We start from the raw sequence: 57,671 nt of genomic DNA, 5'->3' as shown, positions 1-57,671 counted from the left end.
CCTGGCACTCGCCGTTCGCCGCCGAGGCGACCTCACCCAGGGACTCGGCTTCCGGGGCGATGGGGAGCGCGGTCTCTCCGCAGGCTGACAGCGCCAGCAGTCCCGCGACAGACAGCCGCGCGCTCCAAGTCCTCTTCCCGTGGGGTGTTCTTGTCAAATGCATATTCCGTGTCCTGGGTTTGGGTTTTTCTGCGATTTCCGTCTATAGGAGACTGTCGGAAAATGCTGCAAGTGAGTCGGAATTGAACTCGGAGGAGGGACTCCGACGAATGCCTGCCATTGGCCCAGGTTGATGAATGTCACGATGACGCGTCGGAAAGCGTGGCTGGCTGGAATGTGAGCCCTGCTGGTGGCGAGTGGTGTGGACGCTGAGTTCGGTGGCACCTTCGTTGGCAATCTGCCAATAATGCATCCCCATGGGTCTTCCGGTGCGTGCGGCGCTGGTACAAGCGGTGGGCGGTCCCTTCGTGCTCGACGAGGTCGAACTGGACGGCCCTGGAGCGGGTGAGCTGCGGGTTCGCGTGACAGCCAGTGGCATCTGTCACACGGACCTCACCTACCGGGCGGGTGCGGGGCGGTTCCCCTTCCCCGCGGTGCTCGGCCACGAGGGCGCGGGGGTGGTGGAGGCGGTGGGGAGGGCGTGACGGGCTTCGAGCCCGGGGACGCGGTGGTGCTCAGCTATTACTCCTGCCGAGCCTGTGGCACGTGTGAGCGGGGGCATCCCGCCTACTGTGAGCGCGGGTACGCGGGGAACTTCTCCGGTGCGCGACCGGATGGCTCCTTCCCCATGCGGTGGCGTGGGGCTCCCATCCGCTCGGGCTTCTTCCACCAGTCCTCGTTCGCCACCCACGTGCTGGCGCACCAGCACAACGCGGTGAAGGTGGACCGGAAGGCGCCGCTCGAACTGCTCGCTCCGCTGGGCTGTGGGTTCCAGACAGGCGCCGGGGCGGTGCTGGAAGCGTTCAAGCTCCAATCGGGGCAGCAGCTCGCCGTCTTCGGTGTGGGTGCGGTGGGGCTCGCGGCGGTCATGGCGGCGCGTGTCGCTGGCGCGGCGAGCATCCTCGCGGTGGATCTGGACGCCGGCCGGCTGGAGCTGGCGCGCGAGCTGGGCGCCACCGACACGTACCTGGCGACGGAGCCCGAGCTGACGAAGACGATGCTCAAGCGCACCCGGGGCGGGGTGGACTTCGCGTTGGAGTGTGTCGGCATCCCGCAGGTGCTGCGTCAGGCGTTCGAGGTGACGCGCCCCTTGGGCACGTGTGGCCTCCTGGGCCTTCCCAGCCCCGAGGCGTCGGAAGTGACGCTCTCGATGACGCGGCTGCTCTTCGGCAAGCGGCTGGTGGGCATCATCGAGGGGGATGCGGACCCGAAGAACTTCATCCCCAGGATGGTGGCGTTGCACGCGGAGGGGCGGTTCCCGCTGGAGAAGCTGAGCCGCTCCTACGACTTCGAGGCCATCAACGACGCGGTTCACGACATGGAAGCGCGCACGGTCATCAAGCCCGTGCTGCGCATGCACGGAGGAAGCACGCGATGACCTTCGACGAAGCGGTGAGCGCGGGGCGGCTGGAACCTCAGGCGGCGCTCGAGTTGTTCGACAGCCTGCCCGCGGTGGAGCTGGAGTTCATGCGCGGCACCTGGAAGGGCAGTGAGCTCCTGACGGGGCACCCGATGGATGGAATGCTCGGCGCGACGGGGTGGTACGGCAAGCGGTTCATCGACGACGAGAGCGTGCACCCGCTGCTGTTCTACACGGAGGACCGCGCGTCGGTGTTCCCGGTCGACCCGAGGAAGTGGCCGTCGCCGACGATTCGCGGACTCGTGGGACCGCACCGGGCGGATGTGGAGACCGGGAAGTTCAAGGCGCGCCTGCGCCTGACGGTGTACCGGGACAAGGTCAGCGCGACGATGATCTACGACGACTGGCCCACGAATGACGTGTTCAGGAAGGTGGACGCGAACACGCTGCTGGGATTGATGGACGCCCGGGGGATGGCCGCGCCGTACTTCTTCGTGCTGCGGCGGGACGACACGTAGGGCGCCCCGGCCCCCATCGGGAAGAGGGCCGGGACGCGGGAGTGCCTGTCACCAGGCTCGCTGGCTCAATTGCAGACAGTGGCCTGGAAGTTGTGGTCGTAGAAGTACGCCCAGGACCGGCGCGCGTAGCCCGCCGGGTCGGCGTCGTTCACGCCCGGCGTGAAGGTCTGCCACGAGCCGTTGAACCACTGGATGGAATACTGGACCACGTCGCAGCCGTACGCGCCCGAGCACTGCGCTGGGAAGTAGGCGCGCAAGAGCCCGTTGTCGGTCAGCACCGACGTGTCATCCCCACTCCCGGTGACGTTGTCCAGCCCGGCCACCCACCGGTTCTCGTACGTGGGTCCGGACGCCCACGACCAGCACGCGGCGGAGGCCGTGCCGCTGACCAGAAGTCCCATCGCGACGCCCAGCCTCACAACGCTCGTCTTGATGCTCATGGACCTGCTCCTTGGGTTCCATCGGGTTTGTCAGCCGCGCGGAAACACCAAGGCCGAGGAGAGGGACTCGGGCACGGATTTGGTGTTTTCTGTGCTAATCTCGATTTACTATTTAAGTCCGTAGACGCAAGCGATTGCGGATTTGGGATTGGTGGGTGGTTGACTTTGTCGTGGGCTGCGAGGAATTGCGTAAGGGTTAACCCGGGGGCCGACTAGGGCACCTTTGCGGCCGCGAGGACGAAGCGCGCGTAGCCCAGCTCCGCCGCGTTCTTCATCAATTCGAGCGAGGCCCAGCCGACGATGTCGCCGAAGGGCTTGCCCTGAAGGGGCCAGCGCGTTCGCTCCGTGGAGCGCAGGTCCTCGTCGCCGAGCCGCTCGATGTGTCCCCGCCATTCGCCGTGCAGCCGCGAAATCCAGGCGCGGACTTCGTCGGCGGTGCCGGGCCAGGACACGGCCTCTCGCGTCAGCGTCGCATCGCCGAACGAGTGGTTGAGCACCATGGACCACCAGAAGCCCAGGTGCCACGTCAGCCAGGCCACGCTCGCGGGCCCCAGGTCATAGCCCTCGTGCTCGGGCCACTCCGCGCGCCACAGTCCGTCCTCGCCCTGCTGGACGTGGAGGCCCACGCGGCCCGGGCGGCGCAGGCACTCCTCCGTGGTCAATCCCTCGAGATGGTAACAGGTGAGCGCCCACGCGATGTCGAGCTGCCCGAGGAGTGTGTCTCTGACGGGATGGGTCATGGGCCGCAAGCTAGGAGGCTTCCTCGGGTGACGTCCATGGCGCAGGCGCGGCCTGCGGCGCAGGGCTCCTCCTGAGGTTAGACTGCCCCCAATGAACGCCAGTCCGCCCAGCCGCTCGGCCGCCATCGTCGTGGCGGAGCTGGGGCCCACGAACACGGGGAAGACGCACCGGGCCATCGAGCGCATGCTCGAACACGACTCGGGGATGATGGGGCTGCCCCTGCGCCTGCTCGCCCGTGAGGTCTACGACCGGGTGACCGCCCGTGTGGGCGAGGGGCGGGTGGCCTTGATGACAGGCGAGGAGAAGCGGCTCCCCCCGCGCCCCGACTATTGGATCTGCACCGTCGAGGCGATGCCGCTGGACCGCAAGGTCGACTTCCTCGCCGTGGATGAAATCCAGCTCGCCGCCCACCGCGAGCGCGGCCATGTCTTCACCGACCGCCTGCTGCACGCGCGGGGACGCAAGGAGACCTGGTTCCTCGGCGCGGACACGATGCGGCCGATGCTCCAGTCGCTCATCCCCCACGCCTCGGTGAAGCGCGCCACCCGCCTGTCGCAGCTCCGGTATGCCGGGCGGCGCTCCCTGAAGAGCCTGCCGCCACGCTCGGCCGTCGTCGCCTTCTCCGCGGACCGCGTGTACGAACTGGCCGAGTCGCTCCGCAGGCTGCGTGGCGGCGTGGCCGTGGTGCTGGGCGCGCTCTCGCCCCGGACCCGCAATGCCCAGGTGGCGATGTATCAATCCGGAGAGGTGCAGTACCTGGTGGCCACGGATGCCATTGGCATGGGGTTGAACCTGGACCTCAACCACGTGGCCTTCGCCGCGCTGTCCAAATACGACGGCGCCGAGCAGCGAGACCTCTTCGCGGATGAGCTGGCTCAAATCGCCGGCCGCGCGGGTCGTCACCTGAATGACGGCAGCTTCGGCATGCTGAACACGCTGGCGGAACTGTCCCCCCGGGTGGTCACCGCCATCGAGTCCCACCAGTTCCCCGCCGTGCGCAGCCTCATCTGGCGCAACGCCGAGCTGGATTTCGAAAGCCCCGAGGCCCTGCTCGACTCGCTGTGCCGGGCGCCCCGCCACAATGCCTTCGTCCGGGTGGAACGCGCGGATGACTTCGATGCGCTCAAGGACCTCTCCCAGATTCCCGCCGTCCGAGACCTGGTGACGGACCGCGCGACAGTCGAGCTGCTGTGGCAGGTCTGCCAGATTCCCGACTTCCGCAAGGGTTTGTTCGGCCAGCACGTCGGGCTGCTGCGGGAGACCTTCCTCCAGCTCTCCGCGGGGGATGGGACGTTGGACTCGACGTGGCTCGGCAAGCAGGTGTCGCCGCTCGACGACGTGTCGGGAGACCTCCACACGCTGATGGACCGGCTGGCCGCCATCCGCATCTGGACGTACATCAGTCAGCGCTCGTCCTGGCTGCATGACGCCGAGCAGTGGCAGGAGCGCACGCGCCACATCGAGGATGCGCTGGGGGACGCGCTGCATGAGCGCCTCGTCGAGCGCTTCGTGCAGCGAGCCGCGCGCAGGAGCGCCCGTCGCTTCGTGCGGGCCACGACGACGCCCGCCGCGAGCGGCTCCGACAGCCCCTTCGCCAAGCTGGGGCTGCTGCTGGGCGAGGTGTCGGGCGCGGACTGTGGGGCGATGACGGAGGAGCAGTTCGTCCAGCGCGTCGTCGACGCCACGCACGAGACGTTCGAGGTGGATGCGCTGGGCAGCATCTCCTTCGAGGGGCAGCCCCTGGCGCGGCTGGTGCGTGGCACGGACCGTCGCTCGCCGCAGCTCGCGCTCGCGGAGCCGGAGGTCTGGACGGGCGGCGCGCGACGGCGGCTCGAGCGACGGCTGCAAGCGCTGGCGAGAGATCTGGTCACCGAGGCGATGGGCGGCTTTCCCGCCGAGTCCCTCACCGGCGCGGGGCGCTCTCCCGTGACGCGGGGCCTCTCCTACCGCCTGGCGGAGGGGGTGGGGGTGATTACCCTGGCCGAGGCCTGGGAGCAGTGGGGCCTGATGGATGAGGAGTCGAAGGAGCGCCTGAGGTCGCTGGGGGTCCGCGAGGGCCGCCGCTACTTCTACGTGGTCGACGCACTCGCCCCACCGGCGATGGAGCGCCGCAGCATGCTGACGGCGCTGTTCCTCCAGAAGCCCGTGCCCAAGGGCGTGCCGCGAGACGTCACGCTGGAGTCCTCCGCGTTCGGCCCTCGGGAGGCGCGAGCCTTCGGGTACGAGGTGCTGGGCTCCGTGGCGTTGCGAATCGATGTCGTCGAGCGGCTCTCCGAAGCGCTGCGTCATCCTCATGGCGCGCAGCAGGCGCAGGCGCTCTTCCAGGAGCTGCGACTGGACGCGGGCGCGCGTGCCGCGGTCCTCCGGGAATTGGGGGGCGCAGCGGGCCCAGGCGCCGCGCAGAAGCGACGTCGTCGGCGACGGCGAGGCAACAAGCCCTCCGCCCACGGACAGCCCGCCCATGCGGGTTCGCATCCCGCGCCCCGAGGCAGTGGCGCCGGGGCGCGAGGAGCCCAGGGCGGACCCAAGCCGGAGTGAGGGTGGCCTGGAACTTGTACAGGGCCTTCCACGGTCTGGGCCGGGTCTCGTGGAAGGATTTGAAATGAAGGCGTTATTCGCAGGGGGGCTGCTGGTGGCCGGAAGTGCATGGGCGCAGGAGGCACCGCGTCCCCCGGACCTGGAGCTGGGCGTGAGCGTGGGCGCGGCGTTCAGCGGCGAGGACCTCGAGGGGGAGACTCATGGCGGCGTGGGCGTTCGGCTGCACCTGCTCAAGCACCTGGGTCGCTACCTCTCCGTGGGGCCGGAGGCCGCCATCTACGCGAAAGCGGGCTCCCGGATGGTGGTCACGCTCGATGGCGGGCAGCACTTGTACAACCTGATGAACAAGCCCCTGGTCCAGGTCGGTGGGCTGGCGCGCTGGGGCGTCGACCTTGGCGGCGTCCAGCCCGCGGCCCTCTTCGGCGTGAGCTACAACCACGGCTCCGTCGTCAACCTGGGCTACTCCCTGGGCGCGGAGCTGGAGGTGCGCCCCGCGGACTGGCTGCGCCTGTCCCTCGACGCGCGGCTCCACCGGAACCTCTACAACTACACCTACGAAACGGACGAACAGCAGCAGTACTTCACGCTGGGCGTCGGCTGGCGCATGGTCTGGTAGTGCCTCGCGCAGGCCCATCGCTCCCGAGGGCCTCGGGGGCGATGAAAATCGTGGGACTCCTGACACTCCTGTCGTGAATCCCTCACAGGGGTGTCAGTGCGAGTGAGGCCCGGTTCCGTCGGTGGCGGAGGTTCAGCGAAGCGCCGGGAGGACCTTCGCGGCGAAGGCGTCGATGAATGGCTCCTGCCAGCGATTGACGTTGTGCAGGTAGAGGTGGCTGAACCCCAGCTCCACGTCCTGGGCCAGCCAGTCCACGTGCCGCTGGAGGCTCGCGGACACGCGCACGTGGCCCTCCAAATCCTTGGGCTGCACCGTGCGCGCAAGCTCCTCGAACTGGGAGGGGCGGCGCAGGTCCGTGAGCACGGAGCTGGCGAAGATGTTCGGCGCCCACTGCTCCATCGCGCCCTGGAGCGCGGCCTGCTCGTCCTGGGCCCAGGAGAGCTGCACCTTGAGGAACATCGGCTTGCCTTCACCACCGCCGCGACGGAAGGCCTCCACCGTCTTCCGCAGCTCGTCGGGAGGCTTGCTCACGGTGATGAGGCCATCCGCCCAGCTGCCCACCCACTCCGCCGTGTGGGGAGTGATGGCCGCGCCCACCAGCAGGGGAGGCCGGGCCGGCCGTGAGTAGAGCTTCGCCTCCTCCACCCGGACGAGCCCCCGGTGCGTCACCGTCTCCCCCCGGAAGAGGGCCCGCATCACGTCCACGCACTCCCGCAGCCGCGCGTTGCGCAGGTCCTTGGGCGGCCAGGGCTCTCCTGTCACGCCTTCGTTGACCAGCTGCCCGCTGCCCAGCGCCGCCCAGGCACGTCCTGGAAACATCTCCGCGAGCGTCCCCAGCGCCTGCGCGATGATGGCGGGGTGGTAGCGCTGCCCCGGTGCGTTCACCACGCCCAGGCTGGTCAGCTTCGTGGTGGCCAGGGCCGCGCCCATCCAGCTCCAGGCGAAGCCGCTGTGTCCCTGGGCCTCGCTCCAGGGGTGGAAGTGGTCGGAGTTGAGCGCCGCCGTGAAGCCCGCGGCGTTCGCGCGCTGTACCAGTCGGAGCAGCTCGCTGGGAGGAAACTGCTCGTGGGAGGCGTGGTAGCCGAGCGTGAGCATGCGCGCGCACGTTGGTGTCGCCTTCTCACCCGCGCGAGTCTGGCTGATGGCCGAGTGTGAGGTGTCGCACGCATGAGGGCCGTCGCGGTGTCGCCTTTCGCGCGTCGTCACCACCCTGCATCCAGGGAGACGGATGATTCAGGACCTCTGGTACAAGAACGCGGTCATCTACTGCCTGGACGTCGAGACGTTCATGGACGGCAACGGCGATGGCGTGGGCGACTTCGTCGGCCTCCAGCGTCGGCTGGACTATCTGGCGGGCCTGGGCGTCACCTGCCTGTGGTTGACGCCCTTCCATCCTTCGCCCAACCGCGACAACGGCTACGACATCACCGACCACTATGGCGTGGACCCCCGGCTGGGGACTCCGGGTGACTTCGTGGAGTTCACCCACCAGGCGAAGCAGCGCGGCATGCGCGTCATCATCGACCTGGTCGTCAACCACACGAGCGACAGGCATCCGTGGTTCCTGGACGCGTGCAAGGGCCGCGACAGCCGCTTCCATGACTTCTACGTCTGGTCCGACAAGAAGCCGCGCGACGCGCACGAGGGCATGGTCTTCCCGGGCTCGCAGCACACCACGTGGACGCACGTCCCCTCGGTGAAGCGCTGGTACTTCCACCGCTTCTTCCCCTTCCAGCCCGAGCTGAACATCGCCAATCCCGCCGTGCGCGAGGAGCTGCTCAAGGTGATGGGCTACTGGCTGGAGCTGGGCGTGTCCGGCTTCCGGGTGGACGCGGTGCCCTTCCTCGTGGAGCTGAAGGGGATGAAGAACCACGGCATCAAGGACCCCTACGCGCTGCTCAGCCGGATGCGGGAGTTCCTCTCGTGGCGCAGCGGGGATGCCATCCTGCTGGCGGAAGCCAACGTCACCATGGACGAGGTGATGAACTTCTACGGCAAGGAGGGAGACCGGATGCAGATGGTCTTCAACTTCGCCGCCAACCAGAACTTCTTCCTCTCGCTGGTGACGGAGGACGCGACGCCGCTGACGGAGGCGCTGCGCTCCGCGCCCCGGCTGCCCCACCTGGCGCAGTGGGCGAACTTCCTGCGCAACCACGACGAGCTGGACTTGGGACGGCTGCCCGCGGCGGCGCGAAAGCGCGTGTTCGCGGAGCTGGGCCCGGAGCCGAGGATGCAGCTCTATGGCCGGGGGCTGCGCAGGCGGCTGGCGCCCATGCTCGCGGGGGACCGACGCCGGCTGGAGCTGTCCTTCAGCCTGATGCTCTCGCTGCCCGGCACGCCGGTGCTCTGGTACGGGGACGAGCTGGGAATGGGGGAGGACCTGTCCCTGCATGAGCGGCAGAGCGTGCGCACGCCCATGCAGTGGTCCGACGAGCCTCACGGAGGTTTCACCCGGGCGCCCGAGCCCTTCCGGCCCGTGGTGTCCAAGGCGCCCTTCGGCTTTCCCCAGGTCAATGTCGAGCACCAGCGCAGGGACCCCGCTTCACTGCTCAACTGGATGGAGCGCATGGTGCGCATGCGCAAGGAGTGCCCGGAGCTGGGCTGGGGCGAGTGGAAGCTCCTGCGCGTGAAGCAACAGAACGTCCTCGCGCTGCGCTACGACTGGAAGGACGAGACGCTGGTGGTGCTGCACAACCTGTCCGGCAAGGCTTGTGAGGTGGGTTTCTCTCCCGGCGGACCTCCGGCCAGGCTGGTGCATCTGTTGTCGGAGGCGCACTCCATGCCGGGCAAGGCGGGACGGCACCGGGTGACGCTGGAGGGGTACGGCTACCGGTGGTTCCGCATGGAGCCGCTCGCCACGGGGTGAGCACGCATACCGGCCTGGGGCCTCCAACAAATGTCAGGGGAGGGGCGACGCAGGAGGATGATGCGGCGGCGCTGGGCGTAGGATGTGAGGCATGCACCCTCCACGATGGCTCCTCCTGGCCGCCCTGGTATTCGCTTGCGTCGCCTCCGCGGCCAGCCCCGCTCCCACCTACCAGACCCAGACCCTGGAGGGCTGGACGGTTCGCATCGATGACCGCCTGCTGGCAGCGGCGAACAAGCCCCTGACGGACAAGGCCCTGGTGCTCCTGGCGGCGCAGCTCAAGGAGGTCGTCCGGATTGTCCCCGCGGGCCCCGTGGCCCAGCTCCGCAAGGTGACGCTGTGGCTGTCGCCGCCCTATCCCGGCGAGCCGCCGGTGGCTCGGTACCATGCTGGCGATGTCTTGCTGCGCCAGAGTGGTCGCAACCTGGCGATGCTGAAGAGCATCGAGTTCTCGAACGTCCTCATCTTCGAGAAGGAAACCAGGCGGATGCCCATCTTCGTGCTCCACGAGCTCAGCCATGCCTATTACGACCATGTGCTCGGCGAGCACGCCGGCATCATGGCAGCCTATGCGCGCGCGATTGAAAACAAGAGCTACGACTGCGTGGAGCGCTGGCGTGGGCCCGAAGTGCCCGCCACGTTCGAGCGTGCCTATGCGATGAATGACGATTGGGAGTTCTTCGCGGAGACCTCGGAGGCGCTCTTCGGCCGCAACGACTTCTATCCCTTCACACGTGAAGACCTGGCCAGGCATGACCCGGGCATGCTCGCGCTGCTCCAGCAGGTGTGGCAGCTGCCCACGACCACGACACCCACCCCGCCCACGACATCCACTCCGTCGCCGGTGTCCGCCCCCTTCGATGCCCGCTGCTACTACCGGTTGACGACCCTGTGGCAGGGCGATGGGATGTCGCTGGACATTCTCGGGGACGACAAGGCCAACAACATCCCCATCCTCGCCAGGACGGGCCGGTACACGGGGCAACTGTGGAAGCTGACGCCGGAGGCCAACGGCTTCTACCGACTGACGACCCAGTGGCGAGGGACCAGCCTGTCCCTGGCCAACACCGCCGGCAATCGCCCCCTCCTCGTCAAGTCGGCGGCTGTTCCGGAGCAGCGATGGAAGCTGATTCCGGAGCCCAATGGCATCTACCGGCTGACGACCCAGGCGCAGGGCGATGCGCTGTCGCTGGACATCGTCAATGACAGCAGGGCCAACAACATCCCCATCCTCGCCAAGACAGGCTGCAACGACTCGGGGCAACTGTGGAAGGTGACCTCCGAGCGCCCTGTCGAGGATTCGCTGTGAACGAGGTGCGGCAGGAGGTTCTCGTCGGCGCCATCGAGGCGGGTGGCACCCAGGTCGTCTGTGCGGTCGGACGTGGCCCCGAGGACGTCCGGTGGGCAAGGTGCGGCGCATGCTGACAGCGGGTGGGACGAGGATTCTCGGGGGAGTCGGAGTCGCGGGCGCGGTGGGTTTCCTCCTCGTGCTGGACACGGGACGCCCCGAGCTGCGGCTCGTCACCAAGGCCTTGCCCATGCTCTGCCTGCTGTTGTGGCAGTGGCCGCCTCGGGAGCGGTATGCCCGGTGGGTGTTTGCCGGGCTGGGGTTGTCGCTCTTGGGTGACGTGCTGCTGGAGGGAGGGCCGGGGATGTTCCTTCCCGGCCTGGGCGCCTTCCTGCTGGCCCATGTGAGCTACACCGCCGCGTACCTCACCGTGACGCGCGGGCTCCAGTGGGGGAGGGCGCTGCCCTTCCTGTTGCTGGCCGTGAGCGCCAGCGTGCTGCTGTGGCCGAGCCTGGGTGCGATGGCGCTTCCAGTGACGGCCTACGTCGTCGTCATCTGCACGATGTCCTGGCGTGCGACGGCGCTCTTGGGGGCGTCTGGCCTGTCCCCCTTCGAGCAGCGGGCCGCGGTCGCTGGCGCGCTGTTGTTCGCCGCGAGTGACGGACTGCTCGCCATCAAACTCTTCGTGCGCCCCCTGCCGGGCGCCAGCTACGCCATCATGCTGTTGTACTGGGCCGCGCAGCTCAGCATCGCCCTCTCCGCGCGTGGACCGCGCACCGAAGCCGTGAGCACGGCGCACCCGCTGGTGTCGTGAAAGCGTATCGTTGGCGGGTCCCCGAAGGAGGCTCTCATGTGGCGATGGCTGTCTGTCATGGCGCTGTGTGCAGCAGGGCTGATGGCGTGCGGTACCGAAGTCGCGGGCGCGGAGGATGCGCTCGGAAGCCAGGAGCAGGGGCTCGCGTGCGAGAGCGGCACGGGCGAGTGCCCTGGGGGCACGACGTGTGCCTATTTGCCGGGCTCGACGGAAGAGGGGCTGTGCCGGCTGTCTTGCGTCAACAACACGTGTCCGTACGCCCACGATGTCTGTTGTACGCAGCCCTATGGCGCGCCGTACTGCGACAGCTCCTGCTCCTGACCGGGCCGTGATTGACGTGAGAAGGTGACGGCACCACGAAGGACTGGCATGGGGCGCGGCAGGATGCCGGCGCGGGCAACGACGTCAAGGCACTCGTGGGGCCGCTCGGGGCGAAAACCAGCCGAACCTGCATCCTAGAATTTTCTGGAAAGCCCCGCGTCACTGGGCCGTCACCGACTTCGGAAGGTGACGCTCCCAACGCGTGCGCCGCCGTGCGCGGACACGCCGCTCCCAGGACCCCATGCGCATGCAATCCCGCCCCGCCCCAAGGTGGTTGACCTTGGGCTGTCTGCTGTTCTTCGCGACGAGCGCCCAGGCCGAGCCCGCGGCGCTCGCGCTGCTGCCACCCCGAATCGAGAGCACCACGCAGTCCGCCGAGCAGGTGCCGTCACGAGGCACGTCGGTGCTCGGCGTGGCGGCGAGCGACCCCCAGGGTTCGCCGCTCACCTTCACGTGGACCACCACGGAGGGGACCCTGGCGCCACCCGTCCACGGTGCCACCGCGAGCGAGGTCACCTGGACCGCGCCCGACTGCCTTCCCCCCGACAGCGCGCCGGTGAAGGTGGCCGTCACCAACGCGCACGGCCTCACGTCCGAGGTGGCCTTCACCTTCAACGTCGGCGGTGATTTGTCCGTCGACTACCAGCCGCCGTTCGCGGGCAGCCAGTTCAGCCACATGAACGGCGTCACCGTCTCACAGAACGGAACCCTGCGGCTGGCGCTGCCGCCGAGGCCCTTGAACGCGGAGCGGATCGCCTTCGAGGACAACGTGTCGCTGTCGGTCCAGTTGGTGCGCAAGAGCGCCGACGCCAGCCACACGCTGGGGTGGATGTACCACGACGACCTCGTGGCGCGCGGCTACGTCGGCGCCAACGACGAGCTGCTCGACACGAACGGCAATGGCATCGCCGACCTCCACGAAGACCTCTACAACCTCGCGCCGCCCAGCGGCCCCCAGGCGCGGCCCTACATCGGCGTGACGCCGCGGTGCCCGCGGACGTTCGTCTCCGGGGGCTTCACGTACAGCAGCCCGGCGCTCGCGACGAACGCTGGCTGTCAGGCGACCTTTCGTCGCCAGCCGCTGACGGACCCCCGGCCGGGACAGGGCCAGAGCGTCTACGCCGTGGACGTCGTGGGGCAATGGGAGCCCGACACCAACATGAATGGCTACTCGGATTGGGGACGCTACCCGCGCATCCCCAACCTGCTCGAGCCAGCCCTGCCGGACAACGACTTCAAGGGGTTGGGCAACCTCGTCGTCCTCCTCACGGACGATGACGAGAACTCGACCACCTACAACCAGATGGGCGCCGTCCCGGACGCGCGCCTCACCCCGCCGGATGGCATCCCCGATTACGACGTCTCCGCGTACACGCAGCAGGGCGTGCGCAGACCCACCAACCCGGACCCCGGCTTCTCGCCGAGTGACCGGCGAATCCGGCTGGGGGACATCCCGCGTCACCGCGAAATCGTCTTCTTCCTCGTCGCCTACTACGAAAGCAAGCACACGCCCGCGGACGCTGGCATCACCTTCCCCTGCTTGAAGAAGGCGCCGGACGGCAGGTGCTCCCTGTTCCTCCAGACGCCCGTCTCCGTGTTCTTCTCCAAGTCCTCCTGGAACCTGGACCTGGACACCCGGGGCACCAGTCCCGCGGCCGAGTTCCACCAGGGCTGCGTCTACCGCACGACCTGCGACCGCCAGAACCCCTACGGGGGCGGCGCGTGCGTCCTGCCGGGCACCACCCGACGGCTCTGTGGCTGGCTGGAAGAGCCCGCGCACGCCATGCTGTACCGGCCCGAGTACGGCGCCATCACGCTGCCGGGGGTGCACTTCGTCGTCCCCGCCTCGTCGAACGGCGCCATGCCGCACTTGGCCCTGGCCTCGCCGGCCTCCTATCCCAACCGTTGGCTGATGGGCTGGGAGGACCTCAACGGCGGCGGCGACCGGGACTTCGCCAACGCCGTGTTCGAGCTGCGGGCCGAGCCCTCGGGAGTCGTGTTCAGTGCCTCACTCGACGCCCTGCCCCGGGACCTGGACCCGCGCTGCTTCGTCTCGCGCGTGAGGGTGGCGAAGTCGGATGCGTTCGGTCCCAGGTGCTCGGACATGAGCCATCCCTACACGAGCTACTCCATCTCCCCCGACTGCCAGCGCTGCACGGACGGGGTCTGTCTTCCCAACGCTTCGCCCACCTTCATCCCCGCGCCCCTGGGGGCGGGCACTTCGGAGAGCGTCCTGGATGTTTCGGCTGTCCGCGGGCAGAGCCTGTGCTGGCAGGCGTGGCTCGGCACGGCCGACTACCTGTGTCAGCCAGAGATCTCCAATGTCGACATCGGCTACGAGCTGACGCGCCTGCCTTGAGCGCGCCCTGAGACACGGTCCGGGAGTCGTGATGGAGCACTCATGCGACTCCCGGGCCCGCGCGAAGGCGCACTTCCAGCGATGAAGGCCGGGCGGGCGCCCCTCCTGGGTGAGGCGCCCGCTGGCGACGTCAGTGGCGGGTTTCCTTCGGCGCGCTGAACGCGAGCAGGAAGTCGATGAGCAGCCGCGTGCCGTAGCCCGTGGCGCCCTTGGAGCGCCAGCCCTTGTCGCTTTCGACTCGCGACGTCCCCGCCATGTCGATGTGTGCCCAGGGGATGCCGTTGACGAACTCCTCCAGGAAAAGGCCCGCTGTTATCTGCCCCGCGTTCACGCCTCCGATGTTCTTCAGGTCGGCGACCTCCGAATCGAGCTCCGAGCGCAGGCGCTTGTCGAGCGGGAACTGCCACACCGTCTCGTCGGACTTCTCGGCCGCCGCGCGCACCTGGTCGACGATGCCCTGGTGGTTGCCCATGACTCCGGCGTTGTCGTTGCCCAGCGCGCGCTCGCAAGCCCCGGTGAGCGTGGCGATGTCGAGGATGGCGTCGGGGGGCGGCTGCTCCTCCGTCGCCAGGACCAGGCCATCCATCATCACCAGCCGGCCCTCGGCGTCGGTGTTGAGGACCTCAATCGTCTTCCCGCCCCGGGCCGTCAGCACGTCGCCCAGCCGCATCGCCTTGCCGCCCGGCATGTTGTCCGTGCACATGAGGTACCCGGTGACGGCGGACCTGGCACCGAGCGAGGACAGGGTCGACATGGCGGCCAGGATGGCTCCCGCGCCGGACATGTCTGTCTTCATCGCGGCGTGGACCAGGTCATTCGGCTTCAGCCCGAGGCCCCCTGAGTCATACATGATGCCCTTGCCAATCAACGAGACGCGGCCGACGGGCTCCAGCGCCTTCCCGCGCGCGTCCTTCGGCCGGTACGACAGCTTGATGAGGCGGGGAGGCTCGGCGCTCCCGGCGTTCACGCCGAGCATGCCGCCGCAGCCCATCTTGGCGAGGGCCTTCTCGTCGTAGACCTCGATGTCCAGCCCCGACGCCGCCGCCACCACGCGCGCAATCTCCTCGACGCGGCGGGCGGTGAGGAGCGTGGCGGGCGCGTTGGCCAGGTCCCGAGCCAGCTCGGCGGCCCGGGCCGTGATTCGGCCGCGCTCCACGCCGCGCTTCACCTCTTCGATGGGCAGCGACGGCGACAGGAGCGTGAGGCCCTCGAGCGCCGGCTCCTGCTGGGACGTGCGCTTGAGCGGGCGATAGCGGTAGCGCGCCAGGAGGATGCCCTCGACGACCGCCTGCGCCGCGACGTCCGGCGCGATATCGCCGAGCTCCGGCAGGGTGAAGCCGAGTTGGACGTAGTGGCCCGCCGCCCGTGCGAAGGCAGCCGCGGCATTCCGGAGGGACGCCAGGTCGCTGTCTGCCTTTTCCCCGATGCCGACGACGATGAACGCGGGACCCTCCGAGCGCGGAATGACGAGGGATTGGCCGACCTTGCCCTCGAAGCCAGCGGCCTTGAGCTGGGCCCGGCTGAGCCCCAGCTCACGAGGGACCTCACCCTCGACTCCCAGCGGGATGCCCAGGACTCCCGCCTCCTTGGGCGGAGTGCGTGAGACCTGCAGCTTCGTCGCCTCGAGCTCTTCCACGGAGGGGGCGGGATGGAAGTCAGACACGGCTTCCGCATGGAACGTGGGAAACGTCATCGTCATGGCTGTGTCCTCGGGCGCTGTGCCAGCGGGGCGCCGACTGTCGAACTCGCGAAAAATGTAGTCACGGGAGTTCGGACGCCAACACAGCGGCCCCAGGACGAGCCCTGCGTCGACCGGCCGCCAGGGAGCGTCCTGGCTCAGGTGTCGGGGCTGGAGCTGAACAGGCTCAAGCCGAGCCGCCGCGAGAGGAACCGCGCGGCGAGCTGGCCCTTGATGCTGTTCCCCGCGCCGTCGAGCCGTGGCGCGAACGTGCCCAGCCCGCCCTTGCCCGGCGCGACGGCCACGATGCCGCCAGCGATGCCACTCTTGCCGGGCATGCCCACGTCGTAGAGCCAGTCTCCCGACGTCTCATACATCCCCGCCGTGGCCATCACCGCGAGCGCGTGGTGGCAGACCTCCTCGTCCACCACCCGAAGCCGCGTCACGGGATTGACGCCGCCGTCCGCCAGGGTGGCTCCCATCACCGCGAGGTCCCTGGCCGTCACCGCCAGCGCGCACTGACGGGTGTACAGCTCTGTCGTCAGGGGCGGCGGTGTCTCCAGGCGGCCAAGGCCATGCAGCAGCCAGGCGAGCCCCTGGTTGCGGTGGTGCGTCTTTGTCGCGGAGTCATACACCTCCTCGTCAAGCACCAGCCGCCTGCCAGCGAAGCTCGACAGCCCCTCCTGGATGAAGCGCCACCGGGCTTCGGGACTGGTGCCCGGAACCAGGCTCGTCGTCGCGAGTGCTCCCGAGTTCACCATGGGGTTGGTGCGCCCATCCGGGCTCTGGTCAACGGCCATGGCCGAGTTGAACGGCAATCCGGTGGCGTTGACGCCCAGCTTGCGCCGCGCCGTCTCCGGGCCCAGCGCCTGACAGACGAGCGCGAAGACGAAGGGCTTGGAGACGCTCATGAGCGTGAAGGGGTGGTCCACGTCTCCGGCGCCGTGGCTGCTTCCGTTGATGCCCGCCACGCAGGCTCCGAAGAGCTGGGGCTCGACCCTCGCCAGCGCGGGATAGACGTCCGAGCACTGGCCTTCGGTGTCGTCCCGGTAGCGTCGGTGCGCCTCGGCGACGAGTTCCCGGACCTGCTCGGGTGAGGGAAGGTGCCCGGTGGAGATATAGGCCGCCTCGTCTGCCGTGCCCATGCGTGGCGACCCTCCAGTCCGGAGTGGGGAGGCGAGGCGCTGCTCGCCTCGTCGCTCGGGCGGTCCGCATCGCGGCCTGGGCCCTTGATGAGAGGGTTCGGTCGCGATGCGGTGGTGTCAATGCCTTGAGCCCTTCCTACTGCGCCTCCATCATCAGGAAGCTGAAGTCCGCTGTCCCACTGCCGCTCGCCTTGGGAGCCTTGAAGTGGCAGCCGAAGCAGGACGCGGTCGACTGGATGTAGGTCTCCATCGTCGTGTTGGCGAGCACCGGCGGCGTTCCCTTGGGCGCTCCACCCGTGGTCCATTGGGTGCTGATGAGCTGGTAGTTCGCCCACACGGAGTCCTTGAGCAGTCCCTGGTAGTACGCATTCAGGCTCGGGTCGGCCTTGATGGGCGTCGTGCGAGTGACCTGCACCGGCGCGTTGAGCGGCCCGCCGTCCGGGGCCACCTCCGTGTAGGGCTGTTGCGCCGTCTGCTGGTTGGGCTGGCAGTTGGGGCAGTGCGGGTTGAAGAAGGAGGACGTCGTGTTGTCTACCTGCTCGAAGGTGGACCAGAACCACGTCGACTGGCTTTTTGTCTTGTGGATGATGTGCATGCCCACCAACCCCACGGTGACGGGGTTGGCTCCGGGGCTCGGGGCGCCGGAGTCGTTGTTGAAGACCCACGCCTCGCGCGTGTAGAAGCGCTTGCTGGAGATCTCCTGCGCGGACAACACCTTCCACGCCGCCTTGACCTCCATGGCGCCCACCGGACCGCACGTCTGGCCATTGCAGGGCCCCGGGCGCTGGGTGGGGCCGGTGGGGAAGGAGATGGTGGCGTTCTTCTGCCCCGCGGCGTTCCAGAGGTTGTTGGTGATGAGGTAGTTGTACTCGTCCTGGTTGAGGCGCTTCTCGTAGCGCACGAACCGGCCGTTCTGGTCCGTCAGCGGCCCGCCGATGGCCTGTTCGATGTCAGGGAATCGCTCGGCGATGGCAGCCGAGGCCTTGGAGTCGCTCACCAGAACCTTGTCCACATTCGCATCAAGGGCCGCGAGACGGTTGGGCTCGGTCAGCTGCGTCAGCCGTCGCAGCTTCGCCTCCACGGCCGCGGGCGTGCCGAACGTGCACCAGGCGCCGGGCCTGGTGCCTGGCTTCACGAAGATGTCGGAGTCCTCCGGGTAGGTCTCCCAGACGGTGGGCCCCTGGCCACTGAGGATGCTGACCTGCGTATCCGGCGTGCACGAGGACGTCGTCGCCGGCCAGTTGAGCGCGATGAACGTGTTCCAGGAGTAGACGTCCACGTCGGATTGGAACTCGCCTTCACGGGGGCAGGCGTCCGCCGGCACCACGGACAGCGCGGGGGTGATGGAGGTGGCACACGTCGAACCGGCGCAGGGGGATTTCGGGTTGCATCCAAGCGGAAGCTCCTGGGCCTCCGTCGAGCCCACGGGAGTGGGGGCGGGCGAAGCGGCGGCACAGGCGACGATGACGGCTCCGGCGAGGACACCGCCCACCGTCAAGCGACGCAGGAGAGTGTGAGAGACGCTCATGGACGACCCAGGGGTTGGAGGAGGGGACGACGGTGCTGCCGCCCGTGCAAGGTCAGGGCCCCTGGCCGTGAGCGGTGGCAACCTCCTGAAAAGAGAATGACATATCGACGCGCCCGCCATCCCTTGCGTCGGGCGTGGACGCGGTTGCGTCTGTTCATCACGCAGCGGGGCTTTCGCGCGGCCGGCCAGGCGCTTGATGATGCCGCCATGTCCCGCCGCCATGTGCTTCCCACCGTGCTGTTGCTCTCGCTATCCACGCTCCTGCTGGGCGCCGCGCCTCCTCCGGTGACGCTCCGGTGGAAGGTGCCTCCCGAGTCGCTGGGCTACGAGTACACGATGGCGAACGCGGACCCGAAGGGAAGCTCGCTGCGCGTGGACCTCTCCAGCCTCAAGCTGAAGGGAGTCCCCTCGAGCAAGCGCCGCCAGATTTTCGAGATTCGCGAGCCGACGCAGTCCGCCATGGTGCTGGTGCTCACGCCGAAGCCCTCGGGCGACGTGGCCGCCAAGCTGGTGGTGACGCAGATGGACATGCCCAAGGTGAAGGGCGCGTCGAAGCAGGAGCAGGCGATGGCGAAGGCGATGAAGTCCATGGAGGGCACGGTGCAGATTCGCGCCAGCCTGACGCCCTCCGGCCTGGTGACCAGCGACATCAAGCGCGAGCAGCGCAACCTGGTGGCCTTCATGGTGGAGCTGCCGTCGAAGCCCGTCACGGTGGGCGACGTGTGGACCCACAGCGCGGACCTGCTGAAGATGGGCGGCAGCTGGCAGGGCGAGCAGGAGGTGCTCAACCGCGTGGAGCTGGTGGCGCTGGAGCATGAGGCCGAGGGCCGCACGGTGGCCGTCATCGACTTCACGCTCGCGGAGCGGCACGACGGAAAGATTGCCCACCGCGAGGTGGAGAAGTCGGTCCCCGGGATGATGGAGATGTCCTACGTGGCGCGCGGCGAGTTCCTCGTGGAGGAGGGACGCTGGCGGCGCATCGCCGGCCAGCTCTCCACGGTCTCCAAGGGCATGATGACGGCGAACTCCGTGCAGCACTTCGTCCTGGCTCCCCTGGCGCCCATCCCTCCCGAAGTCCTTGCCGCCGAGTGACGCGTACCGCGTGCCGGGATTCTTGCCGTGCAGCTTGTCCACATGCGTGTGCAGCGCCGGGGCCAGGGGCGGGGCTCTCACCACCCAGGGGCGGCGCGAGGGTCATTACCCACTCCGTGGGCAGGTGAGAGGCGTTGCCCTAGAATCCGGGGCTCTCCTCGCTGAAGGTAGGCCCTCTCCTGGATCTGGCAACACTCAACAAGCTGCTCACGGTCGGCGTGCAGAATGGCGCATCGGACATCCACTTCCGCCCGGGTGACCCGCCCATCTACCGGGTGAATGGTGCGTTGCGGCCCCTGAAGATGGAGAAGCTGCTCGCGGACCACACCAAGCAGGTGGCGTTCCACGTCATCTCGGACCCCTCCATCAAGAAGCAGCTGGACACGATTCAGGAGTGCGATGCGTCCTACAGCCTGCCGGGCGTCGCGCGCTTCCGCGTCAACATCTACCGTCAGCGGGGCTCGCTGGCGTGCATCCTGCGCATCATCCCGGATGAAATCCCTACCATCGACGGGCTGGGCCTGCCGCAGGTGCTCAAGACGATTGCGAGCAACGAGCGAGGGCTGGTGCTGGTGACGGGAGCCACGGGCTCCGGGAAGAGCTCCACGCTGGCGTCGATGATCGACCACATCAACCGCTCGGAGAACCTGCACGTCCTCACCATCGAGGACCCCATCGAGTTCATCTACAAGAACATCAAGTCGTCCATCTCCCAGCGGGAGATTGGCTCGGACACGAACAACTTCGCGGTGGCGCTCAGAGGGGCGCTGCGCCAGGACCCGGACGTCATCCTGGTGGGAGAGATGCGCGACACGGAGACCATCGACATCGCGCTCAAGGCGGCGGAGACGGGCCACCTGGTGCTCTCCACGGTGCACACGACGGATGCCTCGCGCACCATCAACCGCCTGGTGTCGGTGTTCCCCGCGGAGGAGCAGATGATGGTGCGCATGCGCCTGGCGGACTGTCTGAAGGCCACGGTGTCCCAGCGGCTGCTCCCCCGGGCCAGCGGCAAGGGCCGCACGGTGGCGCTGGAAATCATGGTGCAGACGAAGACGGTGGAGCAGTACATCCGGGATGACCGCGCCAGCGAGCTGAAGGACGTCATCGAGAAGGGCCGCGACATGTTCGGCATGCAGTCCTTCGACCAGCACCTGACGCAGCTCTACCGCGAGGGGCTCATCACCCTGGAGACCGCCCAGAGCGCCGCCTCCAATCCCGCCGACTTCCAGCGGGCGCTCGAGTTCGACTGAGCGTGTCCCCGGCGCATGCGGGGGGGCCGCACGCGCCGGGGGCCTCATCGAGGCGCGTCCCGCCCGAGTCGTCAGAAGAGGAAGTCCGTGGTCAGGAAGTCCGACTCGCGCCGGGTCAGGATGGATTGGACGAGCGTGGTGTTGGCGGGCGTCGTCTTCGTGGCGACGAGCGTGCGGATGGAGAACACGCGCAGCGCATCCGCGACGGACAGGGTGCCCTCGGCGGAGTCCTTCCGCCCGTTGAAGGGGAAGGTGTCCGGGCCGCGCTGGCACTGGCAGTTGAGGTTGATGCGGCCGACCTGGTTGGAGAACGCGTCGATGAAGCGGCCGATGCGCGCCGAGTCCTGGCCGAAGAGGCTGAGCTGCTGGCCGAACTGGGAGTTCACCACCAGCCGCACCACCTCCTCATCCTCGTCGAACACCATCACCGGGACGACGGGGCCGAACTGCTCCTCGCTCGCCAGCCGCATGTCCTGCGTCACCGGGTACACCACCGTGGGCGCGTAGAACGAGTGCGCCGACTGGCCGCCCGTCGCGTTCACCACGCGCGCGCCCTTGGACACCGCGTCATCCACCAGACCCTGAAGGTAGTCCGTCTTGCCCGGCTCCGGCAGGGGCGTGACGGAGACGCCCGGCTCCCACGGCATGCCGGGCTTGAGCTGGTCCACCGCGGCGGTGAACTTCTTCAGGAAGGCGTCGACGATGCTCCGGTGCACCACCAGCAGCTTGAGCGCCGTGCACCGCTGGCCGTTGAAGGACAGCGTGCCGGTGATGCACTCCTTCACCGCTTCATCCAGGTTCGCGTCCGGCAGGATGATGGCCGGGTTCTTCGCGTCCAGGCCCAGCACGGATTTCAGGCGGTGGGGCCGGGGGTGCATCTTCTTCAGCTCGCTCGCTCCCTTGTTGGTGCCGATGAAGGCGAAGAGGTCCACCTGGCCGCTCTCCATCAGCGCGCCCACCGTCTCGCGGCCCTTGCCGTAGATGATGTTGATGACGCCGGGCGGGAAGCAGTCGCGGAAGGACTCCAGGAGGGGCCGGATGAGCAGCACGCCGAACTTCGCCGGCTTGAAGACGACCGTGTTGCCCATCAGCAGGGCGGGGAAGAGCGTGCTGAACGTCTCGTTGAGCGGGTAGTTGTAGGGCCCCATGCACAGCGCCACGCCCATGGGCGCGCGGCGAATCTGCGCCATGATGCCCTGCTCCTGCACGAAGCGGGACGAGGTCCGGTCCAGCTCCTTCAGCGAGCGGATGGTCTCCACGATGAGGTCGATGGTGCGGTCGAACTCCTTCTCGGAGTCCAGCTGCGTCTTGCCAATCTCCCACATCAGGAGGTTCACCACCTCTGTGCGCCGCGCGCGCATCGCCACCACGAAGCGCTCCACGGCCTCGATTCGCTCGGCGACCTTCATGGTGGGCCAGACGCCCCGGCCCAAATCGTACGCCTTCACCGCCGCCGCGAGCGCCTCCAGCGACTCGCGGGACGTCAGGAGTGGCGTGGCGCCCATCACCTTCTGCTTCAGGCCCTCGGCCGTCTTCACGAAGACGGGGCTGCGCACGGGGCTGAGGTCTCCCGCCCAGGTCCTCAGCTCGCCTCCCACCAGGTACTCGCGCTGCTCCAGATAGGCGGGGAGACGCACGCCGGAGGGAATCTGTTCGTCGGTCGGGAAGAGGTCAGCGAGTGCCGTCATGGGGGCCCTTTTTAACGGACCCCTCGCGGGCTGGCACGCCTTCCGGTGTCCCTAGAAGTAGGACTTGAGGCCACCCCGGCGCCGGACGTCCAGCGTGGCGCAGTGGAACGAGCCACCGAAGGAGTTGAAGTTCCGGAAGTCGCAGAGCAGCGGTTTGAAGCCCCACTTCTTGAAGGCGGCAATCATCGGCTCGTCCTGGCGCTCCACCACGACGCGCTCCTCGTCGAGCATGAGGATGTTCATGTTGAGCCACTTGCTCGTCATGTAGAGCGTGTGCTCGGCGGGGATGCTGGGCGTGGGCGCGCGAAAGACGTCCCAGCCCTTGAACAGCTCCGGCACCTTCGTCACGCGCTCCGGGTTGATGAGCAGCTTGCCCGGGGCCAGCGGCACCAGCGTGGCGTCGATGTGCATGGGATGCGGGTCATCGAACTCGAAGACGTGGATGCGGTACTCCGGGCCCAGGTGGCGGCGCAGCCACTCGATGCCGAAGTCGTTGGTGACGTTGCTGCGCTGGGCGAAGATGTCGCGGCCACACCGCATGAAGTCCGCGGCGTCGAAGGTGGGCTCGAACTCGGTGATGACCGAGCGGAACGGGCCGCCGTCGTGGGCCTCCGTCCAGTCATAGTCATACAGCTCGTCGCGCAGCTCCGGCTTGGGCCCCGCGCTCCAGCGGGCGCCGCCCCGGAAGTACTCCTTGAGCAGCGGCCGGTACGAGGTCGTCTCGTGGTAGCGCGAGCGCCACGCCATGGGGCACTCGATGAGGTCATCGCCCACCACCAGCAACACGTCCCGGGGCATGGCCGCGTACAGGCCGGTGCTCGTCCAGCCCGGCGCGCCGAAGGGCTTGAGCTGGTCCACGGGCACCGGCCGGCGCACCTTCACGCCCTCGGCCTCCAGGAGGTGCACCAGCCCGTCCAGCTCCCGCTTCGCGGCGGCGATGCGCTCGGCGGGGAAGGGCTGGCCGGCGTGCTTGCGGAAGAAGTCGTGCTGGTCCTCGGGCAGCGTCGCCTTCAGGGCGATGTGCGAGGGCGGCACGGTGGCGCCGTCCACGATGCCGACAATCACTTCTTCCAGAGGGTCCCACTCGTTGAACGAGCTGACAGGGCAGACAGGGGTGTCGGGAGTGTTCATGGCGCGGGGGCTCGAGGAGAATCAGGCGGGGGCGGTGAAGCGCAGTGTTTCACGGCAGTGTATCAAGGCCTGGAGGAGCCGCTCCATGTCCTCCTCGTCCAGGTCCGCGCGCATGGCCAGCCGCAGCACCTCGCGTCCCACGGGCATCAGCGGGGCCTGGAAGACGGAGATGATGAAGCCCTCGCGCCGCATGAACTCCAGCACCTGGGTGCCCACCCGCGCGTTGCGCAGGGGAATGGCGAGGATGGGCGTGTCGGTGTGGCTCACCAGCTCGAAGTCCCCCTGCTCCAGCCGCTCGCGCACCTGTCTTGACACGCGGCGCACCTGCTCGCGGCGGCGCTCGCCGTGCTCTCCGGCCACCAGCTCCAGCACCTTCACCGTCGCGGACGCCACCCACGGGGCGATGGGCGCGGAGAAGACGTGCTGCGGACTGCAGAACTTCAGCAGGCGGGCCAGCCCCGCGTCGCGCATCACCACGTAGCCGCCCGGCTGGCAGAACACCTTGGTGAGCGTGCCCATCAGCATCAGCCGCTCCCGGTAGCGCTCGAAGTCCTTCACCTTGGCGGTGATGCCGCGCCCCTGGGGACCCAGCGCGCCCACCGCGTGCGCCTCATCCGCGTAGAGCATGCAGTCGTAGGACTCCGCCAGCCGGCACAGCGTGGCCATGTCGAACTCGCGGCCCGTGGCGGACTCCACCGTGTCCGTGAGGATGATGCGCACCGCCCTGTCCCCGTGCGACTCCAGGGACTGGCGCAGCAGCAGCTCCAGGTGCTCCGCGTCGCCGGTGCGGTACGTGTACGCCGCGCAGGCCTCCGGCTGGAGCTTGCGCGCGAAGCGGATGCCGTGCCGCGCGGAGAAGTGCAGGTCTCCGTCCATGAAGAAGAGCGTGGGCACGTCCGTGGTGGCGCGCATGGGCGCGACGTCCTGGTGCAGCCGGATGAAGTGGCTGCGCGTCCTCAGTCCCAGCGCCTCCATGACGGAGAAGTTGGTGCCATAGCCCGCGCTGAACGTCAGCGCCGCGCCCCCACCCAGGTGGTAGCGCGACAGCGCCTCCTCCAGCGCGTGGGTCTGCTCCATCTGGATGATGGCCTCGCTGCCAGGGATGCCGCAGTCGTGCTGCGTCAGGCTTTCCACCATCAACTGCTTCACCCGGGGGGCCGAGCCCAATGCCAGGTAATCCAGACCCGACAGGTCCACCGCGCGCCCATCTCCCAGGCCCAGGTGCTTGCCTTCGAAGGGGCCTCGCGTCCGATGACGCGGCTCGAACATGGCGACGTCCTCCGCCCCCTTCCGAAAGGCCGCGCCTTCGCTCTGGAGTATCTGGATGGTGCCCATGTGTATATTTCCGCCGGATGTGTTTGGCCTGCGAGAATTGACAAAACTGTAATTCATGGAGAGGCTTTGCGCCACAGGCTCATCGCGGGGGTGCATGTGACTGAATCGGCTGACAACGGCTTGCAGCCGCTGCTGGACGCGTTGCGGCGCAAAGGCAGCTACAACGTGCTGGCGGAAGAGGTGGATGCGCTGGTTCCCGAGGCGATGCTGCGGGAAGACCAGGCACGACACGCCGCGTATCTGGATGCACGGGGCATCCGTCAGGAACAGAAGCCCATTCCCTTCCTGGGGCTGCCGTATGTGCTGACGCAGGCGGCCTTCGAACGCATGACGCAGCGGTTCCAGCAGCTCTTTGGCGTGCTGGAGCGCGTCATCGATATGTATCTGGAGGACGCGGCGGTGCGGGAGTTCTTCCGGTTCGAGCCCCGGCACGAGCGGCTCATCCGGATGGGAGCGGCCTGGCGGCCTCGCATCCAGTACTGCCGCTATGACTTCACGCTGGCGTCGGACGGCACGCCGCGCATCTACGAGCTGAACACCCATGCGCCCGCGGCGGCGACATATGCCTACCACTTCGGACAATTGCTGGCGCGAAGCCAGACGCTGGCGCGGCTGCGGGAGTTGGGGCTTCGGCCGCTCCAGGCGCCCTTGGAGAAGCCAGGGGCGTTCGCCCGGGCCATGCTGGCCTCGGCGGAGCAGTCCGGTTACCTGCGGAGCCACCGCAACGTGGCGGTGCTCAACAGCCGCTACCTGACGATGACCACGGAGCTGGACTCCATCGCGGAGCAGTTCCGCATGGAGGGCTGCACCGCGGTGCGCGGCCACGTGGAGGACCTGCGCTTCGAGGACGGCCGGCTGACGCTGGAGGGCGTGCCCGTGTCGCTGGTGTACAACAAGTACGACGACTCCCGGGGGCCGGAGGCCTACGAGTGTGCCTTCAGTCGCACCACCGCGGAGGTCCAGGCGTACCTGGACGCCTACCAGGCGGGGGCGATGCTCGCGGTCAACTCCTTTCCGAGCATGTACCTGACGGAGCAGAAGAGCACGCTGGCCTTCCTGTGGAGTCCGCTCCTGCGCAAGCACCTGGGGAAGGAGGAGCTGGCGCTGCTGGAGGAAATCGTCCCGCGCACGCGGCTGGTGCGGCACCTGAGCGCGGCGGAGCTGGCGGAGGTCGTCGTGAACCGCGAGCGGTACGTGCTCAAGCGCTCGCTGGATACGCGGGGCCGCAGCGTCGTCATCGGTCAGTGCGCTGAGGCGGACGCCTGGGCGCGGCTGGTGGCCGACGCGCGCCTGGAGCCCGCGGGGGATGACTATGTCGTCCAGGAGCTGGCACTGGCCGAGCCGAGCGTCACGCGGCGCCTGGAGGGGGCTGCGCCCACGCGCGTCTTCACGTCGCTGGCGTGCTTCCTCTTCCGGGGCGAGCCCTCCGGACTCATCGTCCGCACCTCGGTGGAGGAGACGACGAACGTGGGCCGGCGCGGCTTCATGCAGCCCCCCTTGCTCATCGAGGATGTCCCATGGACCCCGTCCTCCAGCCGTTGACGGTGGCGCCGGGCGTCGACGCGCGCGCGTTGCTGGACGCGTACCGGGCCCGGCTGGGGAGGACGACCTGGGCGCACGAGACGCCGGACACGCTGATGGCGCCGGTGTGGTCGGCGGCCTCGTCGGTGGCGCGCTTCGAGGCGCGGCTGGTGGCGCTCTTCCGCGCGCACTGCAAGGTGCTCCATGCGCTGCTGGTGGGGGCCTCCCAGGGCGGGCCGTGGGAGGAGTACGCGCGCCTGCAGCGCGGAGGGGGCGCGAAGTCCCTGGACTGGCCGGTGCTGGGCGAGGATGTGGCGCTGGAGCCGTCGCTGCTGCTGTCGGACGACGTCACGCGGCTGCTCTTCGGTCGTCCGGACATCGTGCTGGGGGCGGACGGTCCGAAGGTGGTGGAGACGAACTTCGACACCGCGGTGGGCGGGCAGGAGCGGCCCGACGATATCTGGAGGATGGCGGCCGAGCTCTTCACTCCGTCCCCGGACTTCCTGGCGACGGGGCGCCCCCTGGCGGGGATGCGGGACTACTTCGCGGAGCTGGCGGAGGGCTCGCCGTGTCAGGTCCATTGGCCCATGAAGAACGACGACACGGTGCGCAGGGAGCTGGCGCCGCTCATCGCCACGCTCAATGACAACCCCCACGGCGTCGAGCACCTCGTCCACTACGCGGGGGACCCGCTGACGCCGCTGCGCACGGATGTCCCGTCCTGGCTGCACCGGGCCTGCTCCATCTATTCGGTGAACCGGGACCGGGAGCGGTTCGCCGCGCTGCTGGCGCACCTGGTGCCGGTGGTGCGTGGCTGCACCGTGCCGGTGCTGCTGTCGCTCCTGGAGTCCAAGCTGTTCCTGGCGTGGCTGAGTGACTCCGCCGCCCGGCCCGTGACGCTGACGGCGGAGGAGCATGCCGCGGTGGACGCCCTGGTGCCGTGGACGCGGGTGCTGACGCTGCTGGACGGCGCCGCGCGGGAGCGGGTGCTGCGCAACCGGGGCGACTTCATCCTGAAGAAGACGGACTCGCACCAGGCGAAGGATGTCTTCTTCGGCTGCAACCTCTCCCAGGACGAGTGGTCGTCGTTGCTGGCGTCCCGGGGGCGCGGGGCGGGGGAGGGTGACGCGGCTGCCGGGCTGTGGATCCTCCAGGAGCGCGTCCGGCCGCGAGAGTTCCACCTGCTGGAGTACACCGACGCGGGGGCCGTGGAGCGGCGCACGGGCCTGTCGTGCTGCCCCTACCTCATGGGCGGCAGGCTGCGCGGGCTGGAGACCTGGGTGACGCCCTTCACGCCTAGCCTGGAGATGATTCGCCGCATGCACTTCGTGGCGCACTTCATCCGGCGCGAGGGCTGACGTCAGGGCCCGACGATTCCCAGACGCGGCTCCCCTCGCGAGCGTCCAGGTTGGTTGCTCGCATGAGCCCCGGCGGAGGCGATGCGCAGTGTTGTCCTGTGCTCGCGTCGGAAGGTCCAGGACGGCGACGGGGTTCGTGTGGGGAAGGCGGGAGGGTGTCCTGATGGGGCGCCCGTCGAGGCGCAAGGCGGCTCGCCCGCTCCAGTCGTGCAGTCAGTCGTTCAGGAAGGAGCCGCGCGTTGGTGCAGGAGGGGGAAGCTTTCGCGGGTCGGATGGATGAGCTGCTCCTGGGGCTGGAGCGCGAGCTGAGGGCCCGCTATGCGCTCCGGCTGGAGCGGGAGCGCGGACCGCAGGGCCTCGCCGAGAGCAGGCTGGTGGACCTGGTCCCCGTGCTCCTGGACGCCTTGAGCCGAGCGCTCCGGGAGGCGCAGGTTCCTCCCGCTCCCCGCGTGCTCCAGGACCTGCGTGTCAGGCAGGCGGAGCGCTGGCGCGCCCGTCAGGACTCGGACACGGGCCTGCTCACGCGGGAGTACGCCCTGTTTCACGACTGCCTGCTGGAGCTGCTCGACGAGGCCGGAGTGGAGGTGTCCGTCCGCGAGCTGCGAATCCTGGGCACGGTGCTGGCGGAGGCGGCCGTGGACGCGGTGAGCCAGCCGTCGTGGCTCCAGTCCATCATCGACCATGCGCCGCCCGTCATCTTCGCGAAGGACGCGCAGGGGCGCTTCGTCCTCGTCAACCGGAGCTTCGAGGAGGCGATGGGGATTCCGCGCTCGGCCATCCTCGGGAGGACGGACTGCGAACTGCTTCCCGCCTCGGTGGCGGAGCGCAACCGGGAGAACGACGCGCGGGTGCGTGAGACTCACGCGCCCTTGATGGCGGACGAGCAGGTCCCGGGGGTGAAGGGCCTGCGCACGTGGTTCGCCATGAAGTTCCCCCTGCCCGGTGCGCGCGGGGAGGGGCCCATCGTCTGCGGCATCTCCACCGATATCACCGACATCCGTCGCACCAACGCGGCCCGGGACTTCCTGCTGGAAGCGGGGCGGGTGCTGTCGGGCTCGCTGGACCTGGAGGCCACCCTCCGGAGCCTCGTGGGCCTGGTGGTGACGCACCTGTCCGACTACTGCACCGTGGACCTGCTGGACGGGGACGGGCAGCTCGTCCGGCTGGAGGCGGCCGCGAAGGAGCCGTCGCGCCGGGAGCTGATTCGACGCCTCCTGCCCTTCGCCCCGCGCGTGGAGGGCGACACGCCCATGGCCCGGGCGCTGGCGAGGGCCGAGTCCATCGCCGAGCCCCAGGTGACGCCGGCCTGGTTGGATGCGGTGTCGAGCAACGCGGCACACCGCGCGCTGCTGGAGGAGCTGCAGCCCCGGTCGTCCGCGGTGGTCCCGCTGGTGTCACGCGGGCGCGCGCTGGGGCTCATCCACCTGGTGTGGACCCAGCCTCACGAGCCCTCGGAGATGGAGGCGCTGGTGGAGCTGGCGCGCGGCGCGGCGGACCGCGCGGCGGTGGCCATCGAGAATGCGCGGCTGTACCGGGAGGCGCGCGAGGCGGTGCGGGTGCGCGAGGACGTCGTGGCCATCGTGAGCCATGACCTGCGCAATCCCCTCAATGCCATCCTCCTGACGGCCGCCGCGCTGCTCCGGCGCTCCGGGTTGTCCGAGGACGGTGTGAAGGGAATCGACCGCATCCGCGATGCGACCCAGCGGGCCACGCGAATGATTCGCGACCTGCTGGACTTCACCCAGGCGCGTGTCAGCGAGAGCATCCCCATCCGCCCCCGTCCCATGGACCTGCATGCGCTGATACGGCAGGTCGTCGACGAGGTGCTGCTCATGCATCCCCACCGGCACGTCCACCTGGACCTGCGAGGAGACGGCCACCTGGACGCGGACGAGGACCGGCTGGCGCAGGTGGTGACCAACCTGGTGGGCAACGCGTTTCAGCACAGCGAGCCGGGCTCGCGCGTGCGGGTGGTGCTCCGGGAGGACGAGGGGGGCATGTGCCTGGAGGTCCACAACCAGGGCGCTCCCATTCCCGCGTCACTGCTCTCCACCCTCTTCGAGCCCTACCGCCGCGGTCCCGAGGCTCGCAGGGGCAGGGGCAGCATCGGCCTGGGGCTCTACATCTCCCGGCTGATTGTCCTGGGCCATGGCGGCAGCATCGACGTGTCCTCCGCCGAGGACGGCACCCGCTTCACCGTGTGGCTGCCCCGTCAGCCAGCGCATTGAATGCGCGAGGCCGCGCGGACCTTCGCGTGGCCTCGCGTGACGCGCGGGGAAGACGGCTCCTCGCGCGCCAGGGGGTTCCGCGACTCAGGCCATCAAGGGTAGGAGATGGACTCGATGAAGGACGGGTGGCCCGGATGGCACGTGGCCTCCGCGTCGGCGCCGACGATGGTGCCGCGCAGGAGGCGGCTCGGCTGGCCCGGACGCTTCACCGTGAGGGTGTAGGGCACCGGGCTGTCGTCGCCGTGCTTCGTCTCGAAGCTCGTGGTCCTCCGGCAGACGTCATAGGTGCCACGCTGGGGCGCCGCGTCCTCTCCGCCCGCCACCCGCGCGCCGGTGATGCCGGCCTCGTAGCTGACGAGCTCGCCGGAGGGCGTCCGGATGAGGAGCTGGGCGTCCTGCGCCTGCTCCCAGGTCGCGGTGAGCTGGAACGGAGCGATGCTGCCTCCGCAGACGCCGGACGTGCAGGTCTTCCCGCTGGCGCAGGTGTTGCCGCAGCAGCCGCAGTTGGATTCGTCCGTGTTCGCATCCACGCACGAGCCTGCGCATTTGACCTGCGGCGGCGGGCAGCTCCCGGGCACGCAGTCGAAGCCGCCGGGCTGATTCACGCACCGCTGGCCCGGGGTGCAGGTGTTCGTCCCGTTGGTACACTCGTTGATGTCATTGCACGTCCTGCCATTGCCCGAGTAGCCCACCTTGCACGTGCAGGTGAAGCTGCCCGCCGTGTTGGTGCAGGTGGCGTTGACGGAGCACTGCGCGGTGCCGTTGGTGCACTCGTTGACGTCGTTGCATGTCCTGCCATTGCCCGTGTACCCGCCCTTGCAGGCACAGGTGTAGCTGCCCGCCGTGTTGGTGCAGGTGGCATTCACGGAGCACTGGGAGGTGCCGTTGGTGCATTCATTGACGTCCGTACACGTCCTGCCATCGCCCGAGTAGCCCACCTTGCACGCACAGGTGTAGCTGCCCGCCGTGTTGGAGCAGGTGGCATTGGTGGAGCATTGCGAGGTGCCGTTGGTGCACTCATTGACGTCCGTGCACGTCCTGCCGTTGCCCGTGTAGCCCGCCTTGCAGGCGCAGGTGTAGCCGCCGGGGATGTTGGTGCAGGTGGCGTTGGTGGAGCACTGCGAGGTGCCGTTGGTGCACTCATTGACGTCGGTGCAGACGCTGGGCTGGCCCTGACAGGAATAGCCCGGCTCCACCTGACAGGTGGCGCTACAGCCGTCGCCTCCCGTGCGGTCGCCGTCGTCACAGCCCTCGCCCGTCACCACCTTGCCGTCGCCGCAGAAGGGCCCCGTCGCCTCCACCGCGTCCACCTGGTAGACGGCGGCCAACCCGCCCTTGAGCTTCACGAAGCGATACGGCGTGGCATTCGTATAGGGGACGAGCGCCGTATAGGTGCCGAGCCCCAGCTCCACCAGCCGCACCTGCCCCGTGGTGATGACCGTCATGTCGGCGCGCAGGAACTCCACCTGCGCCACCACCGCCACCGTCAGGCCCCGATAGTGGATGCGCAGCGGGCCGCTGCCTTCCTCGCCTTCGCCCATGTCCAGGTTCAGCGAGCCGCCCAACGCCGCGATGAAGCTGGCGACCTGCCCATCCGGCGCGCCCACGGCATTGTTCGGGTTGAGGACGGCGATGACACCCCCCTGGACCACCGCGTCCGCATAGGGGTCCACCGCGAACTCGGAGACCTCGCCCTCCGCTTCCAGCTTCGTCGCGGGCTCGACGTCAGCAGAAGAAGGTGACTCGGGATTGATTCCACAGGCACCCAGGACGGTGGCCAACCAGACCGCGCTCAGGACGCGCCACGGCGCGGCCCTTCGATTGAACTCCATGTCTCGCTCCATTCCATGCAACAGGCCGACAGCTCACGAGGTCGGGTCGACCTTTCAGGGAAATGCAGGAATCCATGGAATGCATGGAGTGCTGATTCTGCTCCCGCGCAGTGCATTCGCGCGGGAGGGCACGTGTCCCAATCGACAGGTACGGCGTTGGGTATCGCGGGAGCGCGTCACACGCGACATCTGGGCGTCCCTGAGGGGCATGCCCAGGTGTCGGGGCTGCGGGCGACGTCGCGCTACTGCTTCTTGCGCCAGGCCCGGAGTTCCGCCTTCTTCTTCGCGCCCACCTCATCCAGCTGTTGCTGCCAGCGCTTGCGATAGGGCCGCAGGGCGGCGGCGACGGTGCGCGCGACGACGAGGTTGCGGTACCACTTGGCATCCGCGGGGACGATGGTCCACGGCGCGTTCTTCGTCGACGTGCGCGCGAAGACGTCATGGTAGGCGCGGGTGTAGTCCCCCCAGTGCCGTCGGTCCTCCCAGTCGCCGGCGCTGATCTTCCAGGCCTTGCGCGGCTCCTCCTCCCGGGCCAGCAGGCGTTGCTCCTGTTCCTCCTGGCTGATGTGGAGAAAGAACTTCAGGACGATGGTGCCGTGCTCGGAGAGCATCTCCTCGAAGTCGCGGATGTGTCCGTAGCGCTCCTTCCAGAGCGAGCGGGGCGCCAGGTCATGGACGCGCACGGCGAGCACGTCCTCGTAGTGGGAGCGGTTGAAGATGGAGAACTCGCCCTGGCGGGGCGTGTGGCGGTGGATGCGCCAGAGGAAGTCGTGCTCGCGCTCCTCCGTGCTGGGCGCGGCGAAGGAGGCGACGCTGACGCCGCGGGGGTTGAGGCTGCCCACCACGTGCTTGATGGTGCCGTCCTTGCCCGCCGTGTCGCGGCCTTGCAGGACGATGAGCACGGAGTTCATGCGCGCGCCCCAGAGCAGGTCCTGGAGGTCGAACAGCTCTTCGCCGAGCGCGTCGAACTCCGTCTTCGCGTCGGCCTTGAGGGCCTTCTTCGGCGGGGCCGTGGGGATGTTCTCCAAGCGCACCCGGGCTCCCTGACTCGCGCTGGTGATGTGTAGCATGGCTTCCTTTCCGTCAGTCCCGGAGGGGACCTGGGTGATGAGGACTGGGGGCATCGCTCCAACCGCTCCCCGGTATCCCCTGGAACGGGCCAGGGCTGAACCATTCATGCCCGTGCCGTGATGACTCCGTGAAGATGTGAGCACAGTGGGCCGGGTAGCTTGGCTCCCATGCTCCTTCTTGGACTCGGATGGGCCGCGAGCCACCTCCTGCACGCCTCCGTCGAGGCGCCCATCACCGGCGTCACCGTCTACAGCGACAGGGCCCGGGTGGTGCGGACCGCCTCTGTCGAGGTCTCCGGCACCCAGCGCCTGGAGTTGCCCTCCCTGCCAGGCTTCGTGGACCCGGCCTCCGTCCAGGTGGAGGCCGAGGGCGCCCGGATTGCCTCCGTGGAGGTGAAGCCGACGGAGACGCCCATCTTTCCCGAGCAGGAGGCGCGCAAGCTGCTCGTGACGCTGGACCGGCTGGATGATGCCCTCGCGCGGACGGAGGCCGAGCGCGCGGCCCACGTGCTCCAGGTCGCCGCGCTCCGCCGCATCCAGCCGATGGAGCAGGGCGAGGAGGACGCGGTGGTCCGGCCCGTGTCTCCGGCGAGCTGGGCCACCGCCACGTCGTTCCTCATCGACATGGCCGCGAAGCTGGAGGGGCGCATGCGTGAGCTGGAGGGGCGCGCCTTGGTGCTGAAGGAGGAGCGTCGGCAGCGGCTCGGCGAAGCGGAGCGGCTCGCCACTCCGAGTCGGGGGGCTGGCGTCGACGTGGGGGTCCTGCTCACGGGCTCGGGGCTCGCCCGGGTGCGCGTCTCCTATCTGGTCACCCAGGCCGTGCGCTGGTATCCGCGCTACGAGTTGCAGCTGCAGCCCGCGCAGCAACGCGTCCAGGTGGCGCTCTCCGGCCGCGTCAGCCAGGAGACAGGAGAGGACTGGTCGCATGCCCGGCTCACGCTCAGCACCGCCCTGCCTTCCCAGGCCACCGCGCTGCCGAAGCTGAGCGCGTGGAAGCTGGGCAGCGTGGAGCGGTTCATCCCCACGCCGGTGAGGAAGGCCGAGTCCTCAGGCCCGCCGCCGCCGCTGCCGTCCGAGCGCGCGGCCCCCAACGTGGAGCAGGCGCTGCGTCGACAACTCCGGGCGAGGGTGGGCACTCCAGCCGCGTCGCCGAGCCCGAGCTCGAACCCGGCCGTGGTCGCCCGCTCCTCCCCGGTGCCGGCTCCGTCGCCGTCGCCGGACGCGGAGTCACGGACGGGCGGAGGTGCGCGTCTGTTTGGTTCGGGCACCCTCCATGGCACCGTCATCGATGCCCAGTCGCGCGGGCCGGCTTCGGACGTCGTCGTCACGGCGATATCCCCGGCGCTGGGAGAAGAGGACGTCGTCGTCACGGATGCGCGGGGGGACTACCGCTTCACGCGGCTGCCGCCCGGTAACTACACGCTGCGGTTCGAAAGAGAGAGTTTCAAACCCTACGTCCGCACCGACGTTCAGCTCGGGCCCGGACGCGCGCTCCGTGTCCCGGTGGAGCTGCTGCCCGAGTCGTTGGGCGAGGTGGTCGAAATCGTCGGCGCACCTCCTACGATTGACGTGGGGAGCACCACCACGGGCATGGGAATCTCGCTCAACGGTCCGCCGACCTTCAGCCGTCCCTATGTGGAGGAGCCCGTCGTCGACAGCTACGTGGGGCTCGCGCCGCCCCAGGGCTACGTGCCGCCAACGCTGTCAGCGGACCTGCCCGCCGCGCTCGCCGGCGGCCATGACCTGGCTTTCACCGCGCCGCGCCTGGAGACGGTGCCCAGCGCTCGGGGCGAGCGGAGCATTCCCCTGCTCATCGAGTCGTGGCCGGTCCAGGTGGAGCGCCACGTCTATCCAGCGCTCGCGTCGGAGGCCTTCCTGGTGGCTCAGCTCAAGAGCCCGTCGTCCGGCGCGCTGCCTGGAGGCGCGGCGAACCTCTTCGTGGGGGACGAGCCGGTGGGCACCGCGACGCTGAAGGTGGTGGTCCCGGGAGAGCCCTTCACGCTGCCGCTCGGCGTGGACCCGGCGGTGCGCACCACGCGCAACGTCCGGCTGGTGCAGTCGAAGGAGGGCTTCATCTCCAAGGATGAAATCAACACCTACGAGGTCACCTTGGAGATTCCCAATCCCTATTCATTCCCGCTCCAGACGCAGGTGGTGGACCAGTTGCCGGTGAGCGGGAACAGAGAGCTGGAGGTGAAGCTGGTGCGCGCCGACCCCGAGGTCCAGCCGGTGTCGAACACGGGAGAGCTGCGCTGGCGCGTCGTCGTCCCGCCCGGCGGAAAGCAGACCGTCACCTTCGAATACTCCCTGCGCCGTCCGCAGCACTGGCGCCTGGAGCAGTCCCACTGGAGCCACCGATGACCTTGCTTCCCTGGGCGTTCCTGGCGCTCGCTTCCGTGTCCCAGGTGTCTTCCGTCGTCATCCATCCAGACCGTGCCCAGGTGACCCGCTCGACGGAGGTGGCCTGTCAGGGCGCCACCACCGTCGTCTTCGAGCGGGTGCCCGGGTCCGCATCCCGGGAGAGCTTTCGTGCTCGCGCGACGGGGGCCACCTTGGAGGGCCTCACCGCGGAGCGCCGGACGCTCGAGAGGGAGCTCGCGCCCGAGCGGGAGAAATGGGAGGCGCGGGGAATCGCGCTCGGGCGCGAGCAGGCAGTATTGGACGCGGCGGGGGCCCAGGCGGCGGAGCTGGCTCGACTGTCGCAGGGCTACACGGACGTGGCCGTGGCGCGCGTCACCCGTGAGCTGACCGGGCCCAGGCCCGACACGGGGACGTGGGCCGCCGCCTTCGACGCGGCGATGGCGGTGCGGCTGCGCGCGGTGAAGGAGACGTGGGACCTGGCGGAGCGGCGGCGAGAGCTGGGGCAGCGCCGCGCGGAGGTCGACGTGGAACTGGCGCGCCTGCGCGAGCAGGGAGCCCGGGTCGAGCACCACGTGGAGGTGCGCCTGTCCTGTCCACGGGGGGCACGAACCCGCGTGGAGCTGACCTACCTGGTGGGCGGCACGTCCTGGGTGCCGAGCTACGAGGCCCGGGCGAACGAGGCGGAGGGGCTCGTGGAGCTGACGTCGCTGGCCACGGTGCGGCAGCGGACAGGGGAGGAGTGGACGGGCGCGAAGCTCTTTCTCTCCACGGCCCTGCCGCGACAGGACGCCACGCCTCCGGAGGTGTCGGCCCTGGTCATCCACGCCACGAAGCAGCCGAGGGAGCGCAAGGTGCTGGTGCCGCGCGAGGAGCAGGCGCGGCACGTGGAGACGGCTGGCGAGACGCGCACGTCGGAGTCCCTGGCGGGCCTGTCCGTGAAAGCCCAGGGCGTGTCCGTGCAGTGGGAGGCGCTGGAGGCGACGCGGGTGCCGGGGGACGGCACCGCGGTGCGGGTGCTGCTGGGGCGTCACTCGCTCCCGGCGAAGTTCTCCTGGCGCACGGTGCCCAAGCTGCATCCGGTGGTGTTTCGAGTGGCGCGGCTCTCCAACACCACGAGCTTCCCCCTGCTGCCGGGTGAGGTCAGCCTCTTCCGTGACACGGGCTATCTGGGGAGCCAGTCGATGGAGCGCATCGCGCGGGGGATGCCCTTCGACCTGACCTTCGGTCTGGCGGAAGGTCTGCGAGTGAAGCGAACCCTGATTCAGGAGGTGGGGCGGGCGGGCCTCTTCGGCGGCAAGCATCGCTTCCGCTACGCCTACCGCTTCCTGCTTTCCAACCTGGGCACGGGCACGGAGACGGTGGAGGTGTCCGAGCACCTTCCTGTCTCCGAGCTGGAGGACGTGCAGGTGGAGCTGGAGTCGGAGTCCTCGAAGGACTGCGCACCCGCCGATGCCGATGGCATCACCACCTGCCGGGTGACGCTGGAGGCCGGGCAGGCGCGCGCCGTGGACCTCGCCTTCCACGTGGATGCGCCGTCCAGCTACGACACCGGCAGGATGTAGGGGGCGCGGAACACGTTTACATTTCACGGCGCCTGGAATCACATCCAGGTCCATGACGCCCCTGCTTCCGGACCCCGATGAAGAGCTGGATGAGCGCAACCCGCTGGTCATCACCGTCGATGACCTGCTCAACGGCGACGAGTGCGGGGCGCTGGTGGCGCGAATCGAGGAGGCCGGGCCGACGGCGGCGCCCATCACCACCGCCGCTGGCTTCGTGATGCGGCCCGACATCCGGAACAACACCCGGGTGATGTTCGACGACTACGCGCTGGCGGACCTGCTGTTCCAGCGAATCAAGCCCCACGTCCCGCCCCGGCTGGAGCGCGAGTGGGAGCTGTGCGGGACGAACGAGCGGCTGCGCTGCTACCGCTACGAGGCGGGGCAGTACTTCGCCCCGCATTTCGACGGGGCCTTCGTGCGGGACCGCGAGGAGCGAAGCCTGCTCACCTTCATGGTGTACCTGAACGACTGCACGCACGGAGGCGCGACGAACTTCCTCTACCTCGGGCGCTCCGTGACGCCGCGCACGGGCTCCGCGCTGCTCTTCAACCACCACCTGTACCACGAGGGGGCGGAAGTCACCGCGGGCCTGAAGTACGCGCTGCGCACGGACCTGATGTACCGGCGCATCCGCGCGTGAGGCCTGTCCGGCTCCGGAGCACGAGGGCTCCGGAGCCGGTGGCGCTCACGCTTCAGCCAATCTCCAGCTTGCAGGTGGCGCTGCAGCCGTCCCTGTCCTGGCTGTTGCCGTCATCGCACTCCTCGCCGGAGCCGGTCTGGATGGTGTGGTCCCCGCAGCGAGGCCCCAGCACGCAGCCGCGCGCGCATTGGCCGTAGCCGCCGTCATTCACTCCGTCATCGCACTGCTCTCCCGCGTCAACGCGGCCGTCGCCACAGAGCATCCGGCACTGGGTGCGGCGGGAGGCAAAGTTGTTGAGGGTGAGGCGGTACGAGGACCCGGTGGTGTGGCGTTCGGCCTGGAACACCGCGACCTCGTAGATGCCGCCCACGCTGAGTCCGAGCCGCGCGGCCTGGGCGGACAGGTTGACGGTGCCAGTCGAGGCCCCGTGGATGCCGCCCATGTCGAGCGCCAGGATGCGATTGACGAACACCCAGACATCGTCGTCGCCCCGGAATTCGAGGACCTCGGTGCCCTTGTACTCGAACCAGTAGCGCGTCTCGCTGGTGAAGCTGAAGTTCCGCTGCCGGATGGGCGTGCCGGAGTCGCTGCGCAGCGGTTCCAACCCGGCGGCCACCCAGCCCAGGTCATCCAGCGGGAAGAACGCAGCGTTGTCATAGAGGTACGAGCCATTCGGCTGCCGCTGGAGTGACAGCTCCGCGACCACCGGCCTGTTCACGAGGTCCGTATCGACGAACCACTGGGCGAAGGTCGCGGCGCCGTGAGTCGTGGTGGAGGGCACGCCCTCCTTGGCGTAGTCGGGCTTGCCGGACGCATTCAGGAGGTTCTTCACGATGCCCGTCTCCGCGCCGTTCTTGTTCTGGAAGTCGATGTGCCCTTGCGGCAGGGGGGCCGTGGCCGGCAGGTCGTAGCCTCGGAAGTCGCGGTAGACGATGGGGAGCCTCACCAGGTCGGGCGGCTCCTGTTCGATGGACTGGCAGACGAAGCCCGGCTCCAGGCGGCACGCCGGCGAGCAGCCGTCATGGGCACGGGGGTTGCCATCGTCGCACTCCTCGGCGGTGCTGCCGGGCAGCATCACTCCGTCGCCGCACGTGGCCTCACAGATGCCGTTGGCGCAGCGAGGCTCCGTCATGCACAGCGGGGAGCAACCATCACCGGTGTTGTTGTTGCCGTCGTCGCACTGCTCGGTGCCCTCGGTGACCGCGTCGCCGCAGGTGGTGTGGCTGCAAGGCCGGCCAATGACAGGGCACTTGTAGCCTTGCTCCAGGCGGCAGTCGCTGTCGCAGCCATCTCTCACGATGACGTTGCCGTCCTCGCACTCCTCGGCGCCAGCGACGATGTTGTCGCCACACCCCGCGGCCTGGCAGGCGCGCCCGTTCACCGGGCAGCTCCACCCGGGCTCCAGGGCGCAGCTCGAATCACAGCCGTCGTTGCTCGTCGTGTTGCCGTCGTCACAAGCTTCCGGGGGCTCGCGCGTGCCGATGATGCCTTGTCGTGCTGACATCAATGCGTGCTCACCCCGCGCGTCGGCCGGTGGGTGGCGCCTGCGCGCACCTTCACCGGAACCGGCGGAGTTGTAGCATGGTGACAGGTGTCACTCCCAACCCGGTGCTCCGGCGGGCGGTGTGCCGGAGCGGGCGGGGGGCTACGTCCTTGCCGCGAGGCCCTGGGAGCGGGCTCGGCGTACCCACCTGTCGGGTGGGGGCCCTGCTCCCGGGCGAAGCGGCGACGGGCTCACCACGCGGTGGGGCGGTAGTCCTTGAAGAAGTTGCCCCAGGCGTACTCGCCGGTGTTCTCCGCGAAGATGACCGGGTCCACGATGCGGGCCGCGCCGTCGACGATGTCCAGCGGCGGCTGGAAGTCCAGGTCCTGCACCTTGCGCTCGGAGAACTGCACCGGGTCCTCGTCGGTGACCCAGCCGGTGTCCACGGCGTTCATGTAGATGCGGTCCTTGGCGTAGTCCGCCGCGGACGTCAGCGTCATCATGTTCAGCGCAGCCTTCGCCATGTTGGTGTGCGGGTGCCGGTCCGTCTTCGTCCCGCGCGAGAAGCTGCCCTCCATGGCTGACACGTTGACGATGTGGCCGGGCGAGGAGCGCTCGCGTGCCATCAGCGGCTTGAGCTTGCCGCAGAGGATGAAGGGCGCCACCGCGTTGATGAGGTGGACCTCCAGCATCTCCGCCGTCGTCACGTCCGCCAGCTTCATCCGCCACGAGTTCATGTCGCGCAGGTCCACCTGCTGCTCGTCCGCGTCCAGTCGGCCCTGGGGGAAGAGGGCGCGCGTGTCGCCCTCCTGCTCCATGGCGTAGGGCAACAGCGACAGCGCGGCGGACGAGTGGATGCCCAGCGCGGGGTCGCTGCTGCGCCAGTTCGTCTCAAGCGAGGACGCGTGCTCCGTGCCGGCGCCGAGCGCGGGCGCCACCGTGGCGATGCACGCCTGATGGCCGGCGAGCAGCGGGCGCGCGGCTTCCGGCAGCTGGTCCAGGCGGAGCTGCTCGCCTTCGAGCAGGTGCGCGTAGAAGCCCGGAGGACGGCGGACCGTCTGCGCCGCGTTGTTGATGAGGATGTCCAGCCGCTGGTGCGTCTGCTCCACGTAGGTGGCGAACAGCTCCACGCTGGGCGCGTGCCGCAGGTCCAACCCGTGGATGTGCAGCCGGTGGGACCAGTTGGCGAAGTCCGGCTCCAGCACGTAGCGCCGCGCCGCGTCCTGGGGGAAGCGCGTCGTCGCGATGACGGTGGCGCCCGAGCGCAGCAGCATCAGCGAGGCCTGGAAGCCAATCTTCACGCGCGCGCCGGTGATGAGCGCGACCTTGCCGTCCAGGGACGCGCGCTGGGTCCGCTTCGCGTAGTTGAAGTGCGCGCACTCCAGGCACATGGAGTCGTAGAAGAAGTGCAGCTGCCGGAACTCCGCCTTGCAGACGTAGCACTTGCGCGGCGTCTCCAGCAGCTGCCCCGGGTTCTCCTCGGGCGGGGGCGGCAGCAGGGGCACGTTGAGGACGGGCGCGCGGCGCATCAGCCGGATGCGGGTGGACGCCCGGACCTCGCGGTCCTTGGTCTCCTTCTCCACACGGCGCTCACGCCGCAGGGCCTTCTCCAGCCGCGTCTTCGCCCCCCGGTCCGGGTGCACCAGGCGGCCGGCGGCGACCAGGAGGGCGAGCTTGTCCTCCTCAGGGAGCCGCGTGAGCAGGATGCGGTCCTGCGCCGCGGCCTCGAGGAGTCGGGTGCAGCGACGGACCTCCTCCAGCGAGAGTTGCTGCGTGAGGTCGGTATCAGCGGGGAGTGCGGGCGACGAGGTCTCTGCGTCCTTCATTCTCGCGGTGAATACCCCGGAGGCGCCCGCGAAGAAAGGCCGGCGGTGGCGGGGGGCTCGCCCGGGGAGGAGGCGAGCGGGCCGCCCAAGGCGCCGGGGGCCACCGCCCCGGGCGCGGTGCGGGTCCTCCCCGGGCGCTTTGGCGGCCCTACATTGGCGACCTCGACGCCGGCGGTCGTCCCCTGGAGGAGACGCAGTGCCTGGGCCGCGAGCGGGCGATGCCGGCAGGCACGGGCGACCCGGCCCGGTGGGCCGCCGTCACGCCTGGGGCGTCAGTGCCAGTTGACCCGGCCGCTGCCATTGACGCGGATGGAGCGCACAGAGGCGGAGCCCCACAGGTCCACGTCGCCCGATGCGTCCAGTGAGACCTTCACGGTGCCGCCCTCGACGGTGGCGCTCGCGTCGCCGGAGCCCTCGGAGACCAGGTCCAGGTCCCCCGCGCGCAGCTCGCGGGCCTCCAGGTCGCCGCTGCCGTCCATCCTCGCGCTCAGCCGGGAGGCGGTGCCCCTGAGTCTCACCAGACCGGAGCCCTCGCTGGCCACGCGCACGTCGCTCGCGGCGCCCTGCCAGCTCAGCTCTCCGGAGCCGGACAGGGAGAAGTCCGCCCGCTCCACGAGCACGGACTCCGGCATGCACATCACCACCCGGCCGGAGCCCTCCACCTTCGCCTCCACCGTGCGGGCCGCGCCGCAGTAGCGCACGCTGCCGGAGCCCGTCGATTCGAGCCGCACGTGCTCGCCGGACTGTCCGGCGAAGCCCTCCACCGTCATGGTGCCGGAGCCCTCCATCGTCGCGCCCACCAGCCGTGGCACGGTGATTTCCACCCGCGCGGTGCCCTTGGGGTGGAGGTTGCCGTCCGTGGTGATGACGAGGGACGCATCCGGGCCCTTGAAGGTGCGCACGTTGTCCTGGAGGTTGGAGTCCAGCGTCACCTTGAGGCTGGACGTCTCCCCTTCGCGCACCACGACGGTCAGCGGGCCTTCATGCACCACCGACTGGAACGCCTCCACCTGGCGCTCCTCGGTGACGGTGTCGCCGTTGCCGTGCACGTCGAAGTCACTGCACCCCGCAAGCCACCCCGCCGCGAGCACACACGCGGCCATGCGCATCCCCATATCCTGCCTCCGTTGAGAGTCTCGCGCGCTCACGCGCCGCTGATGGAACACCGCGCCCGCGAGAAACTGTCACCGGCCCGCGACTTCAGACGAAGGCAGCCGCGCGGAGGCCACCGCCACGCACAGCGCCGCCACGACGAAGTAGTAGTAATTGCAGAACGCCTGCTTGTTGAAGGCGAAGAAGGTGGCGTACGTGAGCGCCGTGGCGGCGGCGAAGCCCGAGGGAGAGCGAGGTGCGCGCCACAGGCTCAGGCCCAGGACGCCGGCCACCGCGACGAATGGAATCCAGAGCGGAGGGGGCGGATGGCCCCGGGCCACCCACGCCGCCAGGTAGCTCAGTGACTCCGTGCGGAACGGCTGGTGCACGTGCAGCGCCACCACGCTGTGGAAGAACGCCTTCACGTCCGGCAGCGCGAATGGAAGGCTCACGAGCAGGGCGGTGGCTCCCGCGCGCCAGAGCAAACCCCAGAGTCGCCGGGGCTCGGGCACCAGGAGGAAGGCCAGCGGCACCAGGAACACGGTGTGCTGCTTCACGGCGAGCATCAACCCGAAGACGTAGGGGAGGGCGCGAGGGAATCGCAGGGCGCAGAAGAGGCTCGCCGACAGGAGCATCACCAGGAACGGCTCCGTCCAGGACTGCTCCAGCACGAAGAAGCCGCGCGGGGTGAGCAGGTAGAGCGCGGCGGCGCCAGCGCCCAGCCGTCCGCCGCGCGCATAGGCCATGAAGCCCGCCGCCAGCGCCGTGGCCACGAGCTGCGCGTAGCGTGGGTCTCCCGCCAGCACGCGCCCGAGCGTCGCGAACAGCAGGCTCAAGGGCGGATAGGGAAAGCCGAACAGCAGGCGCCCGTCCTTTGCCAGCCCGTCCCCGTACCAGAGCGAGTGGCCGTAGATGTTGGGGAAGGTCATCGCGAACGGGTTGCCGCCGCGCAGCAGCTCGTCCGCGCCCTGGACCTGGAACACGAAGACGTCGATGTGAGGCGCCGGGGAGTGCCGGAGGATCCACCCGCCCAGCAGCAGGTACACCCCCAACAGCACGGGCACTCCCACCTGTCGCAGCCGCTCCGGGCCCGCCAGCAGCGCTCCCGAGACGAGCGCCGCGGTGGCCAGGCGCTCATGGAAGGGCGCGAAGGGCCAGGGGCCATTGAGCCGCAGCGAGGACGCGGGGTAGTCCGAGAGCAGGGCCTGGAGCTGCGCCAGCAACGCGACGCCCACGAGCAGCGCGAGCACCGGCTCCGCCCACGTCCAGGGACGGCGCAGGCCCGGGCCGACCACCGCGAAGAGGCTCAGGCCCAGGCACAGGGTGAGTCCTCGCAGGGAGTCCTCGCGGAGCGTGCCATTGGTGAGCTGGAGCGTCAGGGCCAGCACCGCGGCCGCCGCCAGGCAGAAGACAGGCAACCGCCAGGGGTCCGTGGGTGAGGGCGCGAGGGGGGCCGGCGTTGACTCCATGGCGCGCTTATAGCGCACGCGCCTGGACGCGAATCGCGTTTGCACGTCGTCGCGTGGGGCGGTCCTCGCGAGGAATTGCGCACGAAAACCAGGACGGGTGTGTGTGGTGCGACAGGTCACGCGGCGGAGTCCGCCACGAGCGCCTGTGAGCATGAGTCTTCGAGCAGGGCCGGGTCGGAGGTTCTCGAGAGAGGTATGCGTGATTGCCAGGAGAAGTGTGTGGGGAGTGACGGGGCTCGCGACGATGCTGGCCGTGAGCGCTTGTGAGGAAGCACCCGGGCCCGTCCAGGTCGATGGAGCCACGGAGTCCGCCCCCGTGGAGGCGCAGCGCTCCGCGCTCAACGGGGCCCCGGTGCCCGACTTCGTGGTGACGTCCGTCACGGGGCCCGCGAGCATCCAGGACGGCGGGATGTTCGATGCCAGCGTGACGGTGTGCAACCAGGGGACGCTCCCCTCGAGCAGCACGGAGGTGGAGCTGTACCTGTCGGCGGACGCGGTCATCACCGCGGAAGTCCCGCTGACTCCCGCCTCGGACAGGCGCCTCGGTCAGCTCTTCGTGGAGCCGCTCCAGCCGGGCGGATGCCAGACGCGCACGACGCGCGTGCAGGCCGTCGCGTCGATCCCCGGGGCGTACTTCCTGGGCGCCATCGTCAACCCACGGCGTGGAGGCCTGGAGACGGACTGGAGCAACAACACCCGGGCCAGCGCGAGCTTCGGTGTGGGCTCGCTTCCGGACTTCGTCGTGACGTCGGTGACAGGCGTCGCGAGTGTGGCGCCGGGCCAGTCCTTCGCAGCGCTGGTGACGGCCTGCAACGTCGGCACGGTGCCGGGCGCGCCCGTCGTGAAGCTGTACCTGTCCGCGGATGTGGTCATCACGTCGGAGGTGCCGCTGCGGCCCACGTCGGACACCCTGCTCGGTGAGGTCAGCCTGGGCATGCTCTCGCCGGGACAATGTCAGACGGAGTCGAAGACGGTGACGGCGTCGGTGGCTCGCGAGGGGGCCTATACGCTGGGCGCCATCGCGGACCCCGCTCAGGCGGTGTCCGAGCTCATCGAGGACAACAACACCAAGGCGGGCAGCCGGCTGGGTGTGGGACTGCGGCCGGACTTCGTGGTGACGTCCGTGACGGCGCCGGCGAGCGTGGCTCCGGGGCAGCCGCTGACGGTCAGCGCGGAGGTGTGCAACCAGGGCACGGTTCGGGGCACGGCCCCCGTGGAGCTGTACCTGACGGCGGATGAGGTCATCACGCCGCACGTGCCGCCCAACCCCCAGACGGACACGCGGCTGGGCACCCAGGACACCGGGCCGCTCGAGCCCGGCGCCTGTCGGACGGTGAGCTTCACGAGCACGCCCTCGGGGCTTGCCCCCGGCACCTACCACGTGGGCGCCATCGTCGACCCGGCCCGCATGCTCAACGAGCTGGATGCCGACAACAACACGCGGCTGAGCGCGAAGCTCGGCGTGGGCTTCGGCCCCGACCTGGTGGTGGGCACGCTCTCCGGTCCTCCTAGCGTCGCGCCCGGCCAGCCGCTCTCCGCGAGTGTCCAGGTCTGCAATCAGGGCACGGCGCCGTCGAGCGGCGGCCAGGTGGAGCTGTTCCTGTCCGACGACGCGGTCATCTCCGCGGCCGACCGCTCCCTGGGGCAGGTGGGCCTCGGGACGCTCAATGCCCAGGAGTGCCGGACGCTCTCGTTCGCGTCGGGCGCGTCCGTCCCGGAGGGGGCGTACTTCCTGGGAGCGCTCGTGGACCGTGGCAACGTCGTCCCGGAGCTGCTCGAGGACAACAACGCGCGGAGCGGCGCGAAGCTGGGCGTGGGTCTGCGGCCGGACTTCGTGGTGACGTCGGTGACGGGCACCCTCGCGGTGCAGGTCAGTGAGTGGCTCACCGCGAACATCACGGTGTGCAACCAGGGCACGACTCCGGGCCTGGGCGCGGTGGAGCTGTACGTGTCCCGGGATGCGGTGATTACTCCCCGCGTGGGCTCGCAGCCCTCGGCGGATGCGTACGTCGGCTCCGCCTATCCGTCGGCCCCGCTGGCCCCCGGCGCGTGCGAGACGGTGAGCGTGACGGGCATGCCTCACGGCATCCTGGAGGGGACGTACTTCCTGGGCGCCGTCGTGGACCCGTCTCAGTTGGAGGTGGAGCTCCTCGAGGACAACAACGCGACGCCAGGCACGCGCCTGGGCGTGGGGTACCGGCCGGACTTCGTGGTGACGTCGGTGACGGCGCCGACCCCGCTCCCGCTCGGGGCTCCCTTCACCGCGTCCTTCCAGGTGTGCAACCACGGCACGCAGCCGGGTGTCACCCACCTGGAGCTGTTCCTGTCGGAGGACGCTGTCATCACGCCTCCCGCGGGGCCGGGCGCGCCGGGTGCGGACCTGCACGTGGGCTTCACGCCTCCGTTCAACCTGGCGCCGGGTCAGTGCGAGACGGGAACGGCTCCCGGCTTCGCTTCCGTCCCGTTCCCGGGGGCCTGGTACCTGGGGGCCGTCGCGGACGTGGGTAACTCGACGCAGGAGCTCTTCGAGGACAACAACCGCCTCGCCGGCACGCGCATCACCTTCAACCCCTGAGTCGTTGAAGTGCCGCCCCTCTCGTCACGCGAGGGAAGGGCGGTCAGCCTCGGCGCGGGAGGTGGATGCTGAACGTCGTCCCGCGCGCCTGGGCGGAGTCCACCTCGACGTGGCCTCCATGGGCCCGGGCAATCTGGTCCACGATGAAGAGGCCCAGGCCGATGCTGCGCCGCTCCGTTCCATCCTCGGTGCCGCGCCGCATGGGCTCGAAGAGGGTGGCAATCACGTCCGTTGGAATGGGCGGCCCGGTGTTGCTCACCCGCAGCACCAGCTCCTGGTGGCCTCCCTCGCACAGCACCTGGATGCGGGCGGAGGGCGGGCTGTACTGCACGGCGTTGGAGAGCAGGTTGTGAATCACCTGGGCGATGCGGTCCGAGTCCCAGGAGCCATTTCCATCACCCCGTGTCTCGACCTCCAACATCCGCTCCGGCATGACGGACTGCACCTCGTTCACCGCTTGCATGGTCAGCTCGTGCAGGTCCATGGGCCGGCGATTGACGGGCAGCACCTGGCCCATGCGCGCCTGCGTGAAGTCCAGCAGGTCCCGGATGAGGCGCTGCGCGCGGTCCGCCGAGTCCACGATGCGGCGGATGGCCTTGCGCGCCCGCTCGTCCAGGTCCGTTCGTCGCACCATCGTGGAGGCGGAGAGGAGGATGGCGTTGAGCGGGTTGCGGAGGTCATGGCTGACGATGCCAATCAACTGCTCGCGAAGAATCGCCGCTTCCTTCGCGCTGAAGAGCTGCGCTTCCCTGCGCTCCAGCTCCTCCTGGTTCTCGAGCTGATGGCCGATGAGCTCTCCGAGGTGGCGGAAGACCTCGAGCTTGTCCTCGGCGACCAGGGCGGGGTTCGCATCCAGCGCGCACATGACGCCGAAGAAGGAGCCATCCCTGCGGTACAGGGGCACGGCGATGTAGCTCTCCACGCCATAGAGCTTGGGCGCGGGGTGGTTGGCGAAGCGGGGGTCCTCGCTCGCGTGATTGACGAGCAGCGGTGTCGCCGAGGTGCGGACCGTGTCACAGAAGGTCGTGGTGATGGCCAGCGTGTCGCCCGGATTGAGGCCGAAGTTCATCTCATCCAGCACGGCGCAGCACCGCCACTCCTGGGTCGTGACACGCGCCACCACGGCCAGCCGCAGCCCCGTGGTCTGCAGCAGCACGCGCAGCACCGTCTTCACGGCATCGATGCGCGCGATGGCCTGGACGTCCGCGGTGAAGCCGGCGGGCAGGGCCTCCGACACGAGCGGTGCCGGATGCGCGGGGAGGCCTTCATCTGCGGCCATGCGAAGAGGCGCGGCAGTGCCATCAATCATCATTCTTCCTCTGTAGTGCCCTAACGGGCGGGAGGCCCTTGCTGCTCACGTGCGGGGCTGTGCGCGCTCGCGTCCTCGCTGGCGGGGAGGTCGGAGGGGCAGACTCCCACCCGACCGGCGTCTGGGTGGGTGCGGGGCTCACGCGCCGGATGTTGAATCCCTCCCGCCTCGTGGAAACCCCTGAGTCCCGCCGAGGGAGCGAGCGGCTACACTCCCGTGCGGAGAGCACGGAGCCAAGGGGAGCATGTGGCACGAGCGCGAACACCTCCCGGGCGAGAGTGCGGGCCAGCGTCCGCCGGTGGACCCACTCGGGGGGGACCATGAGCGAGCCCCTGACGACGTTGGAGTTGCTGCGCCAGCTCGCAGGGGCGAAGACCGGTGGTTTCACCGAGAGCATCGCGCGACTGCGGGCTCGCACGGACCTGGTGGATGCGGCGCGCGCGGCGCTCTCAAGCGGGCAGGAGGTGGAGCGGGTCCTGGCGCTGCTCGCGATGCGGGGACTGGAGGCTCGCGAGGCTCATGACCTCATTCTCTCCGCGCTGGGGGATGCATCCGCGCAGGTCCGGGCCATGGCGGCCGGAGGGCTCGCCCTCGCGCCCCGACAGGTGGCCTGGGGGCGGCTGGTCCAGGCCCTGGCGGATGTGGACAGCACGGTGCGGCGCCAGGCACTGGAGACCCTCGTGCGAATCGATACGTCCGCCGCGGGCGCGCTGCTGGCGGAGCGCTTTGCCCACGCGACGGAGTCCGAGCGACTGACGCTGCTCGAGGTCGCGAGCGAGGAGGCGACGCCCGCGTGGCTGCCGCTCGCACGCCAGGGCCTCGCGGATGCGACGCCGTCCGTCAGGGTCGCGGCCGTCGAGGTGATGTCGGCGGTGGAGGGCCCGATAGCGGACCGCGCGCTCATGGCGGCGCTCCAGGATGTGGACGAGCAGGTGCGCATCGCGGCCGTCGAGGCCCTCACGCCGCGCGACACGCTTCTGGAGGAGCCGTTCCTGGCCCTGCTCGCGGATGGCTCGCCCGCCGTGCGGATGCGGGCGCTGCAGGCGTTGCTTCGCCGGGGAACCACGGAGGGAGTCGAGGCGCTGATTCCCCTGCTGGAGGACCCGGCTCCGCAGCTCCGGAAGTTGGCCATTCTCGCCATCGGTCAGCTCGGCTGTGGCGCGGCGATCCCACGACTCATCGACGAAGCGCGCCGCGCCACCGACGAGGAGGAGCGCGCCTCCCTCGTCACCGCGCTCGGGGTGCTGGGGGCACGCGAAGGGGAGTCGGTCCTCCAGGCGGCGCTCCAGGACGCGTCCGCGCGCGTGCGGACCTCGGCGGTGGTGGCGTGGCCTCGGATTGTCGGCGCGTCGCGGGCGCTCGCCCCGCTGCGCGGGTTGCTGCGCGGAGACCCGGACTGGCAGGTGCGCTCCCAGGCGGCGCTCGCGCTCACCGGCGCGGCGTCGGCGGCGGACGCGGACCTGGCCGTGGCGCTCACGCGAGATGTGGACCCGAGGGTGCGCTCGGCGGCGGCGGGAGTGCTCGCGGACAGGGTCGGCGCGGAGGTGGAGGAGGCGTTGGTGAAGGCGCTCTCGGACCCCGAGCCCGAGGTGCGGTTGAAGGCGGCGCGTGCGCTCGGCCGACGGCTGGCGGCGGCGGCCCGTCCGGCGCTGCTCGCGCTGGAAGCCACCGAGCCGCGGCGCGACGTGCGCGCGGAGGTCCGTCTGGCGCTCTCCCGGCTGGAGCAGGACCAGACGGGGGTGGAGGACGACGCGCGCCCGGAGCGCGAGCTGTTCGACCCGGCGGGCCTGGGGCTGGCCTTCGCCACGTGGCTGAGGGACCCCGACTGGTATCCCGTCTCGGACCGGCTGGTGTTCTATCGGGAAGGGGAGCTGGAGAGCATCGACCTGGAGGAGCAGGTCCTGGTCCATGACTACTCCGTTGATGTCGGCCACCTCCGGCTGCGACGGCCAGGCACGCCGGAGCTGTTGACCGCGTTCCGGGTGGAGCGCACGACCTGGCCCACCTCGGAGCAGGGGGCGCAGCCCTGCTATCGACTGGAGCTGCACACCGACGTGCTCACGGGCTCCGGACACCCTCGGGTCTTCTATTGCTTCGACGTCGGCTAGAGTCACCGGCGTGCCCCACAACTCGTCCCGTCGACACAGCGGCTCCATGCGCAATGCGGCTTTCCTGCTCGTCGTCCTGATGGCTGCCGGATGCAGGTGCAGACGGACCGAGTCCGTGCGCAGCGAGACCATCGGCTCCGCGGTCATCACCCACGTGCGGAGCTGCGAGGTGCTCGACTGGGAGAGCGGCTCCTGTCGGACGGACTCCGTCATGACGGTCGGCTCGGTGCGCATCCCGGAGGTCGGCAACGCCTCCCCCAGCCCCACCGGGCAGCGGGCGATGGTGGACATGCGAGACGGCACCACCATCCTCGTCGACACCCGCTCCGGAGAGATTCACAGCCGCTTCCCCGTGTTCTCACAGGTCCGCGAGTGGTGCGGTGACTCGGAGCTGATTGTCACCTCGCCCTTGGCGCACTTCGAAGGGGAGGGCTACAAGGGCACCACCGTGGAACTGGTGTGGTTCGAGAGCGACACGGAGGTCCGCCGTGCCGTCGTCCACAAGGGCCTGCGCGCCGTGCCCCGCGTCCTGTGCGGGCCCGCGCACACCCTGGCGTTCGCGCTGGAGGGAAAGACGCCCGAGTCCGCGCCGGAGCTGTATCGCTGGAGCCAGGCGGAGGGACTCCAGCTCGTGGAGACCTGGCCTGGACCCATCGAAGGCGGAGGGCCCTCGGACCTCGTGCTTTCCTGGTCTTCCTCGGGACGGCCCGACTGGTGCGCGCGGAGCCGGCCGTATGACTTGAACCGCTGCGTGCCGCCCGCGCGCTGAGTCCCGCAGTGCGTGTCTTGTTGTCTTCAGGTGGGATAATGCCTCCCTCCGCGAAGGCTTGGAGGTGAGTGCGTTCACCCGCCGCAGGCCATCGGAAACGGGAGACCGCATGAGGACCGGGACGCTGTTTGTCGCACTGGGATGTATCACCTTGGGTTCCATGGGTTGTGGCTCCGACACGCCCCCCGCGAAGAGCTGGGAGGTGGGCTCTGGCCTCAAGCTGGATGACGACAACGTCGTCAGCGTCGCGTACGGCTCGGGGCCTGGGACGGTGGCGGAGGGCAATGACCCCCGGCTCACCGACGCACGTGCACCCCTGCCCGGCAATGGGAGCTACATCCAGAACGGGACGCAGCCCCAGGACGCGTCGTTGTCCCTGTCGGGCGCGGCCACCGCGAAGTCCGGCATGTTCGTCGACGGGGCGGCGTCGGTCACCACTCCCGCACCGCTCCTGCGTCTCACGAACACCATCGCCGACCCGATTGTGTGGGACGCGTTCCCTCTCTTCACCGTGGACTCGGCGGGCGGACTGCTGGCGCGCGGCGAGCTGGGCATCGGCACGACCCCGATGACGGGCAAGGGGTACCGGCTGATGTGGACTCCCTCGCGCGCCGCGTTTCGCGCGGGCTATGCGGACGACGAATGGAATGACGCCAACCTGGGGTTCTATTCCTGGGCGGGCGGGTCGAAGTCCCGGGCGAGCGCGTACGGCAGCTTCGCGTTCGGCGACCAGTGTCTGGCGAGTGGCACCGTGTCGGTGTGCTTCGGCTCGAACAACCAGGCTCCGGGCACCGCGAGCTTCGCGAGTGGCGCGAGCTCCATCGCGAGCGGCTTCGGCTCGGTGGCCATGGGCTACACCAACAGCGCCACGGGGCAGGGCTCCATCGCGGTGGGGTACCGCGTCGCGGCCAATGCGGACTACAGCACGGCGCTGGGGCACCGGGTGACGTCGGGGGGCTTTACGGGCGCGTTCATCTGGGGAGACGAGTCCACCACCACCGTCGCCAGCAATACGGCGAACAACCAGTTCCTGGTGCGCGCCGCGGGCGGCGTCTTCCTGCGGACCAACTCCTCGCTGTCCACGGGCTGCAACCTGCCGGCGGGCTCGGGCGTGTTCAGCTGCACGTCGGACCGCACCCAGAAGGAGGACTTCCGCCGTGTCGATGGCGAGCAGCTCCTGGCGAAGGTGGCGCGGCTCCCCGTGGAGACCTGGCGCTACAAGGAAGAGGCCTCGGGCGTGCGTCACCTGGGGCCCGTGGCCCAGGACTTCCGGGCGGCCTTCGGTCTGGGCACGGATGACACCAGCATCGGCATGCTCGACATCGACGGGGTGAACATGGCCGCCATCCAGGCGCTGGAGCGCCGCACGCGCGAGCTTCACGTCCGGGACGCGGAGGTCGACGCGCTGAAGGCGGAGCTGGCCGAGCTGAAGCGCAGCGTGGCCGAGCTGAAGGCGGCCATGCCCCGCGCGCGTTGAGCGCCCTGGCCGCGTTGCCGCCGACACAGGGCGACGCGGCCGAAGCGCTCAGAAGACGAGCGTCCAGCCGGGTCTACGGACCTGCTCTCTCACGTACGAGACGCCGTCGACCTTCAGTCCCTGGGCATCGAGCAGGCTGATGGAGCCGCCCTGGTTGGTCAGCTCCACCGGCCTCTGGACGCGCAGCACGCGGGCAGCGCCTGGGGCCAGGTCTCCGCTCAAGGTCTGCTGGTGCTTCTTCCTGTCCGCGAGCACCCAGCCCGCGAGGGACACCGGCGTGGGGGACGTGTTGAGGAGGGTGACGGTCTCCTGCTCGGGCGCGTGGGTGTCGTTGACGAGCGCGGCGATGATGCGCACCAGGCCGTCGTGCTGCTCGGGCACGGGCGTGGTGAGGGCGTGGCCGGTGCGGTCATCGGTGTGCCAGACCTGGGACTGGAACTTGAGGAAGATGCCCACCCACTGCTCGGGCTGGGCGAAGTGGAGGAGCACTCCGCCGTCCTGCCACACGCCATCCTGGTCCGCGAAGGAAGGGTGGTTGCCCTGGTTCATGTGGATGTCGTGGATGCCGCGCCCGGGGCTGAAGCCGAAGTATTTGTCCTTGGCGCTCTCCGGGCCCCACGTCTCGCCAAAGGCGTAGACCGTGGCCTGCTCGTCGGCCATGGCGCGCTGGAAGAAGTGGTCCAGCTTCTCGTTCAAGTCGTTGTCCGGCCCGGGCACGTCGGGCGCCAGCGCCTTCATGAGCGAGCGGTCGAAGAAGTTGCCCCGGATGAAGTCGAGCGCGCGTCCACCCCCGCCACCCGGCAGCGGCGTGAAGCCGAGCGGCAGGGCCTTCAGGGCCTCCGTGGAGGGGTGCCGGAAGTTCTCGTCGACGAGGTACTCCAGGTCCGACGGCGGCAGCTTCGAGCTGACGTTGATGGCGATGCGGTGGTCCGCGCCCTGGTCCACGAGGCGGACCTGGTAGTGGGGACTGGGACCGGAGCCCAGGCGGCGCGCGATGGCGGAGCCCTTCAGGACTCCATAGTTCTTGAGCGACATGCGTGATTCCTCCTCCAGGGAGGAGGCGTCACGCGCCGGATGTCTCACGGCGCGTGACGAGGGCCGCTCGGAGCCCTGGCCGACACGGGCCCGCCTGGATGCCGGGTCCCTTGAGAGCGCGGCTACGGCAGCACGGCGCGAGGCCCCTTGTGAGGCGCCGCGGGCGCGTCCACCGTGCGCAGGGGCGCCGCGTTGCCGTGCGCGTCGCGCGGATACACGGTGATGGTGCCGGACCGGGCGTTGGCCACCCACAGCTCCTCGCCTGACGCATCCAGCGAGACACCCGTCGGCTGCGCCAGCCCCGTCGCCTTGCCATGGAGCAGCCGCAGCGGCTTCACGTTCTCCCGGCCCGCGAGCAGCACCTCCACCGAGTACACGGCCACCGCGTCCGCGCCGTAATCCGCCACGAAGAGCTCCTGGTGTGAGGCATCGAGCGCGAGGCCCGAGGCGCGGTTGAGCTTGAGCTGCTCTCCCGTCCACCGTGCGAGCGGCGCCGTGTCGCCATGTGCCGCCGCGTCGAACAGGGCGAGGAAGGCTCCTCGGCCCGCCTTGGTCGCGGCCGACAACCCCGTCACCTGTCCCTTGCCGGAGCCCGCCACGAAGAGGCGCTGCTGCTTCGCGTCCAGCGCCAGTCCGAGCGGGCCGGACAGCCCCGTCTTCTTTCCGGAGAGCACGCGCGACGACTGGAACCCACCCTGCTCATCGCGGCGGAAGGTGGCCACGGAGTCTCCGCCGCCATTGGCCACGTACAGCTCGTCGCGAGCCGGGTCCAGCACCAGCGCGGTGGGCTGCTCCACGCCATCGCTCAAGCTCCCGACGGTGCGAGTCCCGTCCTGCTCCGCGAGGCTGAAGCGCACCACGGTGTTGGCCCCCGTGTCCGCCACCAGCAGTTCCTGGTGCTTCGCATCCCGCGCCAGCCCCCAGGGCTGCTCCAGGCCCGACGTGAAGCGGGACTCCGAGGGCGCCGCGGACAGCACCTGCGTGCCCTCGGGGCGCAACCCTGGACTGGGCGGGGAGCCGGTGAAGGTCTGAATCCAGAACCACAGCGTGAAGTCGCCGCCCTGTCTGCCGTCGCCCCGGTTGGGATAACCGATGGCGAAGCGCTCGGTGAGCGAGCGGGAGATGACCTCGCCATCCAGGACGCGGGAGCCGTCGCGTGAGTGGATGAAGCCTCCCTGCACGACGAGCTTCGCGAGCATCCGACTGTTGCCGTAGCTGTCGACGTTGTACGAGCGCAGCAGGTCCATCCACCGATAGGACTCCACGCTGGGAACCCAGACGATGTCCGTGCCGTAGATGCGCGCCTCGCCTCGCAGGGTGTAGGTCTGGTGCCCTACGATTCCCGGGTAGCGGCCCATCTGCTGCGTCCAGTAGCTCGCGTCCGAAGTCGTCAGTGGATAGACGACATCCAGGGACAGGGTGACGACAGGGGGAGGCAGGGCCAGGGGCGCGCCCGTGGGGGCCATGTAGGGCGCGAGCTCCTCCGAGCAGATGATGCGAATCCCCTGTCGGAAGACGCCGAAGGGGTCGAACCCGAGCTGTCCATCGTTCTCCAGCACCAGCTGGGGGTTGGCGGCCAGCTCCACCCGGGACACGTGGAGACCGAACTGCTCGCTCGTCAGGCCGGGGCGGGCGCTGAACACGATGGGCGGATGCCGGGTCGGCTGCTGCGACTCCTCCACGAGCGTCGCCGTCACCTGCTGTGCTTCCACCAGGGTGATGTGCCAGCGCACCCCGGCGACGCCCTGGCTGTCGGTGCGCACGAACAGCGAGGCGCCCTCCTGGGTTCCATCCAGGGTGCGCAGGCGGGCGCTGTCCGTGGGCTGGACGATGCGGAAGTGGACGAGCGCGTTGACGACGGGAGTCTCGCCCGTCATCACCGCGACGAGGAGCGGCGTCGGCAGCGGCTGGCCCGCTATCGCCTCCTGGCCATCTCCGCCGACGTACAGGAACGAGCGCTGACGGCACAGCGTGTCCAGCGCCTCCTGCACCGTGTCCGCGGTGAAGAGCGTCTGGCACAGGCCGGGCTGGTAGGCGACCCGGTCCGCGCGGCTCAGGCGCGCGGTGAAGACGAGCGGCAGGTGGACCTCTCGGAGATTGCCGCCACCGTCCGCCACGAGCAGCCGCGCCTCCACCTGCTGGGTGGCGTCGTTGGGGTTCGGCAGCCACTCCACCTGCGCGATGCCGTCTGCGTCGGTGGTGACGATGATGCTCTCGGTCCAGGGGTTGCCCGAGCCGGCGAGGCGCACGCCGCTGTACTGCCCGCTCGCGTTGTCCAGGACGCGGAAGCGCACCGACTGGTTCGCCGCGCGGCGCTGGTGACGCGCCACGCCCACTCGCAGCGGACGCGGGAGCACCTCACCGGGCAGCGTCTCCTGCCCGTCGCCCCCTTCGTACGTGAGCACCAGCTGCCTGCTCAGTGTGTCCAGCGCCTCCTGGACGGTGTGCGTCTCGTTGAGGATCTCCTGGGCCGTGTCCGGGGCATACGCCACCTTCGAGGCCACGCTGAGGCTGGCGCTGTAGCGCAGCGGGGCATGGACCTCCTCGTTGCCGTGGTCCAACAGCCGCGCCTCCACCACCTGGCTGTGCCGGGGGTGGTTCACCGTCTGCCAGCCGTCGATTTGCGGCGTCCACCAGGCTTCGGCGATGCCGCTGACGTCGGTGTAGACGACGATGGTGGTGCCATTGTTCGCCGGCCTGCTCACGTCCTCCAGCGAGCCGTTGCCCTCGGACGTGACGACGCTGAACTGGACGCGCGCGCCGTAGACGGGGAGCCGGCCATTGAACACGCCCGCGCGCAGCGGACGCGCCAGCCGCGCCGGAGGAGCAGGCGCCCGGGTGGGCATCACCTCCTGGCCGTCACCTCCGGCGTACACCAGCGTCTTGTGCTCGGTGAGCGGCGGGAACAGCTTGCGGCAGTCATGCACCGTCCAGCCGCTGTTCGTGCGCTCCAGCACCGCGAGCGCGCAGTAGTGGTGCCGGATGGCGTGCGCGGACTCGAAGACGGGAACGCCACCACTCTGCGGCCACTGCACGCTGCGCGTCACCGTGCGCGCGGGGATGAGCCAGGAGTCTCCCGTGCGGTAGTGGCCCGCGGTGAAGCGCACCTGCACGCCGCTCTCCAGCGCCATCCATCCGCTGTCGGGGCTGCTCGGGTCCGCCGCCGGAATGATATCCAGCGTGCCGGTGGAACCCACCGTGTCCCAGCCGCGCACCGTGAGCGCGCCGCCCGGCAGCGTGGCCGGCCACGTCGCCGTGTCGATGGTGACGCGGTTGCCGGTGACGGCCTCCACCCGGACCAGCTCTCCGGGCTCGCCGCGCAGCACGCGCGCCTCGTTGGTCAGCTCCAGCCACTGGTTGGGCTGGAAGCGCCGGTAGCCGTCCTTGCCGGGCTCGGCCACGACGAGGAGCCGGTCGTCGACGTCGACCGACTCGACGCGGGTGACGAGGATACCGTTGTCGCGGGACCACTTGAAGGTGGCCTGTCCGCCACTCGTGTTCCCCCGGTGGACCTCCACTCGATAGAGCTGGTTCTCCAGGCGGCGGAAGCCCGCCTCCGCCGCGACGATGCAGGGATTGTCGCTGGCCTGCTCGGGCTCGCCGCGCGCCGCCAGCGTGCCGGTGCTCGTCAATTCTTGAGGCGTCCACAGGGACGTGCCGAAGGTGTGGCACGGCACCGCCTCCACGGGGCCGGAGGCCTGGTCACCCGTCAACGGGTAGAACCGCGCCTGCCACACCGTGCGGGTGCGCGTGGCGGTGTCAGGCCCGCCCAGCGCCACCTCGCGCAGCTCCGGGTCCTCCAGCGCGGTGACGTGGCGCCGCCAGACGTCCAGGAAGACGAGGTAGCGACCATTGGCTTCCGGCAGCGGCACGCCGGGCAGGTCCGGCTGCGCGCCGAGCGGGACGTCCTGCTCGTTCTCGCAGAGGATGCCGTCCACGTAGTAGTGGCCGCGGCGGACCAGGAGCTGCCCCTCTATCAGGGCGACGGCGAACCCCGTCATGTCCGCGGGCGTGCCCGGCTCCTGGGGCGTGCCGCTGGCGCCGATGATGTCCCTGCGAGCCGTCTCGTCCAGATACCCCTGGATGTCGACGTGCTCGTTCCAGTCGGCGTCGAGCTGGACGCGGCCCTGCTGCATCCTCACGCCGGAGTAGTGCTTCGCGGGCCGGAAGGTGTTCCGGCTGAAATCGCCCTTCATGGCGTCTCCTCAAGTCACGAAGAAGAACCCGGCTTCGAGTCCGAAGCGCAGGTAGTCAGTCAAGCTGGCGCGGAGGTTGGCCTCGCGCTGCGGTTGTTGAAGGTGGTGGAACACGCCCATCTCCCCCTCGTCACTCGCGCCCCGGCGGATGCCGGAGTCGGTGTCATCCCGGAGCTGGCAGTAGCCGGGGTCTCCGTAGCGGTCCGACGTGAAGACGGGCTTCACGCGCCGCTCGATTTCCAGGCGCACGTCGTCGGGCGTGCCCTCCGCATAGGCGGGCTGGCACCGGAAGCGCTGGGGCACGCGCGAGTCCGGAGGCACATACGAGAAGCGCACGCAGCCCTCCTGGCGTTGCACCACGTCGACGCGGCCCGTGAAGAGGGTGTCGCTGGCGAGCACCAGCACGGTGGCCTCCGTGCCACCGAGCACCGTGCTGGCCAGCACGTGCAGCGCGCCCGTCCTGCCCGCGCCTTCGTAGGGCTCGACGGGGGGCGGTCCCTCGTCCAACGGAGGCGGCAGCGACGGGAGCGCCAGTCCTCCCAGGCCGTCCACGATGCAGTCCTCCAGCCGGAGCGTGGACGCGCGGCCCGTCTGAATCGGCCCGGTGATGCAGCGGTTGAGCAGCACGGTGCAGTCGCCGTCCTTCGCGCCGCGCACGACCAGGCTCGGCGCCTTGGTGCGAGGCTGTCCGTCGGGCAGGAGGTCTTGTCCGGGGACCAGCGTGCAGTGCCGCAGGTCCAGGGTGGCGTTGTCGGAGGCGTGGACCTCCAGCACGCCGCCGCGCACCAGCAGCCCGCTGAGCACCAGCGTGGCCCCCTCGCCCAATCGCACCCGGCACCGGCCTCCCTGGAGGTCGAGGACGGGGCGCTGGAGGTTCGCGGCCCGCAGCT

At 69.4% G+C, this 57,671-nt stretch carries 41 protein-coding genes and 1 pseudogene (2 of these 42 running past the window's edge); 22 read left to right on the top strand and 20 right to left on the bottom strand.

Going from position 1 to position 57,671, the window contains the following annotated elements; translation table 11 throughout:
- A protein-coding gene (locus tag LZ199_RS26020) for an FG-GAP-like repeat-containing protein (RefSeq protein WP_253996462.1) crosses the window boundary here: on the bottom strand, positions 1-163 show its beginning. Its footprint begins 2,696 nt before the window's first position; the window shows 163 of its 2,859 coding nt (coding positions 1-163); its start codon is at positions 161-163; its stop codon lies off the left edge, out of view.
- A 253-nt stretch (positions 164-416) separates the two neighbouring features.
- Between LZ199_RS26020 and LZ199_RS47005 the strand changes: the two are divergent.
- The 3 genes and pseudogenes from LZ199_RS47005 to LZ199_RS26005 all read left to right on the top strand — a co-directional run.
- A pseudogene (locus LZ199_RS47005) lies at positions 417-823 on the top strand (alcohol dehydrogenase catalytic domain-containing protein); the annotation flags it as partial.
- A 204-nt stretch (positions 824-1,027) separates the two neighbouring features.
- A complete protein-coding gene (locus LZ199_RS47000; RefSeq protein ID WP_407667248.1) occupies positions 1,028-1,537 on the top strand; it encodes a zinc-binding dehydrogenase in 510 nt (169 codons plus the stop codon).
- Positions 1,534-2,037, top strand: a complete 504-nt coding sequence (locus tag LZ199_RS26005) for a DUF4334 domain-containing protein (RefSeq protein ID WP_253996459.1) — start codon at positions 1,534-1,536, stop codon at positions 2,035-2,037. Before LZ199_RS47000 ends, LZ199_RS26005 begins: the two co-directional genes overlap by 4 nt.
- A 65-nt stretch (positions 2,038-2,102) precedes the next feature.
- On the opposite strand, the gene LZ199_RS26000 is transcribed toward LZ199_RS26005, so the two are convergent.
- The gene (locus LZ199_RS26000; RefSeq protein WP_253996458.1) at positions 2,103-2,477 is read right to left on the bottom strand and encodes a hypothetical protein; all 375 of its coding nucleotides are present in this window, start codon (positions 2,475-2,477) and stop codon (positions 2,103-2,105) included.
- Positions 2,478-2,689: 212 nt separating this feature from the next.
- Positions 2,690-3,217: a DinB family protein gene (locus LZ199_RS25995; protein WP_253996457.1), complete on the bottom strand. Its 528-nt coding sequence runs from the start codon at positions 3,215-3,217 to the stop codon at positions 2,690-2,692.
- 91 nt (positions 3,218-3,308) lie between these two features.
- Between LZ199_RS25995 and LZ199_RS25990 the strand changes: the two genes are divergently transcribed.
- Together LZ199_RS25990 and LZ199_RS25985 are read left to right on the top strand one after the other, a co-directional pair.
- Positions 3,309-5,756 carry a helicase-related protein gene (locus tag LZ199_RS25990; RefSeq protein WP_253996456.1) on the top strand — a complete coding sequence of 816 codons (2,448 nt, stop codon included), beginning with the start codon at positions 3,309-3,311 and terminating at the stop codon, positions 5,754-5,756.
- Positions 5,757-5,820: 64 nt separating this feature from the next.
- Positions 5,821-6,372 (top strand): porin family protein, encoded by a 552-nt coding sequence (locus LZ199_RS25985; protein ID WP_253996455.1) that lies wholly within the window; start codon positions 5,821-5,823, stop codon positions 6,370-6,372.
- Positions 6,373-6,504: 132 nt separating this feature from the next.
- On the opposite strand, the gene LZ199_RS25980 is transcribed toward LZ199_RS25985, so the two are convergent.
- Complete coding sequence (locus LZ199_RS25980) at positions 6,505-7,467, bottom strand: TIGR03885 family FMN-dependent LLM class oxidoreductase (protein WP_253996454.1); 963 nt, start codon at positions 7,465-7,467, stop codon at positions 6,505-6,507.
- 133 nt (positions 7,468-7,600) lie between these two features.
- Here LZ199_RS25980 and LZ199_RS25975 point away from each other — a divergent pair, with 133 nt between their 5' ends.
- The 5 genes from LZ199_RS25975 (at position 7,601) to LZ199_RS25955 (ending at position 14,020) form a co-directional block, all read left to right on the top strand.
- Positions 7,601-9,238: an alpha-amylase family protein gene (locus tag LZ199_RS25975; protein ID WP_253996453.1), complete on the top strand. Its 1,638-nt coding sequence runs from the start codon at positions 7,601-7,603 to the stop codon at positions 9,236-9,238.
- Between the two features lie 91 nt (positions 9,239-9,329).
- Complete coding sequence (locus LZ199_RS25970) at positions 9,330-10,547, top strand: RICIN domain-containing protein (RefSeq protein WP_253996452.1); 1,218 nt, start codon at positions 9,330-9,332, stop codon at positions 10,545-10,547.
- Between the two features lie 163 nt (positions 10,548-10,710).
- The gene (locus LZ199_RS25965) at positions 10,711-11,340 is read left to right on the top strand and encodes a lysoplasmalogenase (RefSeq protein WP_253996451.1); all 630 of its coding nucleotides are present in this window, start codon (positions 10,711-10,713) and stop codon (positions 11,338-11,340) included.
- 36 nt (positions 11,341-11,376) lie between these two features.
- Positions 11,377-11,661 (top strand): hypothetical protein, encoded by a 285-nt coding sequence (locus tag LZ199_RS25960; protein ID WP_253996450.1) that lies wholly within the window; start codon positions 11,377-11,379, stop codon positions 11,659-11,661.
- A gap of 280 nt (positions 11,662-11,941) precedes the next feature.
- On the top strand, positions 11,942-14,020 hold the full coding sequence (locus LZ199_RS25955; RefSeq protein WP_253996449.1) for a DUF4114 domain-containing protein: 2,079 nt from the start codon (positions 11,942-11,944) through the stop codon (positions 14,018-14,020).
- Between the two features lie 130 nt (positions 14,021-14,150).
- Here the strand turns inward: LZ199_RS25955 and LZ199_RS25950 are convergent, their stop codons facing one another.
- From LZ199_RS25950 to LZ199_RS25940, 3 genes are all read right to left on the bottom strand, one after another.
- Complete coding sequence (locus LZ199_RS25950) at positions 14,151-15,719, bottom strand: leucyl aminopeptidase (RefSeq protein WP_253996448.1); 1,569 nt, start codon at positions 15,717-15,719, stop codon at positions 14,151-14,153.
- A gap of 137 nt (positions 15,720-15,856) precedes the next feature.
- A complete protein-coding gene (glsA, locus tag LZ199_RS25945; RefSeq protein WP_253996447.1) occupies positions 15,857-16,843 on the bottom strand; it encodes a glutaminase A in 987 nt (328 codons plus the stop codon).
- A gap of 136 nt (positions 16,844-16,979) precedes the next feature.
- The gene (locus tag LZ199_RS25940) at positions 16,980-18,371 is read right to left on the bottom strand and encodes a hypothetical protein (RefSeq protein ID WP_253996446.1); all 1,392 of its coding nucleotides are present in this window, start codon (positions 18,369-18,371) and stop codon (positions 16,980-16,982) included.
- A gap of 207 nt (positions 18,372-18,578) precedes the next feature.
- Between LZ199_RS25940 and LZ199_RS25935 the strand changes: the two genes are divergently transcribed.
- Together LZ199_RS25935 and LZ199_RS25930 are read left to right on the top strand one after the other, a co-directional pair.
- Entirely contained in the window at positions 18,579-19,463 is an 885-nt protein-coding gene (locus LZ199_RS25935) for a hypothetical protein (protein WP_253996445.1), read from the top strand.
- A 179-nt stretch (positions 19,464-19,642) separates the two neighbouring features.
- Entirely contained in the window at positions 19,643-20,716 is a 1,074-nt protein-coding gene (locus tag LZ199_RS25930) for a type IV pilus twitching motility protein PilT (protein ID WP_323389851.1), read from the top strand.
- A gap of 71 nt (positions 20,717-20,787) precedes the next feature.
- Here the strand turns inward: LZ199_RS25930 and LZ199_RS25925 are convergent, their stop codons facing one another.
- Genes LZ199_RS25925 through LZ199_RS25915 form a run of 3 tightly spaced genes read right to left on the bottom strand, consistent with a single transcriptional unit; the run spans position 20,788 to position 24,870 of the window.
- Entirely contained in the window at positions 20,788-22,404 is a 1,617-nt protein-coding gene (locus tag LZ199_RS25925; RefSeq protein WP_253996443.1) for an NADP-dependent glyceraldehyde-3-phosphate dehydrogenase, read from the bottom strand.
- A 51-nt stretch (positions 22,405-22,455) separates the two neighbouring features.
- Complete coding sequence (locus LZ199_RS25920; protein WP_253996442.1) at positions 22,456-23,535, bottom strand: hypothetical protein; 1,080 nt, start codon at positions 23,533-23,535, stop codon at positions 22,456-22,458.
- Positions 23,536-23,556: 21 nt separating this feature from the next.
- Positions 23,557-24,870, bottom strand: coding sequence for an aminotransferase class I/II-fold pyridoxal phosphate-dependent enzyme (locus LZ199_RS25915; RefSeq protein WP_253996441.1), 1,314 nt, complete (start codon positions 24,868-24,870; stop codon positions 23,557-23,559).
- A gap of 96 nt (positions 24,871-24,966) precedes the next feature.
- On the opposite strand from LZ199_RS25915, the gene LZ199_RS25910 reads away from it, so the two are divergent.
- From LZ199_RS25910 to LZ199_RS25900, 3 genes are all read left to right on the top strand, one after another.
- The gene (locus LZ199_RS25910; protein ID WP_253996440.1) at positions 24,967-26,412 is read left to right on the top strand and encodes a circularly permuted type 2 ATP-grasp protein; all 1,446 of its coding nucleotides are present in this window, start codon (positions 24,967-24,969) and stop codon (positions 26,410-26,412) included.
- On the top strand, positions 26,388-27,749 hold the full coding sequence (locus LZ199_RS25905; RefSeq protein WP_253996439.1) for a hypothetical protein: 1,362 nt from the start codon (positions 26,388-26,390) through the stop codon (positions 27,747-27,749). Before LZ199_RS25910 ends, LZ199_RS25905 begins: the two co-directional genes overlap by 25 nt.
- Before the next feature lie 272 nt (positions 27,750-28,021).
- Positions 28,022-29,977, top strand: a complete 1,956-nt coding sequence (locus LZ199_RS25900; protein WP_253996438.1) for a sensor histidine kinase — start codon at positions 28,022-28,024, stop codon at positions 29,975-29,977.
- Between the two features lie 92 nt (positions 29,978-30,069).
- On the opposite strand, the gene LZ199_RS25895 is transcribed toward LZ199_RS25900, so the two are convergent.
- Together LZ199_RS25895 and LZ199_RS25890 are read right to left on the bottom strand one after the other, a co-directional pair.
- On the bottom strand, positions 30,070-31,809 hold the full coding sequence (locus LZ199_RS25895; protein WP_253996437.1) for an EGF domain-containing protein: 1,740 nt from the start codon (positions 31,807-31,809) through the stop codon (positions 30,070-30,072).
- 242 nt (positions 31,810-32,051) lie between these two features.
- Positions 32,052-32,879, bottom strand: a complete 828-nt coding sequence (locus tag LZ199_RS25890; protein ID WP_253996436.1) for a polyphosphate kinase 2 family protein — start codon at positions 32,877-32,879, stop codon at positions 32,052-32,054.
- 168 nt (positions 32,880-33,047) lie between these two features.
- On the opposite strand from LZ199_RS25890, the gene LZ199_RS25885 reads away from it, so the two are divergent.
- From LZ199_RS25885 to LZ199_RS25875, 3 genes are read left to right on the top strand one after another with little or no spacing between them, the layout of a single operon-like run.
- The gene (locus LZ199_RS25885; RefSeq protein WP_253996435.1) at positions 33,048-35,240 is read left to right on the top strand and encodes a mucoidy inhibitor MuiA family protein; all 2,193 of its coding nucleotides are present in this window, start codon (positions 33,048-33,050) and stop codon (positions 35,238-35,240) included.
- A complete protein-coding gene (locus LZ199_RS25880) occupies positions 35,237-36,802 on the top strand; it encodes a mucoidy inhibitor MuiA family protein (protein ID WP_253996434.1) in 1,566 nt (521 codons plus the stop codon). The genes LZ199_RS25885 and LZ199_RS25880 overlap by 4 nt, the downstream gene beginning before the upstream one ends.
- 52 nt (positions 36,803-36,854) lie before the next feature.
- A complete protein-coding gene (locus tag LZ199_RS25875) occupies positions 36,855-37,442 on the top strand; it encodes a prolyl hydroxylase family protein (RefSeq protein WP_253996433.1) in 588 nt (195 codons plus the stop codon).
- Between the two features lie 52 nt (positions 37,443-37,494).
- On the opposite strand, the gene LZ199_RS25870 is transcribed toward LZ199_RS25875, so the two are convergent.
- The 4 genes from LZ199_RS25870 to LZ199_RS25855 form a co-directional block, all read right to left on the bottom strand.
- Entirely contained in the window at positions 37,495-38,946 is a 1,452-nt protein-coding gene (locus tag LZ199_RS25870; protein WP_253996432.1) for a DUF4215 domain-containing protein, read from the bottom strand.
- 230 nt (positions 38,947-39,176) lie between these two features.
- Positions 39,177-40,751 carry an SDR family NAD(P)-dependent oxidoreductase gene (locus LZ199_RS25865; RefSeq protein ID WP_253996431.1) on the bottom strand — a complete coding sequence of 525 codons (1,575 nt, stop codon included), beginning with the start codon at positions 40,749-40,751 and terminating at the stop codon, positions 39,177-39,179.
- Between the two features lie 272 nt (positions 40,752-41,023).
- The gene (locus LZ199_RS25860) at positions 41,024-41,860 is read right to left on the bottom strand and encodes a GIN domain-containing protein (protein ID WP_253996430.1); all 837 of its coding nucleotides are present in this window, start codon (positions 41,858-41,860) and stop codon (positions 41,024-41,026) included.
- A 75-nt stretch (positions 41,861-41,935) separates the two neighbouring features.
- Positions 41,936-43,312: a hypothetical protein gene (locus tag LZ199_RS25855; RefSeq protein WP_253996429.1), complete on the bottom strand. Its 1,377-nt coding sequence runs from the start codon at positions 43,310-43,312 to the stop codon at positions 41,936-41,938.
- A 226-nt stretch (positions 43,313-43,538) separates the two neighbouring features.
- Here LZ199_RS25855 and LZ199_RS25850 point away from each other — a divergent pair, with 226 nt between their 5' ends.
- Positions 43,539-45,887 (top strand): CARDB domain-containing protein, encoded by a 2,349-nt coding sequence (locus tag LZ199_RS25850; protein WP_253996428.1) that lies wholly within the window; start codon positions 43,539-43,541, stop codon positions 45,885-45,887.
- A 43-nt stretch (positions 45,888-45,930) separates the two neighbouring features.
- On the opposite strand, the gene LZ199_RS25845 is transcribed toward LZ199_RS25850, so the two are convergent.
- Entirely contained in the window at positions 45,931-47,166 is a 1,236-nt protein-coding gene (locus LZ199_RS25845; RefSeq protein WP_253996427.1) for a GAF domain-containing sensor histidine kinase, read from the bottom strand.
- A gap of 350 nt (positions 47,167-47,516) precedes the next feature.
- Here LZ199_RS25845 and LZ199_RS25840 point away from each other — a divergent pair, with 350 nt between their 5' ends.
- From LZ199_RS25840 to LZ199_RS25830, 3 genes are all read left to right on the top strand, one after another.
- A complete protein-coding gene (locus LZ199_RS25840; RefSeq protein ID WP_253996426.1) occupies positions 47,517-49,304 on the top strand; it encodes a HEAT repeat domain-containing protein in 1,788 nt (595 codons plus the stop codon).
- Between the two features lie 115 nt (positions 49,305-49,419).
- Complete coding sequence (locus tag LZ199_RS25835) at positions 49,420-50,073, top strand: hypothetical protein (protein ID WP_253996425.1); 654 nt, start codon at positions 49,420-49,422, stop codon at positions 50,071-50,073.
- A 160-nt stretch (positions 50,074-50,233) separates the two neighbouring features.
- Positions 50,234-51,550 carry a tail fiber domain-containing protein gene (locus LZ199_RS25830; RefSeq protein WP_253996561.1) on the top strand — a complete coding sequence of 439 codons (1,317 nt, stop codon included), beginning with the start codon at positions 50,234-50,236 and terminating at the stop codon, positions 51,548-51,550.
- A gap of 48 nt (positions 51,551-51,598) precedes the next feature.
- Here the strand turns inward: LZ199_RS25830 and LZ199_RS25825 are convergent, their stop codons facing one another.
- The 3 genes from LZ199_RS25825 to LZ199_RS25815 form a co-directional block, all read right to left on the bottom strand.
- On the bottom strand, positions 51,599-52,585 hold the full coding sequence (locus LZ199_RS25825) for a DUF2278 family protein (RefSeq protein WP_253996424.1): 987 nt from the start codon (positions 52,583-52,585) through the stop codon (positions 51,599-51,601).
- 122 nt (positions 52,586-52,707) lie between these two features.
- The gene (locus LZ199_RS25820; RefSeq protein ID WP_253996423.1) at positions 52,708-56,781 is read right to left on the bottom strand and encodes a DUF6519 domain-containing protein; all 4,074 of its coding nucleotides are present in this window, start codon (positions 56,779-56,781) and stop codon (positions 52,708-52,710) included.
- 9 nt (positions 56,782-56,790) lie between these two features.
- A protein-coding gene (locus LZ199_RS25815) for a hypothetical protein (RefSeq protein ID WP_253996422.1) crosses the window boundary here: on the bottom strand, positions 56,791-57,671 show its end. It continues 1,309 nt past the right edge of the window; only the last 881 of its 2,190 coding nucleotides appear in the window; the start codon falls outside the window, past its right edge; its stop codon occupies positions 56,791-56,793.

Source organism: Myxococcus qinghaiensis (genome assembly GCF_024198215.1).
In the GTDB taxonomy this organism is placed as follows: domain Bacteria; phylum Myxococcota; class Myxococcia; order Myxococcales; family Myxococcaceae; genus Myxococcus; species Myxococcus qinghaiensis.
Note: the sequence above shows the minus strand (reverse complement) of the source record. Positions and strands in the feature narration are given on the sequence as shown.

What these genes read in the sequence shown, in the direction of transcription:
- LZ199_RS47000 (WP_407667248.1), top strand. Translation starts at nt 1,028, where the DNA reads ATGGCGGCGCGTGTCGCTGGCGCGGCGAGCATCCTCGCGGTGGATCTG.
- LZ199_RS26005 (WP_253996459.1), top strand. Translation starts at nt 1,534, where the DNA reads ATGACCTTCGACGAAGCGGTGAGCGCGGGGCGGCTGGAACCTCAGGCG.
- LZ199_RS26000 (WP_253996458.1), bottom strand. Translation starts at nt 2,477, where the DNA reads ATGAGCATCAAGACGAGCGTTGTGAGGCTGGGCGTCGCGATGGGACTT.
- LZ199_RS25995 (WP_253996457.1), bottom strand. Translation starts at nt 3,217, where the DNA reads ATGACCCATCCCGTCAGAGACACACTCCTCGGGCAGCTCGACATCGCG.
- LZ199_RS25990 (WP_253996456.1), top strand. Translation starts at nt 3,309, where the DNA reads ATGAACGCCAGTCCGCCCAGCCGCTCGGCCGCCATCGTCGTGGCGGAG.
- LZ199_RS25985 (WP_253996455.1), top strand. Translation starts at nt 5,821, where the DNA reads ATGAAGGCGTTATTCGCAGGGGGGCTGCTGGTGGCCGGAAGTGCATGG.
- LZ199_RS25980 (WP_253996454.1), bottom strand. Translation starts at nt 7,467, where the DNA reads ATGCTCACGCTCGGCTACCACGCCTCCCACGAGCAGTTTCCTCCCAGC.
- LZ199_RS25975 (WP_253996453.1), top strand. Translation starts at nt 7,601, where the DNA reads ATGATTCAGGACCTCTGGTACAAGAACGCGGTCATCTACTGCCTGGAC.
- LZ199_RS25970 (WP_253996452.1), top strand. Translation starts at nt 9,330, where the DNA reads ATGCACCCTCCACGATGGCTCCTCCTGGCCGCCCTGGTATTCGCTTGC.
- LZ199_RS25960 (WP_253996450.1), top strand. Translation starts at nt 11,377, where the DNA reads ATGTGGCGATGGCTGTCTGTCATGGCGCTGTGTGCAGCAGGGCTGATG.
- LZ199_RS25950 (WP_253996448.1), bottom strand. Translation starts at nt 15,719, where the DNA reads ATGACGATGACGTTTCCCACGTTCCATGCGGAAGCCGTGTCTGACTTC.
- glsA (WP_253996447.1), bottom strand. Translation starts at nt 16,843, where the DNA reads ATGGGCACGGCAGACGAGGCGGCCTATATCTCCACCGGGCACCTTCCC.
- LZ199_RS25940 (WP_253996446.1), bottom strand. Translation starts at nt 18,371, where the DNA reads ATGAGCGTCTCTCACACTCTCCTGCGTCGCTTGACGGTGGGCGGTGTC.
- LZ199_RS25935 (WP_253996445.1), top strand. Translation starts at nt 18,579, where the DNA reads ATGTCCCGCCGCCATGTGCTTCCCACCGTGCTGTTGCTCTCGCTATCC.
- LZ199_RS25925 (WP_253996443.1), bottom strand. Translation starts at nt 22,404, where the DNA reads ATGACGGCACTCGCTGACCTCTTCCCGACCGACGAACAGATTCCCTCC.
- LZ199_RS25920 (WP_253996442.1), bottom strand. Translation starts at nt 23,535, where the DNA reads ATGAACACTCCCGACACCCCTGTCTGCCCTGTCAGCTCGTTCAACGAG.
- LZ199_RS25915 (WP_253996441.1), bottom strand. Translation starts at nt 24,870, where the DNA reads ATGGGCACCATCCAGATACTCCAGAGCGAAGGCGCGGCCTTTCGGAAG.
- LZ199_RS25905 (WP_253996439.1), top strand. Translation starts at nt 26,388, where the DNA reads ATGGACCCCGTCCTCCAGCCGTTGACGGTGGCGCCGGGCGTCGACGCG.
- LZ199_RS25900 (WP_253996438.1), top strand. Translation starts at nt 28,022, where the DNA reads ATGGATGAGCTGCTCCTGGGGCTGGAGCGCGAGCTGAGGGCCCGCTAT.
- LZ199_RS25895 (WP_253996437.1), bottom strand. Translation starts at nt 31,809, where the DNA reads ATGGAGTTCAATCGAAGGGCCGCGCCGTGGCGCGTCCTGAGCGCGGTC.
- LZ199_RS25890 (WP_253996436.1), bottom strand. Translation starts at nt 32,879, where the DNA reads ATGCTACACATCACCAGCGCGAGTCAGGGAGCCCGGGTGCGCTTGGAG.
- LZ199_RS25885 (WP_253996435.1), top strand. Translation starts at nt 33,048, where the DNA reads ATGCTCCTTCTTGGACTCGGATGGGCCGCGAGCCACCTCCTGCACGCC.
- LZ199_RS25880 (WP_253996434.1), top strand. Translation starts at nt 35,237, where the DNA reads ATGACCTTGCTTCCCTGGGCGTTCCTGGCGCTCGCTTCCGTGTCCCAG.
- LZ199_RS25875 (WP_253996433.1), top strand. Translation starts at nt 36,855, where the DNA reads ATGACGCCCCTGCTTCCGGACCCCGATGAAGAGCTGGATGAGCGCAAC.
- LZ199_RS25870 (WP_253996432.1), bottom strand. Translation starts at nt 38,946, where the DNA reads ATGTCAGCACGACAAGGCATCATCGGCACGCGCGAGCCCCCGGAAGCT.
- LZ199_RS25865 (WP_253996431.1), bottom strand. Translation starts at nt 40,751, where the DNA reads ATGAAGGACGCAGAGACCTCGTCGCCCGCACTCCCCGCTGATACCGAC.
- LZ199_RS25860 (WP_253996430.1), bottom strand. Translation starts at nt 41,860, where the DNA reads ATGCGCATGGCCGCGTGTGTGCTCGCGGCGGGGTGGCTTGCGGGGTGC.
- LZ199_RS25855 (WP_253996429.1), bottom strand. Translation starts at nt 43,312, where the DNA reads ATGGAGTCAACGCCGGCCCCCCTCGCGCCCTCACCCACGGACCCCTGG.
- LZ199_RS25845 (WP_253996427.1), bottom strand. Translation starts at nt 47,166, where the DNA reads ATGGCCGCAGATGAAGGCCTCCCCGCGCATCCGGCACCGCTCGTGTCG.
- LZ199_RS25840 (WP_253996426.1), top strand. Translation starts at nt 47,517, where the DNA reads ATGAGCGAGCCCCTGACGACGTTGGAGTTGCTGCGCCAGCTCGCAGGG.
- LZ199_RS25830 (WP_253996561.1), top strand. Translation starts at nt 50,234, where the DNA reads ATGGGTTGTGGCTCCGACACGCCCCCCGCGAAGAGCTGGGAGGTGGGC.
- LZ199_RS25825 (WP_253996424.1), bottom strand. Translation starts at nt 52,585, where the DNA reads ATGTCGCTCAAGAACTATGGAGTCCTGAAGGGCTCCGCCATCGCGCGC.
- LZ199_RS25820 (WP_253996423.1), bottom strand. Translation starts at nt 56,781, where the DNA reads ATGAAGGGCGATTTCAGCCGGAACACCTTCCGGCCCGCGAAGCACTAC.